Source organism: Deinococcus radiopugnans ATCC 19172 (genome assembly GCF_006335125.1).
In the GTDB taxonomy this organism is placed as follows: Bacteria; Deinococcota; Deinococci; order Deinococcales; family Deinococcaceae; genus Deinococcus; species Deinococcus radiopugnans.
This window is the reverse complement of the sequence record NZ_VDMO01000011.1, coordinates 56,084-112,623: the sequence shown is the minus strand read 5'-3', so window position 1 is coordinate 112,623 and position 56,540 is coordinate 56,084. Positions and strand designations below refer to the sequence as shown.

General features: G+C 67.5%; 51 protein-coding genes (2 of these 51 running past the window's edge). 23 read left to right on the top strand and 28 right to left on the bottom strand.

The features are described 5' to 3' along the window. Both FHR04_RS11715 and pckA read left to right on the top strand, forming a co-directional pair. A protein-coding gene (locus FHR04_RS11715; protein WP_139403513.1) for a coiled-coil domain-containing protein crosses the window boundary here: on the top strand, nucleotides 1–1,300 show its 3' portion. 80 nt of this gene lie to the left of the window's left edge; the window shows 1,300 of its 1,380 coding nt (coding positions 81–1,380); the start codon falls outside the window, past its left edge; its stop codon occupies nucleotides 1,298–1,300. 287 nt (nucleotides 1,301–1,587) lie between these two features. Then, nucleotides 1,588–3,180, top strand: coding sequence for a phosphoenolpyruvate carboxykinase (ATP) (gene pckA / locus FHR04_RS11710; protein ID WP_139403512.1), 1,593 nt, complete (start codon nucleotides 1,588–1,590; stop codon nucleotides 3,178–3,180). 82 nt (nucleotides 3,181–3,262) lie between these two features. On the opposite strand, the gene FHR04_RS11705 is transcribed toward pckA, so the two are convergent. The 3 genes from FHR04_RS11705 to FHR04_RS11695 form a co-directional block, all read right to left on the bottom strand. Then, nucleotides 3,263–4,654, bottom strand: a complete 1,392-nt coding sequence (locus FHR04_RS11705) for a sugar ABC transporter permease (protein ID WP_039683416.1) — start codon at nucleotides 4,652–4,654, stop codon at nucleotides 3,263–3,265. Beyond that, nucleotides 4,651–6,063, bottom strand: coding sequence for an ABC transporter permease subunit (locus tag FHR04_RS11700; RefSeq protein WP_139403510.1), 1,413 nt, complete (start codon nucleotides 6,061–6,063; stop codon nucleotides 4,651–4,653). Before FHR04_RS11700 ends, FHR04_RS11705 begins: the two co-directional genes overlap by 4 nt. A gap of 173 nt (nucleotides 6,064–6,236) precedes the next feature. Further along, entirely contained in the window at nucleotides 6,237–7,415 is a 1,179-nt protein-coding gene (locus tag FHR04_RS11695) for a sugar ABC transporter substrate-binding protein (protein WP_139403508.1), read from the bottom strand. A gap of 296 nt (nucleotides 7,416–7,711) precedes the next feature. Between FHR04_RS11695 and FHR04_RS11690 the strand changes: the two genes are divergently transcribed. Beyond that, nucleotides 7,712–8,983 carry an MFS transporter gene (locus FHR04_RS11690; protein ID WP_139403506.1) on the top strand — a complete coding sequence of 424 codons (1,272 nt, stop codon included), beginning with the start codon at nucleotides 7,712–7,714 and terminating at the stop codon, nucleotides 8,981–8,983. 189 nt (nucleotides 8,984–9,172) lie between these two features. On the opposite strand, the gene FHR04_RS11685 is transcribed toward FHR04_RS11690, so the two are convergent. The 7 genes from FHR04_RS11685 to gatC form a co-directional block, all read right to left on the bottom strand. Next, entirely contained in the window at nucleotides 9,173–9,610 is a 438-nt protein-coding gene (locus FHR04_RS11685) for a hypothetical protein (RefSeq protein ID WP_139403504.1), read from the bottom strand. Beyond that, entirely contained in the window at nucleotides 9,607–10,131 is a 525-nt protein-coding gene (locus tag FHR04_RS11680) for a DinB family protein (protein WP_139403501.1), read from the bottom strand. Before FHR04_RS11680 ends, FHR04_RS11685 begins: the two co-directional genes overlap by 4 nt. A gap of 41 nt (nucleotides 10,132–10,172) precedes the next feature. Further along, the gene (locus tag FHR04_RS11675; protein WP_139403499.1) at nucleotides 10,173–12,143 is read right to left on the bottom strand and encodes an endonuclease; all 1,971 of its coding nucleotides are present in this window, start codon (nucleotides 12,141–12,143) and stop codon (nucleotides 10,173–10,175) included. A gap of 45 nt (nucleotides 12,144–12,188) precedes the next feature. Continuing rightward, nucleotides 12,189–12,920, bottom strand: a complete 732-nt coding sequence (locus tag FHR04_RS11670) for a hypothetical protein (protein WP_139403497.1) — start codon at nucleotides 12,918–12,920, stop codon at nucleotides 12,189–12,191. 26 nt (nucleotides 12,921–12,946) lie between these two features. Next, nucleotides 12,947–13,441 (bottom strand): hypothetical protein, encoded by a 495-nt coding sequence (locus FHR04_RS11665; RefSeq protein WP_139403495.1) that lies wholly within the window; start codon nucleotides 13,439–13,441, stop codon nucleotides 12,947–12,949. A 192-nt stretch (nucleotides 13,442–13,633) separates the two neighbouring features. Then, nucleotides 13,634–14,911 (bottom strand): serine--tRNA ligase, encoded by a 1,278-nt coding sequence (gene serS / locus FHR04_RS11660; protein ID WP_139403493.1) that lies wholly within the window; start codon nucleotides 14,909–14,911, stop codon nucleotides 13,634–13,636. Next, nucleotides 14,912–15,202: an Asp-tRNA(Asn)/Glu-tRNA(Gln) amidotransferase subunit GatC gene (gene gatC / locus FHR04_RS11655; RefSeq protein ID WP_039683402.1), complete on the bottom strand. Its 291-nt coding sequence runs from the start codon at nucleotides 15,200–15,202 to the stop codon at nucleotides 14,912–14,914. Between the two features lie 375 nt (nucleotides 15,203–15,577). Between gatC and FHR04_RS11650 the strand changes: the two genes are divergently transcribed. The 3 genes from FHR04_RS11650 to FHR04_RS11640 all read left to right on the top strand — a co-directional run bounded on the left by FHR04_RS11650 (nucleotide 15,578) and on the right by FHR04_RS11640 (nucleotide 18,957). Next, nucleotides 15,578–16,837, top strand: a complete 1,260-nt coding sequence (locus FHR04_RS11650) for an ABC transporter substrate-binding protein (protein WP_039683400.1) — start codon at nucleotides 15,578–15,580, stop codon at nucleotides 16,835–16,837. A gap of 310 nt (nucleotides 16,838–17,147) precedes the next feature. After that, on the top strand, nucleotides 17,148–18,095 hold the full coding sequence (locus FHR04_RS11645) for a carbohydrate ABC transporter permease (protein WP_039683398.1): 948 nt from the start codon (nucleotides 17,148–17,150) through the stop codon (nucleotides 18,093–18,095). Nucleotides 18,096–18,105: 10 nt separating this feature from the next. Beyond that, nucleotides 18,106–18,957, top strand: coding sequence for a carbohydrate ABC transporter permease (locus FHR04_RS11640; protein ID WP_039683396.1), 852 nt, complete (start codon nucleotides 18,106–18,108; stop codon nucleotides 18,955–18,957). A gap of 67 nt (nucleotides 18,958–19,024) precedes the next feature. On the opposite strand, the gene FHR04_RS11635 is transcribed toward FHR04_RS11640, so the two are convergent. Next, nucleotides 19,025–19,444, bottom strand: coding sequence for a hypothetical protein (locus FHR04_RS11635; protein ID WP_039683393.1), 420 nt, complete (start codon nucleotides 19,442–19,444; stop codon nucleotides 19,025–19,027). A 98-nt stretch (nucleotides 19,445–19,542) separates the two neighbouring features. Between FHR04_RS11635 and FHR04_RS11630 the strand changes: the two genes are divergently transcribed. From FHR04_RS11630 to FHR04_RS11605, 6 genes are all read left to right on the top strand, one after another. Further along, entirely contained in the window at nucleotides 19,543–20,754 is a 1,212-nt protein-coding gene (locus FHR04_RS11630; RefSeq protein ID WP_311734705.1) for a lipid-A-disaccharide synthase-related protein, read from the top strand. 234 nt (nucleotides 20,755–20,988) lie between these two features. After that, nucleotides 20,989–22,668, top strand: a complete 1,680-nt coding sequence (rpoD, locus tag FHR04_RS11625) for an RNA polymerase sigma factor RpoD (protein WP_260170143.1) — start codon at nucleotides 20,989–20,991, stop codon at nucleotides 22,666–22,668. A 410-nt stretch (nucleotides 22,669–23,078) separates the two neighbouring features. After that, complete coding sequence (locus FHR04_RS11620; RefSeq protein WP_139403489.1) at nucleotides 23,079–24,566, top strand: DUF4129 domain-containing protein; 1,488 nt, start codon at nucleotides 23,079–23,081, stop codon at nucleotides 24,564–24,566. Continuing rightward, complete coding sequence (locus FHR04_RS11615; protein WP_139403487.1) at nucleotides 24,563–25,546, top strand: AAA family ATPase; 984 nt, start codon at nucleotides 24,563–24,565, stop codon at nucleotides 25,544–25,546. Before FHR04_RS11620 ends, FHR04_RS11615 begins: the two co-directional genes overlap by 4 nt. Beyond that, nucleotides 25,543–26,664 carry a DUF58 domain-containing protein gene (locus tag FHR04_RS11610; RefSeq protein WP_139403485.1) on the top strand — a complete coding sequence of 374 codons (1,122 nt, stop codon included), beginning with the start codon at nucleotides 25,543–25,545 and terminating at the stop codon, nucleotides 26,662–26,664. Before FHR04_RS11615 ends, FHR04_RS11610 begins: the two co-directional genes overlap by 4 nt. Before the next feature lie 83 nt (nucleotides 26,665–26,747). Next, nucleotides 26,748–27,023: an M-like protein gene (locus FHR04_RS11605; RefSeq protein ID WP_170213934.1), complete on the top strand. Its 276-nt coding sequence runs from the start codon at nucleotides 26,748–26,750 to the stop codon at nucleotides 27,021–27,023. Between the two features lie 20 nt (nucleotides 27,024–27,043). On the opposite strand, the gene FHR04_RS11600 is transcribed toward FHR04_RS11605, so the two are convergent. The 8 genes from FHR04_RS11600 to FHR04_RS11565 form a co-directional block, all read right to left on the bottom strand. Then, nucleotides 27,044–28,222: a class I SAM-dependent methyltransferase gene (locus FHR04_RS11600; RefSeq protein ID WP_170213933.1), complete on the bottom strand. Its 1,179-nt coding sequence runs from the start codon at nucleotides 28,220–28,222 to the stop codon at nucleotides 27,044–27,046. A gap of 173 nt (nucleotides 28,223–28,395) precedes the next feature. Beyond that, complete coding sequence (locus FHR04_RS11595; protein WP_139403483.1) at nucleotides 28,396–29,550, bottom strand: phenylacetate--CoA ligase family protein; 1,155 nt, start codon at nucleotides 29,548–29,550, stop codon at nucleotides 28,396–28,398. A gap of 122 nt (nucleotides 29,551–29,672) precedes the next feature. Continuing rightward, the gene (locus tag FHR04_RS11590) at nucleotides 29,673–30,521 is read right to left on the bottom strand and encodes an ABC transporter ATP-binding protein (RefSeq protein WP_249039092.1); all 849 of its coding nucleotides are present in this window, start codon (nucleotides 30,519–30,521) and stop codon (nucleotides 29,673–29,675) included. A gap of 101 nt (nucleotides 30,522–30,622) precedes the next feature. Further along, complete coding sequence (locus FHR04_RS11585; RefSeq protein ID WP_139403482.1) at nucleotides 30,623–31,810, bottom strand: ABC transporter substrate-binding protein; 1,188 nt, start codon at nucleotides 31,808–31,810, stop codon at nucleotides 30,623–30,625. 162 nt (nucleotides 31,811–31,972) lie between these two features. Next, nucleotides 31,973–33,046: a branched-chain amino acid ABC transporter permease gene (locus FHR04_RS11580; RefSeq protein ID WP_039683378.1), complete on the bottom strand. Its 1,074-nt coding sequence runs from the start codon at nucleotides 33,044–33,046 to the stop codon at nucleotides 31,973–31,975. A 99-nt stretch (nucleotides 33,047–33,145) separates the two neighbouring features. Then, nucleotides 33,146–34,042 (bottom strand): branched-chain amino acid ABC transporter permease, encoded by an 897-nt coding sequence (locus FHR04_RS11575; RefSeq protein ID WP_039683375.1) that lies wholly within the window; start codon nucleotides 34,040–34,042, stop codon nucleotides 33,146–33,148. Nucleotides 34,043–34,110: 68 nt separating this feature from the next. Then, nucleotides 34,111–36,075 carry an AMP-binding protein gene (locus FHR04_RS11570; RefSeq protein WP_139403479.1) on the bottom strand — a complete coding sequence of 655 codons (1,965 nt, stop codon included), beginning with the start codon at nucleotides 36,073–36,075 and terminating at the stop codon, nucleotides 34,111–34,113. Further along, entirely contained in the window at nucleotides 36,072–36,866 is a 795-nt protein-coding gene (locus FHR04_RS11565) for an ABC transporter ATP-binding protein (protein WP_139403477.1), read from the bottom strand. The genes FHR04_RS11570 and FHR04_RS11565 overlap by 4 nt, the downstream gene beginning before the upstream one ends. 252 nt (nucleotides 36,867–37,118) lie before the next feature. Between FHR04_RS11565 and FHR04_RS11560 the strand changes: the two genes are divergently transcribed. Continuing rightward, complete coding sequence (locus FHR04_RS11560; protein ID WP_139403475.1) at nucleotides 37,119–38,621, top strand: AMP-binding protein; 1,503 nt, start codon at nucleotides 37,119–37,121, stop codon at nucleotides 38,619–38,621. On the opposite strand, the gene FHR04_RS11555 is transcribed toward FHR04_RS11560, so the two are convergent. Next, entirely contained in the window at nucleotides 38,618–39,286 is a 669-nt protein-coding gene (locus tag FHR04_RS11555; RefSeq protein WP_139403473.1) for a lysophospholipid acyltransferase family protein, read from the bottom strand. The genes FHR04_RS11560 and FHR04_RS11555 overlap by 4 nt on opposite strands. A gap of 70 nt (nucleotides 39,287–39,356) precedes the next feature. Between FHR04_RS11555 and FHR04_RS11550 the strand changes: the two genes are divergently transcribed. Further along, nucleotides 39,357–39,998: an SDR family oxidoreductase gene (locus tag FHR04_RS11550; RefSeq protein WP_139403471.1), complete on the top strand. Its 642-nt coding sequence runs from the start codon at nucleotides 39,357–39,359 to the stop codon at nucleotides 39,996–39,998. Here FHR04_RS11550 and FHR04_RS11545 read toward each other — a convergent pair. Next, on the bottom strand, nucleotides 39,987–41,090 hold the full coding sequence (locus FHR04_RS11545; RefSeq protein WP_139403469.1) for an alpha/beta hydrolase: 1,104 nt from the start codon (nucleotides 41,088–41,090) through the stop codon (nucleotides 39,987–39,989). The genes FHR04_RS11550 and FHR04_RS11545 overlap by 12 nt on opposite strands. A gap of 334 nt (nucleotides 41,091–41,424) precedes the next feature. Between FHR04_RS11545 and lon the strand changes: the two genes are divergently transcribed. After that, nucleotides 41,425–43,875, top strand: coding sequence for an endopeptidase La (gene lon, locus FHR04_RS11540; RefSeq protein WP_039683361.1), 2,451 nt, complete (start codon nucleotides 41,425–41,427; stop codon nucleotides 43,873–43,875). A 114-nt stretch (nucleotides 43,876–43,989) separates the two neighbouring features. Next, nucleotides 43,990–44,517 (top strand): YqgE/AlgH family protein, encoded by a 528-nt coding sequence (locus FHR04_RS11535; RefSeq protein ID WP_139403467.1) that lies wholly within the window; start codon nucleotides 43,990–43,992, stop codon nucleotides 44,515–44,517. 114 nt (nucleotides 44,518–44,631) lie between these two features. Here FHR04_RS11535 and murA read toward each other — a convergent pair whose 3' ends face one another. Further along, nucleotides 44,632–45,909, bottom strand: coding sequence for a UDP-N-acetylglucosamine 1-carboxyvinyltransferase (gene murA, locus FHR04_RS11530; protein ID WP_039683356.1), 1,278 nt, complete (start codon nucleotides 45,907–45,909; stop codon nucleotides 44,632–44,634). A gap of 312 nt (nucleotides 45,910–46,221) precedes the next feature. On the opposite strand from murA, the gene FHR04_RS11525 reads away from it, so the two are divergent. Then, on the top strand, nucleotides 46,222–46,455 hold the full coding sequence (locus tag FHR04_RS11525) for a hypothetical protein (RefSeq protein ID WP_039683354.1): 234 nt from the start codon (nucleotides 46,222–46,224) through the stop codon (nucleotides 46,453–46,455). Nucleotides 46,456–46,530: 75 nt separating this feature from the next. Then, nucleotides 46,531–47,187, top strand: a complete 657-nt coding sequence (locus FHR04_RS11520) for a class I SAM-dependent methyltransferase (RefSeq protein ID WP_139403465.1) — start codon at nucleotides 46,531–46,533, stop codon at nucleotides 47,185–47,187. A 19-nt stretch (nucleotides 47,188–47,206) separates the two neighbouring features. Here FHR04_RS11520 and truA read toward each other — a convergent pair whose 3' ends face one another. After that, entirely contained in the window at nucleotides 47,207–47,998 is a 792-nt protein-coding gene (truA, locus tag FHR04_RS11515) for a tRNA pseudouridine(38-40) synthase TruA (protein ID WP_139403463.1), read from the bottom strand. 77 nt (nucleotides 47,999–48,075) lie between these two features. Between truA and FHR04_RS11510 the strand changes: the two genes are divergently transcribed. The 5 genes from FHR04_RS11510 (at nucleotide 48,076) to FHR04_RS11490 (ending at nucleotide 52,194) form a co-directional block, all read left to right on the top strand. Then, the gene (locus tag FHR04_RS11510) at nucleotides 48,076–48,912 is read left to right on the top strand and encodes a M23 family metallopeptidase (RefSeq protein WP_245616436.1); all 837 of its coding nucleotides are present in this window, start codon (nucleotides 48,076–48,078) and stop codon (nucleotides 48,910–48,912) included. Next, entirely contained in the window at nucleotides 48,913–49,158 is a 246-nt protein-coding gene (locus FHR04_RS11505; protein WP_039683346.1) for an antibiotic biosynthesis monooxygenase family protein, read from the top strand. Nucleotides 49,159–49,261: 103 nt separating this feature from the next. Continuing rightward, nucleotides 49,262–49,606, top strand: coding sequence for a PadR family transcriptional regulator (locus FHR04_RS11500; protein ID WP_245616435.1), 345 nt, complete (start codon nucleotides 49,262–49,264; stop codon nucleotides 49,604–49,606). Further along, complete coding sequence (locus FHR04_RS11495; protein WP_139403461.1) at nucleotides 49,603–50,922, top strand: hypothetical protein; 1,320 nt, start codon at nucleotides 49,603–49,605, stop codon at nucleotides 50,920–50,922. Before FHR04_RS11500 ends, FHR04_RS11495 begins: the two co-directional genes overlap by 4 nt. A 12-nt stretch (nucleotides 50,923–50,934) precedes the next feature. After that, a complete protein-coding gene (locus tag FHR04_RS11490; protein ID WP_139403459.1) occupies nucleotides 50,935–52,194 on the top strand; it encodes a permease prefix domain 1-containing protein in 1,260 nt (419 codons plus the stop codon). A 109-nt stretch (nucleotides 52,195–52,303) separates the two neighbouring features. Here FHR04_RS11490 and surE read toward each other — a convergent pair whose 3' ends face one another. The 5 genes from surE to FHR04_RS11465 form a co-directional block, all read right to left on the bottom strand. Further along, on the bottom strand, nucleotides 52,304–53,086 hold the full coding sequence (gene surE / locus FHR04_RS11485) for a 5'/3'-nucleotidase SurE (protein ID WP_139403457.1): 783 nt from the start codon (nucleotides 53,084–53,086) through the stop codon (nucleotides 52,304–52,306). 99 nt (nucleotides 53,087–53,185) lie between these two features. Continuing rightward, on the bottom strand, nucleotides 53,186–54,388 hold the full coding sequence (locus tag FHR04_RS11480) for a tetratricopeptide repeat protein (protein WP_139403455.1): 1,203 nt from the start codon (nucleotides 54,386–54,388) through the stop codon (nucleotides 53,186–53,188). 143 nt (nucleotides 54,389–54,531) lie between these two features. Then, nucleotides 54,532–55,134 (bottom strand): response regulator transcription factor, encoded by a 603-nt coding sequence (locus FHR04_RS11475; protein WP_139403453.1) that lies wholly within the window; start codon nucleotides 55,132–55,134, stop codon nucleotides 54,532–54,534. Beyond that, a complete protein-coding gene (locus FHR04_RS11470) occupies nucleotides 55,131–56,261 on the bottom strand; it encodes a sensor histidine kinase (RefSeq protein WP_139403451.1) in 1,131 nt (376 codons plus the stop codon). Before FHR04_RS11470 ends, FHR04_RS11475 begins: the two co-directional genes overlap by 4 nt. Next, nucleotides 56,258–56,540, bottom strand: partial view of a DUF1349 domain-containing protein gene (locus FHR04_RS11465; RefSeq protein WP_249039091.1) — the final stretch only. It continues 308 nt past the right edge of the window; the window shows 283 of its 591 coding nt (coding positions 309–591); its start codon lies beyond the right edge, outside the window; its stop codon occupies nucleotides 56,258–56,260. Before FHR04_RS11465 ends, FHR04_RS11470 begins: the two co-directional genes overlap by 4 nt.

Here is a 56,540-nt window from a genome sequence, read left to right as displayed (position 1 = left end):
GAACAAGGATGTCCGCCGCTCGCTGGTCGGCGGCACCCGTCACGCCTGGAGTGATGCCCAGGATACGCTGGAAAGCACGGTCAAGCCCGCGCTGGCCGACGCCGCCGCGACGGCCCAGCACACCGCCCTGGCCCTGACCCACGAGGCGCAGAAGTCGGTCCAGCAGCTGGCCCATGAGGCGTCCCGACGCGGGGCCAGCGCCCTGGAAACGTGGCAGGAAGAGGGCGCGCCGCAGGTTCAGGCCTGGCTGGAGACCGCCCGCGAGACGGCGGCGGACCTGGCCTCCACCGCTCAGGAGAGGGCGGCGGAGCTGGCCGAAACGGCCCAGAGGCGGGGCGGCGCACTGGCCGAGGTGGCCCAGGAACGCGGCAGCGAACTGGCCGAAACGGTGCAGAAGCGCGGCAGTCAGCTGGCCGCCGCCGCCCAGGACCGTGCGGCGGAGCTCTCTGCCGAAGCCCAGAAGCGGGCCGCCGAGGCCCAGCAGGAGGCGAAAAAGCGGGCCGCCCGCGTGGAAAAGGAAGCCCAGAAGATGGCCGAGCAGCGCGGCAAGCAGGCCCAGCAGGCGGTCCAGACGGTCCGCAAGTCTGCCGCCAGCACCCTGGACGACGTGCAGGACAGTGGTCTGGGGCTGCTCAGCAACCTGCAGGGCTGGATGCAGGACACCCTGAGTGACACCGGCGACACGCTGGAAAACCGCCGCCGCACCGCCGAGAAGGCCATCAGCCGCGCCCGCCGTCAGGCCGAGAAGGAACTGAGCGCAGGCAAGAAAAACTGGAACGCCAAGAAGCTGGACAAGGCCGTCAGCAAGAAGATCGCGCCGCTGCAAAAAGAGCTGGGCAAGGAACTGAAGACCCTGGAAAAGCAGGCCCGGCTGGCCCGCAAGAGTGACAGCGGCGGTGGTGGCCTGGGCGCAGGGGTCACGGCACTGCTGCTGGTGGGCGGCGGCGCCGTGGTGCTGGCCCGCGTGCCCGCCGCGCGCAAGGCCATTCTGGACGCCGTGGCCTCGGTCAGTCCCGACGCGGCCCAGAGCCTGCACCGGTTCAGCCGCAACGCCCGCAATCTGATCGGCTCGGCGTGGCTGGAACAGATCGAGGAACCGGCCTCGACGCCCGCCCCCGGTGCGGCGGCGTCCACCAAGGCCGGTACCGCCGGCGCTGCCTGGGGCGCGTCTCCCGCTCCCGGCGCTCCGGCCACTGCCCGCACGCAGGCCGAGGAGCAGGCTGGCAAGCCGGCCGAGACCAGCGCCACCGACGCACCCAGGACGGACGCTGCTCAGGACACCCAGCCCAAAACGAACTGAACCTTAAAGTCGGATAGAGGCCGTGGGGGATTGGGAGAACGCTCTCCCAATCCCCCACGGCTTCTTTCTGCCTAGCCCCGGACGTCGCAGCCTGGAAGTGCTTTTTGAAGAGGCGTCTGTTCAGGCTGGACACCCCGCCTTATTGTTTCCTCCATCGTGACACCCGAAAGGTTGGGTTGGAACCGCTTCATAGGCCACAATTAGTGTGTTCGTCCATACACCAATTCAGCCGCGTCTGTACCTGCAAAGCCGCTGCGCGGCCTCTTTTTCTTTAAGGAGCTGATCTCATGAGCCTGACCGCCAACAGTCCACTGACCGATCTGGGCATTGAACATGCCACCGTCCACCTCAATCCTGGCGTGGACGAGCTGTACGCGCACGCCATCCGGCTGGGCGAGGGGGTCAAGGCGGCCACCGGACCGCTGACCGTCCACACCGACAAGACCGGCCGCAGCCCGAAAGACCGCTTCATCGTCGAGGACGACGAGACACGCGACACGGTGTGGTGGGAGGGCTTTAACCGCCCCATCGGCGGCGAGGTCTTCGAAGGCCTGCTGGCGAAGATGACGAAGTACGCCGAGGACAAGGAACTGTTCGTGCAGCAGGTTTTCGCGGGCACCGATCCGGAGCAGCGCATTGCCGTGCGCATGGTCACCGAGATGGCCTACCACTCGCTGTTCGTCCACAACATGTTCGTGCGGCCCACGCCCGAGGAACTGGCCAATTTTGAGGCCGACTGGACTGTGCTGAACATTCCCAGCTTCAAGGCCGATCCGGCGGTGGACGGGGTGCGCAGCGAGACCTTCATTCTGGTCAATTTCGGCAGGCGGATGATCATCGCGGGCGGCACCCAATACGCGGGCGAGAACAAGAAGGGCATCTTCGGTGTCATGAATTTCCTGCTGCCGGGGCGCGGCGTGATGCCGATGCACTGCTCGGCCAACGTGGGCGAGGCCGGCGACGTGGCACTGTTCTTCGGCCTCAGTGGGACGGGCAAGACCACCCTCAGCGCCGATCCCAGCCGCAAGCTGATCGGCGACGACGAGCACGGCTGGACCGACACGGGCGTCTTCAACTTCGAGGGCGGCTGCTACGCCAAGGTGATCCGCCTGAATCCGGAGGCCGAGCCCGACATCTACCGCACCACCCAGACCTACGGGACGGTGCTGGAGAATGTGGTGCTGGACGCCGACGGCGTGCCGGATCTGGACGACGACAGCCTGACCGAGAACACCCGCAGCGCCTACCCCATCACGCAGATCGACAACATTCAGCCGGGCAGCATCGCGGGCCATCCGAAGAACGTGGTGTTCCTGACCGCCGACGCGTTCGGCGTGCTGCCGCCGCTGAGCCGCCTGTCGCCGGATCAGACCATGTACCAGTTCATCAGCGGCTTCACGGCCAAAATTCCCGGCACCGAGGAAGGTGTCACCGAGCCCAGCCCCACCTTCAGCACCTGCTTCGGCGCGCCCTTCATGCCCCGTCACCCCGGCGAATACGCCCGCCTGCTGGCCAAGAAGGTCGCGGACAGCGGCGCCACGGTGTGGCTGGTCAATACGGGCTGGAGCGGCGGCATGTACGGCCAGGGCAAGCGCATGAGCATCGCGCATACCCGCGCCCTGATCAACGCGGCCCTGAGCGGCGACCTGGACGGCGTGAAGTTCGAGCGCGAGCCGTTCTTCAACCTGGAGATTCCCAGCGAGGTGCCGGGCGTGCCCAGCGAGGTGCTGAATCCCCGCGACGCCTGGACCGACAAGGCCGCCTACGACGAGACGGCCAAAAAGCTGGCCCGCATGTTCCGCGAGAACTTCAAGCGCTTCGAGGCGGGCGTCGATCAATCGGTGACGGACAGCATGCCGGACCCGGACGCGCAGAGTTAAATCTTTTCAACAACAAAGAAGAGTCCCCGCGTCAGGTGCGGGGACTTTTCTTCTTGGGCGGGAGAGGAGACAAACGCTCTGGCTACTCCTTGACCCCGCCCGACACCGTGCCGCCCACGAAATAGCCCTGAAAGCCGTAGAACAACGCCACGATGGGCAAGGCGCCCAGTGTGGCGGCGGCGGCGAACACGCCCCACTTGGTGCTGAACTGGCCCTGCGTGAACGACAGCAGCATGATGCCCACCGTCCACTTTTCCACCCCGGTCAGCAGGATGTTCGCCAGGATGAACTCGGCGTAGGTGCCGATGAACTGGTTCAGGAAGATGAACACCAGAATGCCCCCGGACAGCGGCAGCACCACCTTGATAAAGGTCTGCCAGCGCGTCGCGCCGTCCACCATCGCGGCTTCCTCCAGCGATTCGGGCAGCGACTCGACGTAGCCCTTGAAGATCCAGGTGTTGAAGGCGATGGCCCCGCCACTGTAGGCCAGGATCAATCCGGTGAAGGTGTTGCTCAGGCCCAGCAGCACCATCAGGGCGTAGACGGCCACCAGCGCCAGAAACACCGGGAACATCTGGATAAAGATGAAGAACAGCAGCGTCTGGAAGCGACCGGGAAAGCGCAGGCGGGCAATGGCGTAACCCGCCGTGGTGGACAGCAGGATCGCCAGGATGCCGGTGATGCCCGACACCAGCAGCGTGTTGCGCACCGACAGCAGGAACTTGGACTCGTTGGTGCTGCCGCCGAACTGCGCCGGCCCCATGAACACCACCAGCACCGCCAGCGCCACACTCAGAATGCGCAGAATCCAGGTCCGGGTCTGGTTCAGGCCCTCGCTCTCGCGGCCCGTTCTGGCGATGATCGCCATGATGCCCAGAGCGGTCAGCGCCGCGCCGGAAATCCCGGCCAGCGCCAGTTGCCACAGCGGAATGGCGACGTCCTCAAACAGCTTCTGGAAGTTCTCGTAGCTCAGCACTTCCAGCCGGGGCAGCAGCCCGGTCTTGTACAGGATGTTGGGATTGGAAAAATCCGGGAAGGCAAACAGGCTGTTGCGTGGATCGAAGGCGGCGATGAGGACGTAGAACAGCGGGTAGATCGCCACCAGAACCACCAGGATTAAAAACAGGTGGGTGAGCTGCACGCCCAGCACGGCGGCGTAACTGATTTTGCGACCGGTGCGGGCCATGCCGACGCGCTGGCCGATCAGGCTGGTCAGGGCCAGCACGCCGCTGGCGGCCAGCAGGAACAGCAGGAAGCGCACCCAGCCGCGCTCGACGAAGTAGATGGTAAAGCTCTTCTGGCGGCCCACCATGCTCTTGTTCAGGTAGAACGCCAGCACGCCGACGGCGAGGACCAGCGCGGCCAGCACCAGCCACGGCAGGGCTTTTCTCAGCAGGCTGGGTTCGCGGTGCACGTAGACTTCACGGTCGCCCGCATCCTGGCCAGGCGCGTTCTGATTCGGTACGGCGGTCACTTGCGGGCCTCCTCGAAGACGCCAGCCGCCTTGAAGTTCACCAGCGAAATGGCGAGCGTCAGGAAGAAGATGATCAGCGCGATGGCGCTGGCCAGCGAGTAGTTGGACTGGCCGCTGGAGGCAAAGGCCGTGTTGTACCCCCACGACAGCAGAATGTCGGTGCTGCGCGCGGTGGCCTCGCGGCCCTGCTGGTCCGGCCCGCCCTGCGTGAGCAGGTAGATGATGCCGAAGTTGTTGAAGTTGAAGGCGAAGCCCGACAGCAGAATCGGCGTGAAGCTGTTGCGCAGCAGCGGCAGCGTGATGTTCGAGATCTGCTGCAGGCGGCTGGCCCCGTCAATGCTGGCGGCCTCGTACAGATCCTCGTTGATGGTCGAGAGGGCGCTGATGGTGGCCGTCATCATGTAGGGAAAGCCCAGCCACAGGTTGACCACCAGCACGCTGACCTTGGCCCACAACGGATCGTTCAGCCACGGCACGGCGGCGAAGCCCAGCAGGCCCAGCCCCTTGTTCACGATGCCGAACTGCTGGTTCAGCAGCGCCACCCACATCTGCACGCTGATCACGGCGGGAATGGCCCACGGCAAAAACAGCAGGGTGCGGTACACATTGCGGCCCTTGAGGTTCTTGTTGTACAGCAAGATGCCCAGCACCAGCCCGGCGATGGCGTTGATGGTCACGGTGGAAAACGCGAACACCACCGTCCAGATGAACACCGGAATCAGGGCGCGGCTGGCCTTGGCGAAAATCTCGCGGAAGTTCGCCAGCCCGATGTAGCTGATGTTGTTCAGGCGGGTGGCCCGCGCCACCTCAATGTTGGCGGTGAAGGGCGAGGCCAACGTGACCTGCAGGCCGTCCACGCTGGCAATCTTGGCCTTGAACGGCACCGAGGCCTGATCGTCAAACAGCACCAGTGTTTTGCCCGCGCAGTCGGGCGTATCGCAACGCAGGTACTCCTGCACACTGTCTGATTGCGGCGTTTCGCCCAACGTCACCACCCGTTTATCGGGGCTGATCGTCGCCGTGGTCCGCAGCGCCGAGTCCGGGTTGCCGCTGTTGACCGCGTTGTAGTTGGTAAAGGCGTAATTGACGGTCAGCACGATGGGCAAAATGGTGAAGGCGGCCAGAAACACCAGCGCCGGGAACAGGTAATACCAGTTGACCATCCACGGAAACAGCCGCAGCACCACCGGCAGCATCAGCAGCAGCGCGGCCACGCCGTAGATCAGGATCATGTAGGGCGGCGCTTCAGGGTAGATGCGGGCGGTCAGCCCGCTCAGCAGCCAGCCGATCAGCACCGCCCCGCCCAGCATCACGGCCAGGATCAGAACGGCAATCAGCACGCCCTTCGTCCCTTCCGGCGGAACGTTGGAGCGGACACCAAAACGGGGGGGATGGGGAATCGCGGTCATGGGATGCGCCGTCTCCTTTGAAAGAGGCTTTGAAGGGGTCAGGGGGAAATCATAGGGCGATTCATGGTGGAGACCGTTACATTGTGATTCGGTGAACAGACGGCAACTATAGACGCGCCCACAGAAAGGTGGACGGGCCGCCCTCGCCCGTCCACCTCAACACTGCAGCGTGTTTACTTGATGTTGCCCTGAATTTCCTGCACGGCCTTGTCCAGAATCTGCTTGTAGTCCGGGTTGGGCTTCTGCACGCTCTGGGCGATGGCGGCGCTCCAGGGCGCCCACACCGCGCCCATCGCCGGCACGTTGGGCATGGGGGTGCCCGCGCTGATGGCCTTGCCGAAGCCCGACACCACCGGGTCACTCTTGAGCCGGGTGCGCGCGCTCAGGCTGACCGGAATGCGTCCGCCGGCCTTGTTGAAGGCGTACTGCGCGTCGCTGCTACTGATCTGCTTGGCAAAGCCCGCCGCCGCCACCTTGTTCTTGCTGTAGGCGTTGATCATGGTGCCCTGCACGCCCACGAAGGGGCTCCACTTGCCGGTGGCGCCGGGAGGGGTGGGGAAGGTGACGATGCCGTAATCGATGCCCGCCTTCTTGATGTCGCCCATGTCCCAGGGACCGGTCAGGTACATCGCCAGCCGTCCGTCAGTAAAGGCACCCTTGGCCACATCGCCGGACACGCCTTCAGGCACCAGGTTGTACTTGTAGCGCAGGTCGTTCAGGAACGCGCTGGCCTTGTCGGCCCCGGCGTTGGCCAGCCCGATGTCCTTGGTGTTCAGCGTGCCGCCCGTGTTCTTGAACACGTAGCCGCCGTAGGCGCTGATCACTCCGTAGTTCTGGTAGGCGTTGGACAGGTCCGTCAGGAAGCCGAACTTGCCGTTGCCGGTGTTGGCCTGCGCGGTCTTGAGGAACTCGGCCCAGGTGGTGGGCGCCTTGGACACCAGCTTCTTGTTGTACACCAGCGCCACGGCCTCGGCGAACATGGGGATGCCGAACAGCTTGCCCTGGTAGGTCATGGCCTGCAGCCCGGTCTTGTCGAAGTCGGTCTTGCTGGTGATGTACTTGTCCATCGGCTCGATCACGCCCGCCGCCGCGAGCTGGCCCAGACGGTCCTGCGGCAGGGTCACGATCACGTCGGGCCCCTGACCCTTGGGGGCGCTCTGGATCAGCTTGTCGGGAATCTGATCAAACGGCACGCTGACGATGGTGGTCTTGTTGCCCTTCTTGTCGAAGGTGGCGGCCTGCTGCTTGAGCCAGTCCAACTCGGGGCCGCCGAAGTGCGTCCAGACGGTGATGTTGGCGGCGCTGGCTTGACCCAGCAGGGCGAGGGACAGGATGGTCAGTGCTTTTTTCATGCTTTCTCCTTGAGCGGAGCGACGGTTGAATCGCTTCCAGTAGGGATCAGAGATGGGAAGGGCAGCGGACAGCCACGGACCACTGCAATCTGCAGATAAACCATGCGCCGCGAGGCGGCACCGTGCCGTGAATGAGCTGAAGATGGGATTGACCCGTCAAAAAGTATACCGCTGCAGGCCACTGGCCGAACAGGGACCGAAGTCTCCAGCGTCCGTTCATCTCATGGTCAGCTTAAAGATGATGCACAGCTTTTATTGAACTTACCGACCGGTCAGTCGGGGTATACACTGTGGACATGACCGAGCGCGACTCTCCCCCACCGACTGGCAGCGGCAGACCCGCCGCCAGCACCAAGATCATCCTCTTCTTCACCATTTTTATCGCCATGCTGGGCCTGAGCGTGCTGTTTCCCATCCTGGCCCCGCTGGGCCGCGAACTGGGCCTCTCGGAGACGCAGGTGGGGTGGTTTTCCACGGTGTACAGCCTGATGCAGTTTGTCTTCTCACCGATCTGGGGGTCACGCAGCGAGCGGGTGGGCCGCAAGCCGGTGCTAATCATGGGCCTGATTGGCTTCTCGATCAGTTTCGGGCTGTTCGGGTACGTCGCGCATCTGGGGCTGCAGGGAGTGCTGGCGGGCGGCGTGCTGTTCGGACTGCTGCTGGCCTCGCGCGTGATCGGCGGCATTCTGAGCAGCGCCACCCTGCCCACCGCGCAGGCGATGATGGCCGACCTGAGCAGTGAGAAGGACCGCGCCGCCAGCCTGGGTCTGATCGGCGCGGCCTTCGGGCTGGGCGTGGTCTTTGGCCCCGCGCTGGGCGGCCTGCTCAGCACCTTCAGCCTGACCACCCCGATCTACTTTTCCGCCGTGCTGGGGCTGGTCACCGCCGCTGTGGCGTACCGGGTGCTGCCCGAAACGCGCCGCGCCGACTCGGTGCCGATGGGCAAGGGCGACCGCCGCGCCCTGCTGACGCGCGGGGCCATTCCGCTGTTTCTGGCGGTCAGCGCGCTGTCCACCCTGGCGAGTGTGGGCATGGAACAGACCATCGCCTTTTATGTGCAAGACACCCTGAAGCTGAGCCCCGGCAGCACCGCCCGCACGGTGGGCGGCATGCTGGCGGTGTTTGGCATCGTGGCCGCCGCCGTGCAGGGCGGCGCGATCCGCCCGCTGAGCAAGCGCATCCAGCCCACCGTCCTGATCTGGATCGGGCTGGCCGTCATGGCGGCGGGCATGTTCCTGCTGCCGCAGATGCGGACCTACTGGCCGATCACTGCCGCCCTGGCGGTCATCGGCATCGGCAGCGCGATCCTGTCGCCCACCCTAAGCGCCGCCCTGAGCCTGAGCGTGCCCGCCAACCAGCAGGGCGCAGTGGCGGGCCTGAACAGCAGCGCGCTGGCGCTGGGCCGCATGACCGGCCCGCTGCTCGGCACCGGCCTGTATCAGAGCGTCAGCCACGGCGCACCGTACCTGCTGAGCGGCGCGGTGCTGGTGGCGGCGCTGGTCTGGATGCTGCTGGCCCGGCCCAGGGTCGCAATGAAGGGTGAGGGCGGGGTGGTGGGGAGCGGCTAGTCAGACCCGGCAGCCGATGACGGGAGAGAGGGCCATATGATCCGGCTCCCTCTCCTTCCCTTTTTTATGTTCCCCTCAACGCAGCGGAACAGAGGCGGCTTCAAGCATTTCCCCCGTTCGCGCGGGCGCTCGCCACATCCAGGCCGCAAAAATAACCGCCAGCGCGACCAGCCAGCTACTCTGCGGCCACTACTCCAGCACGTAGCGCACGGCTTCCTCGAATCCCACTTTCCCCGCCTCGGCCCGCTTCAGCACCTTGTTCAGCTTCCAGGGCATCCAGTCGGTCTGCCCCGTCGTGCTGCGCAGGAAGCCGCGCACGCCGACCTCCACGTAGCGGGCGTCCTTGCCCAGCAGGGCGCTCAGGCCCGCGCGCACCGCCTCCGGGTCACGCAGGGGGCCGGTCAGGCGGGCGGAGGGAATGTCGGGCGTCACTTCCGGCTGCGGCACGGATTCGCTGGGGGGCCGGGTGGGCGCCGGGTGCGGGCGATACAGCTCCACGCGGAAGCCATCCAGCACCAGCAGGGCGGCCAGCGCCTGCGCTTCGGGCAGCGGGTGCGTGAAGGTGACGTGGATGTCCAGCTCGTGGCCGCGCGTGCCCTTGTCGGTCTTGACGTTCGGATCGCTCATGCGGCGGCGCTCTCCTCCAGCAGCTTGCGGTGGTTGCGCAGGTGCATGGCGACCATCCGCAGCCAGTCCAGCGCGTCGATCTCACCGAAAAACTGGTGCCAGAAGGTGCGCCCCGGCGTCTCGGTCACGTGGGCGGCCATCTCCTCAAGCTTCTGACGGTGTTCGGCCCAGGTGGTGTCCAGCGCCGCGAAGGGCAGGCCCTCGTCGCTGGGTAGCAGGGCTTCAGGCGACTGCCGCTTGCCGTCCACGATCTCGCCCGGCACCTGGGGCATGGGCCGCAGTTCCTTGTCGGACATCAGCAGGCGCATCAGCGGCACGATGCTGTTGTCGATTTTCAGGACGTGCTCGGCCTCCTGCGCCGGGGACCACTCGCGGCCCGGCTGGGTGGTGGTCCAGTCGGCCTCGCGGCCCCGCAGCTGCGCCTCGAAACGGTCCAGCTCCACGCCCAGGCGCGTGCGGACTTCCTCGGGGGTCTGGCCCATCGCTTTCAGGACGGCCGGATCGAACATGGATTGGGTCATGCCGGCAGTCTACAGAGTCGGCGCAGGCAGGTGACCGGCGACTAGCGGCCCAGCCCTTCCGAGAAGTCCACCCCCGCGCCCCACTCGGGATGATCGATCAGCGGGTTGCGGTTGCCCTGGCGCGCGAAGATCAGGGCGTTGCGGTGCCGTTCCCAGTCGCCGGGCGGGGTGGCCGCGTGCCACGCCAGCAGGGTGTCCAGGTGCCGGGCGCTGTACTGCCGCACCACGCCGGGATACCGCAGCAGGAAGTAGAGGGTGGCCCGCGCCGCCGCGCCCTTGCCGTGCGCGGGTTCGAACTCGCCGGGATCGCGGCGGCCACAGTCGCTGCGCAGCGCCTCGCCGTAGTCGGGAAAGTCGAAGTACGGCGTGTTGCCCCGGAAGGAATTGCAATCGGGTTCGCAGGCGAACAGATGGTGCAGATCGCCGCGCATCGGCTCGCGCTTGGCAAACCAGCTTTGCGGCACCACATGCTCGCAGTTGTACGGAAAGGCGTCTTCCAGCGTGTCCAGCGCGATGCCCTCGCGGGCGGCCAGTTCAGTGCGGCGGGCCTGGGCGGCCAGGTCGGCGGCGATGAATTCCCCCGGCGCGTGCTCTCGGGCGCTGTACAGGCTGCGCAGCAGGCCGTCGGGCCACACGTCGACCGCCGGGTACAGCTCGGTGGCAGGCGAGTAGCGCGGCTGACGCGCGTGCGTGCGCGTGACCAGTTGCGACAACGCCAGAAACCGCGCCTGGGGGGATCCGTCCAGCGCCACACCCGCGTAGTAGGCCGCCGCGTCCGCCTCGTCCTGCGGGTCGAGGTAGCCGCTCTGTTGCCCTGGTCCCGGCGTGGGTCCTGATGCGGGCTCGGCAGGGTGCGCCTCTCCCTCACTCACGCGCAGCCTCAACGTGACGGGCCAGCTGGCCACACCGTCCGGGCCAGGGGCGATCAGGCCCAGATCGAGGGTGCTGACTGCTTCCAGCACGCCCGCGCCGGGGGGCACGGGGTTGGGAACCAGGGTGGGTGGACGGTCCCCGCTCAGCACCTCGGTCACCAGGGCATTGTCCGCCGCGTCGGCGCGGGTCCGCAGATCGTTCAGGATGCGGCTGACGCGCACGCCCTCGTTGGCGATCCAGTCGATGGCGCTGTCGGGATCGCCGGGTTGCAGCGGCTGACCGTCGCGCCGCAGGGTGCGGCCCTGGCTGTCCGTGCGCGGCACGCCGCTGTGGTGCAGCGCCACCACCTCCCAGGCGTCGTTGAACACAGGGCTGCCGCTGCTGCCGGGGGCGGTGTCGGTCTCGTAGTGCAGAAAGTCGGGCAGCAGATCGATCAATCGGTTCTCGCGCAGGGCCACCTGCTTGGTCTCGCCGCCGGGGTGCTGCACGATGCTCAGGGCCTCGCCCAGCACGGTCTTGTCGGTGCTGGCAATCAGCGGCAGCCAGCCGTAGGCCGCCGTGTCGCCGCGCACCGCCACCAGCGAGTAATCCAGCGCCTCCGAGGTCACGAACAGCGTGTCGGGGTCCAGGGCCAGGGTGACCGGCGTGGCCAGTTCGCCGCCGGGCAGCAGTTCGTAATTGAACTCGATCACTGCCAGCCGGGCGGTGGCCGCGTTCTCCAGCACGTGGTGGTTGGTCAGGATGGCGCGCGGACTGCACAGCCAGCCGGTGCCGAAGCCCACCGTGCGGCCCCGCGCGTCTTTCAGGACCACCCGGCCCACCGCCCGCGACGCGCTGCGGGCCAGATCCAGATACGCCACGCCCACCAGATCGTTCGCGCCCAGCACCCGTTCGGTCTGAATACGGGGCTTGCCGGGCAGCCGCTCGGTGACGGCCGCCATGGTCTCGCGGCCCTCGGCCAGCGCACAGGCGTCGGTGTGGGGCACCCCCAGGCGGGTCAGGCGGGCTTCCAGGCGCTCGGCCGTATTGGCCGCCATCGGGCCGCCCACGATCAGGCGCTCGTGCGTGCGCGCCCGTTCGCTGTCGCGGCTGACAAAGCGGGCGTGGGTCTGTTCCAGCACCTCGGGCGGAATGTCCATGCCGGTAGCGTAGCGGACGGGCATGAGCTGAGCGGCGGCAGGCGGTTAGCGGTCCAGCGGCACCCCGTTGTACGTCCAGACCGTGCCCACCACCGGGTCACCCCCCTGGACGGTCAGGCGATCAGCATCGGTCCGATCTTGCCCGCTCACGACCTCGCTGGTGACGGTGATCAGGTTCCAGCCCGCCCGGAGTTGCACGTTGATGCTGGTGGCCCGTTGCCATCTGGTTCCGGTGACGACAGACTGGCCCGAGCAGACCTGCGTGCCCACCACGCGCAGATCGCGGTCCACGTACAGCGCCCGTACCTCACTGTTCCCGGCCTGTCGCCGCAGTTCTGGAACGCGAACCGGCGGGCTGAGCTGCGGGCGCAGGGACGCAGATGCAGGCCCCTGCCGGATCAGGCGGAGGGTCGGCAGTTCAAAGGCGCGCACGGCAGCGTCGGAGAGTTGAAGGTCCTGCCCCGCACAGCCATTCTCCGGTCCCACCGGGCCAAGGAGTGCGGAGACCGCCGTCCTCTGCAGCGGCAGCGGTGCGGTTGTGGACACGCGGAAGGCACCAGCATCAGACACCGAACCGATCACAGTCTGCGGCGCGGCATACCGCTCCAGCACGATCTCTGCCGTCAGGCCCGCAGGCCAGTCCTCCACCTGACCGCTGAGGTTGAGGGTCTGCCCCAGCGCACTCTCGCGCAGCTGGGGCAGTGGCCCCGGCGTGACGACGGTCTGCTGGCAGCCCACCAGCAGCAGGCCCAGCAGGCCCATGAAGATTCGATTCATACGGCGAAGATAGCTGGGCAGACGGGTCAATGTGACCCCACCTGCGGCGCTGCATTCGCCCTGACGCGCTCCTCCTGCAGCCACCCGGCCCAGACGCCCAGTTGTCCCACGCCCGCCACCCCGCAGCGGGCCTTGAACGGCAGACCTGAAGCAGTCGTCCACTGGCTCAGAGGATGCGTGGGACCATACACGTCCGGGTCACGGTTTTGGGCTGCCAGTCCAGCATCGAGACACGCACCCACAGCCTGCCTTGAAAAGCGCCGGCCCGTCACGGCGCTCAGGAATCGGGCGGCCTGATTCAGCTCTTGACTGCTGAGTCTGGTTCCCGTGCGGGCCGAAAGCTTGAGCAGCCGCGTGTTGCTGATCCAGCCTTCCGGGCGCACGTCCACTTCCAGCGTCCAGCCCTGGCCCACGCGGTAGCGGTGCCACTGACCGTCGGGCCAGCCCACCGTGTTGAAGTCGTTCGGGCGAACAGCCAGCAGACGGCATCCGCTGGAACGGCAAAAATCGGTGTTCGGCACGTCCACCGCGCGGCCCAGTCAGGCGGCCTCCGTCTGACTGCCGCCTGCAAAACCGGCGCCTGAGCAGGCCAGCAGGAATGCCAGCATTCGTCTCCAGATCAGGCGGAGATTTTCCACGATCAAGGCGTGAAGAGAGGGCCGGATCAAATGACCCGGCCCCCACCGTCTATTTCCGAACCCAGCGATCTGAACTTAGCGAACCGCTTTGCCCAGCACTTCCTTCCCGCCCAGGTACGCCCGCAGCGCCGGCGGCACGCGAATGGTGCCGTCCGCCTGCTGGTGGTTTTCCAGCAACGGCACCAGAATGCGCGGCGTGGCGATGCCGGTGTTGTTGAGGGTGTAGGCGTAGGTCAGCTTGCCGTCCTCGTCGCGGTAGCGCAGTCCGGTGCGCCTTGCCTGCCAGTCGCCCAGATAGCTGCAACTGTGCGTCTCGCGGTAGAGGTTCTCGCTGGGCACCCAGCTTTCCAGGTCATACATCAGCACCTTGCCCGCACCCATGTCGCCGGTACAGTTCTGCACCACGCGGTACGGCAGTTCCAGCGCGGTTAGCAGCTCCTCGGCGTTCTTCAGAATCTTGTCGAACCACTCCAGCGCCTCGGCCTCGTCAGCGCGGCACAGCACGTACTGCTCGACCTTGCGGAACTCGTGGACGCGGATCAATCCGCGCACGTCCCGCCCCGCCGAACCCGCCTCGCTTCGGAAGGCCGCGCTGATGGCGGCGTAGGTGATCGGCAGGGCCGCGAGCGGCAGCTGCTCCCCGGCGTACAGGCTGTTCACCGGCACCTCTGCCGTGCCGGCCAGCATCAGCTCGTCGCCCTCAATCTTGTAGACCTGATCCTCGCCGCCGGGGAAGTGGCCGCTGCCCACGAAAGCCTCGGGCCGGACCAGGGCGCTGGTGCTCAGCGGCGTGAAGCCGCGCGCCGTCAGGAAATCCAGCGCGAACATCTGCACCGCCATCTCCAGCAGCACCGCCTCGCCCTTGAGCAGGTAGCTGCGGCTGCCCGACACCTGTGCCACCCGCTCGGGATCGCTCCAGCCCTGGCGTTCCAGCAGCTCGACGTGATCCAGCGGCGTGAAGGCAAAATCGGGCAGCGTGCCCTCGCGCCGCAGCTCCACGTTCTCGGAGTCGTCTGCGCCCACCGGCACGCTGTCCAGCGGAATGTTCGGCACGCGCAGCAGCAGTTGCCGCAGCTGTTCCTCGTGAGCACGCAGCGCCGGTTCCAGCGCCTTGATTTCCTCGCCCAGTTCCTTACCCTTCACGATTAAAGCGGGGCGTTCGGCAGGCGTGGCTTTCGGGACAGCCTTGGCGTTGGCGTTGCGCTCGGCCTGCATGGCCTCGACACGCTGCTTGACGCCCAGCAGTTCGTGGTCCAGCGCCAGCAGTTCGTCCAGATCAAGGTTGATGCCCTTCACTTTAATGGCGTGCTTGACGGCCCCGGCGTTCTCACGGATAAATTTCAGATCTAACATCTACTCGGCCTCGACGGTGCGGGGCACGCGAATAAAGCCGTCCTGGGTCTCGGGGGCCAGCGCCTCGATCACCGAGGCCGGAAACGCCCCACCGGGCACGTCGTCGCGCAGCACGTTCACCAGCGTCACCGGGCGCTGCATTTCCTCCACGCCGTCCGTATCCACGTCCCGCAGTTGCTCGAAGTAGCCCAGCACGCGCACGAGGTCCTGGGTCATGGCTTCGCGCTCGTCGGGGGTCAGTTCCAGCCGCGCGAGGCTGGCGAGATGGTCCATCTGGGCCGCGTCAATCATGGGGGGCAGTATAGATTCCCGGCGCGGCGAGTGACTGCTTTGTGCCGGACGCGCCCCATGCAGACAGAGCAGCACCACAGAGGCGACGGACAGCCGGTCGACGTCAGCTCGCCTCCAGGGTTGCCATCGCGGCACCTGGCCTCGCACCGCGGAGGGCCGCCGTCAGAAGAGGTTCAGCGATGGTCCCAGCCGACATGGACCAGAGGCCAGGGCCAAGCAAGGGGCAAAACCATAATCTGGAATTGAGAAAGTTCACATTGACACCCTGCATCAGGCGGTGTAGCCTGCCGCAATCACAATTACGTACGCGTGGAACCGCTTCCGAGGGGAAGTGCCAGAGCTGGGTCCGCCCAGCACATTCACGCAGGAGGATTCATGAAGAAAGCTATTGCACTTGTCAGCTTGACCGCCGCCATCGCCGCTTCCAGCCAGGCCGGAGCCGTGCAGGTGACCCTGGCCTGCGGCACCGTGGGCCAGGAACTCCAGCTTTGCAAGGACGGCGCGGCGCGCTGGGCCAAGAAGACCGGCAACACCGTCAAGGTCTTCGAGAGCCCCAACCTGACCAACGACCGCCTGGGCCTGTATCAGCAGCAGCTGGCCGCCAAGAGCGACGCCATCGACGTCTACCAGCTCGACATCATCTGGCCCGGCCTGCTGTCCCAGCACTTCGTGGACCTGAAGGGCAAGATTCCGGCCGCCGAAGTCAACGCGCACTTCAAGAGCATCATTGCCGCCGACACCGTGGACGGCAAGCTGGTGGCCATGCCGTGGTTCACCGACGCCGGTCTGCTGTATTACCGCACCGACCTGATGAAAAAGTACGGCTACAACGCCGCGCCCAAGACCTGGACCGAACTGTCCACCATGGCCAAGAAGATCGAGGACGGCGAGAAGAAGGCCAACTCCACCTTCACCGGTTTCGTGTTCCAGGGCAAGAACTACGAGGGCCTGACCTGTGACGCGCTGGAGTGGCTGGTGTCCTTCGGCGGCGGCACCATCGTCGATGACAGCGGCAAGATCACCGTCAACAACGCCAACGCCGCCAAGGCGCTGGACACTGCCGCCAGCTGGGTCAAGACCATCAGCCCCGCAGGCGTGACCACCTACGGTGAGGAAGAGGCACGCGGCATCTTCCAGTCGGGCAACGCGGCGTTCATGCGCAACTGGCCCTACGCCTGGGCCCTCGGCCAGAGCGACGACAGCAAGGTTAAGGGCAAGATCGGCGTGGCGCCCCTGCCCAGCGGCGGCAACGGCAACGCGGCCACCCTGGGCGGCTGGAACCTGGGCGTCAGCATGTACAGCAAGAACCAGGCCGCCGCCATCGATCTGGTGCGTTTCCTGACCAGCGCGGACGAGCAGAAGATCCGCGCCATCGAGGGAGCGTACAACCCCACCCGCCCCGCGCTGTACAAGGACCAGGCCGTGCTGAAGGCCAACCCCTTCTTCGGCAGCCTGCTGGACGTGTTCACCAGCGCGGTGGCCCGTCCCTCCGGCCCCACCAAGCTGAAGTACAACCAGGTCTCGCAGGCCTTCGCGGGCGCCGTCAGCGACGTGCTGGCAGGCAAGACCAAGGGCGCGGCCGCCGTCAAGAAGCTGGAAACGGACCTGGCCCGCATCAAGGGCCGCGGCTGGTAAGCGCGGCCTCCTCTCCCCTCACCGCAAGGTGACCTGGGGACGCCCGCTTGTATACGGGGCGTCCCCTTCTCTGTGAAGGTGGCCCTGAAAGTACGGTCCGGGCACCCCGCAACAAAGAAGACCCACAACAACTGATTCTCCCGCCTTTTTTGCACGAATCACTTCAAACTCAGACCGGAATAGAGCGTTAAGCTACAGATTCCAGATCAGACCCGCCGCCCACCGACGCCGCCCATTTCTTCCGAGCAGTGCCGGGGGTCCCGTTTCTTTTGGGGAACCCCACCTTTCAGGGACAAGGAGGCCGTAAACCATGACCATCAACGCCCCCGCCAAGCCTCCAGGCGCGCCGCCGGCCCGTGCCCGCCGGACCCCCGGCATCGAGGCCTCCCGCGCCCGCACCGCCATCATCCTGCTGCTGCCCACCCTGATCGCCATCGCGCTGGTGGCGGGTTTTCCGCTGTACCGCACGATCTTCTTCTCGGCGCAGGAAGCCAACCTGACCACGCCGGACCAGTCCGTCTTCGTGGGCCTGCAGAATTTCTGGTTCACCACCGCTGAGGGCATCGGGCTGGGCTTCATGCAGGACCCGCAGTGGTGGACGGCGGTGCGCAACACCCTGATCTTCACGGTGTTCTCGGTGTTTCTGGAAACCGTGTTCGGCATGATCATCGCGCTGGTGGTCAACAGCGCCTTTGCTGGACGGTCCTTCCTGCGCACCGCCATGCTGATTCCCTGGGCGATTCCCACGGTGGTCTCGGCGCAGATGTGGGCCTACATGTACAACGACTCCTTCGGGCTGATCGGCCAGGGACTGCTGGGCGGTCAGGCGCTGCTGGCCGACTCCTCGACGGCGATCTGGGCCATGATCGCGGTGGACGTGTGGAAAACCACGTCGTTCATGGCGCTGCTGATCCTGGCGGGGCTGCAAAGCCTGCCCGGCGACATGTACGAGGCCGCCGACATGGACGGCGCGAGCAAGTGGACCCAGTTCTGGCGCATGACCCTGCCGCTGCTGCGGCCCGCGCTGCTGGTGGCGCTGGTGTTCCGCAGCCTGGACGCGCTGCGGGTCTTCGACATCATGTACGTGATGCTGGGGGCCAACGTGGCGGCCAGCACCAGCATGACCGGCTACGCCCGTCAGCAGCTGATCGACAACCAGCTGCTCGGCACCGGCAGCGCCGTGTCGGTGGCGATTTTTATCATCATCATGGCGATTGTGGTCATCTACGTGACCGCCTTCCGCGTGAAGTTCGACTGAGGAGGCAGACATGAACCTGAAGCGCACCAACCCCGGCCTGTTCTACCTCCAGCGGACGCTGTTCTACCTGCTGGTGATCGTGATCGCCGTGTACCTGCTGTTTCCCTTCGCCTGGGCCGTGCTGACCAGTTTCCGCCGGGCCGCCGATCTGTTCCTGCCGCCGCTGCAGTTCATCGCCGCGCCCACCACCATCGACAACTACACGCAGGTGCTGAACAACCCCAGCTTCCGGCGCGGGCTGCTGTTCAGCACCATCGTGGCGGTGGGGGCCGTTGCGGTCAGCCTGCTGTTCGGCTCTTTTGCCGCCTACGCGCTGGGGCGTTTCCGCTTCCGGGGCAAGCAGTTCATCATGTACATCATCCTGGCGGTCAGCGTGTTTCCGCAGATCGCCGTGCTGGGCGGCCTGTTCACGCTGATTACGCGCTTTGGGCTGTTCGACAACCCGATCGGCCTGATGGTCTCGTACCTGATCTTCACCATTCCGTTCACGGTCTGGGTGCTGACCTCCTTCGTGCGCGACATTCCCGGCGAACTGGAGGAGGCGGCGCTGGTGGACGGCGCCAGCCCGCTGCAAACGCTGTTCCGGGTGCTGTTCCCGGTGATGATGCCGGCGCTGGTGACCACCGGGCTGCTGGCCTTCATCAACGCCTGGAACGAGTACCTGTTCGCCCTGACCTTTATGAGCACCAACCGCACCGTACCCGTGGTGATCGCCAACTACTCCGGCGCCTCGCAGTTCGATCAGCCGTGGGGGCCGATCATGGCCGCGAGCATCGTGGTCACCATTCCGCTGATCGCCCTGGTGCTGATCTTCCAGCGCAACATCGTCTCCGGCCTGACGGCAGGTGCGGTCAAGGGCTGAGTCTCGCCACATTTTCAAGAGCCGCCTCGCCGGGTGCATGGCGAGGCGGCTTTCGTCTGACCGGTGCTCAGTTCAGGGGCCTGATTCGTTCCGGTTCCGCGCCCGCATACGTGTCGGCCACGTCACGCAGCATCCGGCGGGCCAGGGTGATCAGGGCGTCCTCGCCGGTCTGTTCCAGGCGGAAGCAGCCGCTCTCGCCGTACTCGCCCTGAAAGGCCCCGTCCACCCGGCGCACGCGCACCAGCACCTCGCACAGGCCCAGCCGCAGCCACGCGGCGTGGAAGCCCCCGCTGGGCACCGGGCGCAGGCGATTGGCCGGATCGGTGGTGAAGTCCAGCGTCACGTTGTTCAGCGGCAGGCCCGGCCCGCTGGCCGTCCGCAGGGCGTGGTACAGCGCGTTGAGAAAAGCCTCGCAGGCCTGCGCCTCGGCCTGACGCGCGTGGGCATGCCGGCGGATCGCGGCCTGAAGCTCGTCGAATTCACTCACTGGCAGACGCTCGTGGCGGGCATGTCGGCCCTGTTCATACCACGCCGCTGCGGGAGAAACCAGCGCGGGGCGGCCGCATTGACGTTATGCTGCCGGCCGTGACCCCGGCTCCCGTGCTTTTCATCTCCAACGGCACCGCCGAAGACCTGATCGGGGCGCGGCTGGCCGCCCTGCTGGGGCGACGGACCCTGTACGCCCCGCTGGTGGGCGAGGGACGGGCCTACGCCGGCCTCCCGGAAGCGCGGCGGGTGGGACGCGTGCTGCGGCTGCCCAGTGGGGGCTTTCCGTTTGGCAGCCTGCCCAACCTGCGCTCAGACCTGCGCGCCGGGCTGATCGGCGAGTCGCTGGGGCAGTGGAGAGACGCCGCACGCGGGGCCAGCGGTGCGGGGGCCGTCGTCGTGGTGGGCGACGCCTACGCGCTGATGGTGGGCACGCTGGCGGCCAGGATCAACCGGCGGCCCCTGCTTCACGTCCAGCCGCTGCTGAGCGCGCAGTACCTGGAGGGCCTGGACCTGCGGGGAACGCTGCGGGAACTGAATGCCCTGGGGGCCAATCGGCCCTTGCCCTACGAACTGCGGCTGGCCCGCAGGGCACAGGCCGTCTTCGTGCGCGACGCCGCCACCCAGGCGTACTACCGGCGGCGCGGCGTGCCGGCCCGCTTCGCCGGCAGTTTCGCGATGGACGTGCTGCCCGCCCCGGAACGTGAGCTGCACGTTCCGGCGGGCCGCCCGGTGCTGGCCCTGCTGCCCGGTTCGCGGGACGACCACCGCGAGAGCCTGTCCACCATGCTGCGGGCCGCCGCCCTGTTGCCCCAGGTCACGCCCGTGGTGGCGTGGCCGCATCCCTGGGCCACCGTGGCGCTGCCCAGTGGCTGGACCCTGGAAGTGGCTAGCGACACCGAGGCCACGGCGCGGGGCGAGGGAGCTGGCGTGAGCCTGCAGCGCGGGGCCTTCGGCGCGGTGGCGCGGGCGGCGGACGTGGCCATCGGGACCGCGGGCACGGCGAACGAGCAGCTGGCCGGGCTGGGGGTGCCGGTGATCGCCTTTGCCACGCGTGGTCCGCAGTACACCGCAGGGTTTGCGCGGCGACAGGGCCGGCTGCTGGGCGCGGCACTTCAGGTGGTGGACGCGCATCCGGCCGCGCTGGCGGCGGCGGTCAACGGCTTGCTGGAAGACCCGTCGCGGCGGGCGCAGGCGGCTGTGGCCGGACTGGGCCGCATCGGTCCCGCCGGTGCGCTCCCCGTGATCGCGGCGGAGATTGAGGTCCTGGCCGAGGGGGTTTGGCCTCGCCACCCGGGGCCGGCAGTCTGAACACCCAACCTGCCGCGCCTTCCAGCGGTTCGGGGAACCTTTTGCGCGCCCGGCACGTACTCTCAGTGTTGGCGGATTCAGGCGGCGCGTGGTAAAATCGAAGACTGCCTTGAGGCGGGCGCTGACCCGCAAATGCGTTTGCTAGACTGGCGCGTTCCGGCATCCGGTCTGATTCTTGACGACCTGAGTTCCGCCTTCCCCCGATTGACCCATTCTCTTGCCGCAGGAGGCCGCATGGCAGAGTCCAACAAAGCAGTACCCGAGCCCTCAACTGACATCCCGCAGGCCGCTCCCAAGCCCGCCGACAAGAAGGCGCGGACCCGTGTAGGCGGCGCCAAACCAGCGGCGGCCAGGGCGGCCCCAGCCAAGGAAATTCCTGCCAAGGAAGCCCCGGCCAAGCCCGTGGCCGCGAAGAAGCCGGCGGCCAAGAAGGCAGCAGCCGAAGGCGACGCCCCGGTTAAGGCCGCCGCCAAGAAGCCTGCGGCCAAAAAAGCCTCAGACGCCACGGCGGAACCGAAAGCCAAGGCCCCGGCCAAGAAGGCCGCCAGCGCGGGCAAAGCCGCCGAAGCCGCGGCTCCGGCCAAGGCCGACAAAAAGGCTGCCGCTGCGCCCAAAGCCCCGGCGGGCAAGGCGGCAGGCAAGGCGAACACCGCGCCCAAGGTCAGCGTGGCCGACAAGCCGTATTACGCCCACCCCGGCATTCAGGAGTTGCTCAAGACCGGCAAGGCCGCGGGCGTGCTGGCCTCCGAGGACATTGCCACCGCGCTGGCCACCGCGCTGGAAGCCAACGGTCTCGACCCGGAGAACCCGGAAAACGCCGACGCCTTCGAGGACCTGCAGCTGTACCTGGCCGCCCAGAACATTGAGGTTCAGGACGCCGACGAGGACGACGAGGAAGAGGCTGAGGACGAGGAAGCCGAGGACGGCCCCGCTGCCGCCCGCGCCACCAACCAGCCCGACGACGAGGAAAAGTACTTCGACGACATGCCGCGCGCCGTCAGCAATGACCCGGTGCGCCAGTACCTGCATGAAATCGGACGGGTGCCGCTGCTGACGCTGGAAGAGGAAATCGCGCTGGCCCGCCGCATCGAGGAAGGCGAGGAAGCCCGCAAGATTCTGGAAGAAGAACTGGAGATGGAAGACCGCGCCCGCCGCCGCCAGATGCGTCAGGTGGAAGACGGTGCGGCGGCCCGCCAGGGGCTGATCGAGGCCAACCTGCGTCTGGTGGTGTCCATTGCCAAGAAGTACACCGGACGTGGCCTGGGCTTCCTCGACCTGATTCAGGAGGGCAACCAGGGTTTGATCCGCGCGGTAGAGAAGTTCGAGTACCGCCGCCGCTACAAGTTCTCCACCTACGCCACGTGGTGGATCCGGCAGGCCATCAACCGCGCCATCGCCGATCAGGCGCGCACCATCCGCATTCCGGTGCACATGGTGGAAACCATCAACAAGCTGACCCGCACCGCCCGGCAGCTGCAGCAGGAACTCTCGCGCGAGGCGACGCACGAGGAGATCGCCGAGGCGATGGGGCCGGGTTGGGACGCCAACAAGGTGGAAGAGGTCCAGAAGGTCAGCCAGGAGCCGGTGTCGCTGGAAACGCCCATCGGCGACGAGAAGGACAGCTTCTACGGCGACTTCATTCCCGACGACAACCTGGATTCCCCGGTGGACAACGCCGCCAAGACCCTGCTCTCCGAGGAGCTGGAAAAGGCCCTGTCCAAGCTGACCGAGCGCGAGGCGATGGTCCTGAAGTTCCGCAAGGGTCTGGTGGACGGGCGCGAGCACACGCTGGAGGAAGTGGGCCAGCGCTTCAACGTCACCCGCGAACGCATTCGCCAGATTGAAAACAAGGCGCTGCGCAAGCTGAAGTACCACGAGAGCCGCACCCGCAAGCTGCGCGACTTCCTGGACTGAGCGACACCTCCTGCCACGCTGCCCCCGACTCCGGTCTGGGGCGGTTTTTTGTGGTGTCGGGCTGTGAGGAGACCTTTCATACGGATTCCGTTTGTTTCGTGTAGAAATCGGGACAGCTCCGATTTCTACACTCCACGTCCGGAACCCGTTTTTCTCCTGCTCGCTTCGCTCGGATTTCTAGGTGTTTTCAACACCTTTCAATCGGAGTCCGTATCACTCCTGTCCCCCCTGGACCTCCCAACACCGCAGGCGGGTCTGCTTGAGAGCAACCCAGTCAAGCAGTTTCGGCTCCGCTGCGGGGCGGCAGACGGATCAGGCGACACCCTTCCGATCACAGCGGCCCCAATGACGGCAACTTTTTCCCAGCCGGGCGCGTATTCTCCAGTTGAGATGACCTGTGGGGAACCCTGTTGACCGCCGCGCCGCGTGAGGAACCGTGGCTCGACGCGCCCGCGCGGGTCTCGTGGCGGGCCTACGGGCTGGCGCTGCTGCCCCTGTCGGCCGCAGGCTGGCTGCCATGGTGGGGCACGGCGCTGCTGTGCGTGCTGTTCGCCCTGGCAGTGCGCTGGCCTCGCTGGGAAGAGGCCCGCCTGCTGCTGAGTCTGCTGGTGGTGGGCGGCGCGGCGGTGGCCCTGGCCCCGGCAGCCCTGGCCGCCGGCCGGACGGCGCTGGTGGGCCTCGCCCTGCACTACCTGGCGCTGTTTTTTGTGGCACTGGCCCTGAACTGGGCCGCGAGCCGCGTCAGTGATGGTCTGCGGCGCAGCCGGACGGCCCTGCTCGCGCCGCTGGTGATCGGGCTTCTGGCCCCGCAGCCGGGGCTGCTTCTGGCGCTGGCCGGGGGACTGCTGGCCGTGCCGGGCCGTGACGAGCGCATGGGCCGCCGCCCGGAAAAACCGACGTCGCGTGTGTGGTGGGTGGTCGGCGCAGCCCTGGCTGCCCTGCTTCTGGTCAGCATGCTGCTGCCGCGTCCAGCGGTGAACTGGGCGGCGCTGGGCGAACCGACCCCACCGCCAGTCACCATTCAGGCTCCGCCACCGGCCAACCAGCCGCCTCCTACAGACCTGAGCCAGACCCCCGCCGCCCCGGACACGCCCGGCCTGCAGTTGCCGTTCCAGCTCAGCATAGACAACGTCTATCTGCCCATCGACGCGATCCTGCTGGGAGGCCTGTTGCTGCTGCTGGCGGGCGGCGCGCTGATGTTCAGGTTCCGCCGCGAACCGGGCCACCGGCCCCGGCTGACTGAAGTGCTGATGGTGGCCGGGCTGCTGCTGACCGGGGCGCTGTGGCTGGCGGCGGGCGTGCTGCTGTCCGGCGGGGACGGCGGCGGTGCGGCAGTGGCACAGGCACCTGCCCCAGGCGGGGGCAACGCCCTGGCCGAACTCCTGAGCAACATCACCGGGCGGCGGCAGATCGACATCAGCGGTTTTGTGCAGGCCCTGCTGTGGTTGAGCCTGCTGGTGCTGTTTGGCCTGGCCGCAGCGCTGGCGTGGCTGAACTGGGCGCAGCCCAGAGAGCGGGGGGAAGACGGAGAACCTGCCGTCAACCCAGTCACCGCTTCCGCCATGGCCAGCCAGCCGGCGCTGCACCGTGTTCGCCTCGCCTACCGGCAGGCCGAGGAGGCGCTGCGGCAGCATGGGCGCGGCCGTCGGGCCGCCGAGACTCCAGCTGGTTACGCGGCCCGGCTCGCCGGCACCGAGGCGGCGCTGGCCGGGCCGCTGGCGGTGCTGACCCGCGCCTACGGACCGGTGCGCTACGGCGGACGCGTGACCGACGAGGACGCCGCCCTGGCTGAAGCCGCGGCCCACGAACTGTCCACGGTCCTGCCGGACCTGCCGCCGCCACATGACCCGCTGGCCGACGACGCCCCCCATTCCCCTGAACACAAGGACCAGCCATGACCGATTCTCCCATCTCCCAACCGTTCGCCCGCACCGTTCTGGACAACATCGCCCACGTGCTGGTGGGCAAGGCCGAGGTCGCCGGGCTGGCGCTGGCCGGCGTGCTGGCCGGCGGCCACGTGCTGCTGGAAGACGCTCCCGGCACCGGCAAGACCATGCTGGCCCGCGCCCTGGCCGTCAGCCTGGGCCTGGGCTTTACCCGCGTGCAGTTCACCCCCGATCTGCTGCCCGGCGACGTGACCGGCGTCAGCGTGTATCGCCCGGCCACCGGCACCTTCGAGTTCGTGCCGGGGCCGATCTTCACGGGCGTGCTGCTGGCCGACGAGATCAACCGCGCCACCCCCAAGACCCAGTCCGCGCTGCTGGAGGCGATGGGCGAGGGTCAGGTCACCGAGTCCGGCGTCACGCACACCCTGACGCAGCCGTTCGTGGTGATCGCCACCCAGAACCCCATCGAGAACGAGGGCACCTACCGCCTGCCGGAAGCGCAGCTGGACCGCTTTCTGTTGCGCCTGTCGGTGGGCTATCCCACGCTGGAGGAAGAGATGAAGATGCTCTCGCGCCTGCAGGGGCAGCACCCGATCCACACGCTGGACGCGGTGGCCGCCCCCGCCGATCTGCTGGCGGCCCGGCGTGAGGTTCAGGCCGTGTACGTCTCCGAGGACCTGCGGCGCTACATCTCCGCGCTGTCGGCCCGCACGCGCTCGCATTCCGCCGTGGCGCTGGGCGGCGGCCCGCGGGCCAGTCTGGCGCTGCAGGGGGTGGCGCAGGCGCTGGCGTGGATGGAGGGGCGCGGCTACGTAGGTCCCGACGACGTGCAGCGGGCCGCGCCGGGTGTGCTGGCCCACCGCCTGAGCCTCAGGATCGAGGCGCGGCTGCAGGGCCTGCCCGCCGAGGAAGTGGTGCGCGAGGTCCTGCGCTCCGAGCCGGTGCCGGTGGAAGCCGCGCCGCCGCAGGCCGAGACTGCCGCCGCCCGGTGAGTCTGCTGTCTGCCGCCCTGCTGTGGCTGGCTGTTCTGGGTGGGCTGGCCGCGCTGCTGTGGTGGGCCTACCGCCGACCGCCGCAGGTGACCCTGACCCGCGAGGTGCCGCCCAACGGCTTCCAGGGCACCCGCCTGCCGCTGACCGTGCGGCTGGGGCTGCGCAGCCGCCTCCCGGTGCGCTACCTGATCGAGGATCCGACGCCGCGCACGGTGGTCGCCGACTCGGCGGTGCGGCGATCCGGCGAACTGCTGGGTGAGGCCGAACTGGACCTCCGCGCCACCCTGACCCTCAACAGCCGGGGCGTCTACGACTGGCCCGGCGCCACGCTGCACTGGGCCGATCCGCTGGGCCTGTTCTGGCGCAGCGTGCCCATTGCCGCCGCCCAGCGACTGGCGGTTTTTCCCAGCCCCCACGGTCTGCGCCTGCCGGACCTGCTGCGCCCGCTGCTGTCCGAGGGCGGCCTGAGCCGTCAGCTGGGGCTGGACGATCCCATCAGCCTGCGCAGCGTGCGGGAGTACGCCTCCGGCGATCCGCCGGGCCGTATCCACTGGCGCTCCAGCGCCCGCACCGGTACCCTGTCGGTGCGTGAACCCGAGCGCACGGCGGCCAGCAGCGTGACCGTGTACCTGGACGTGAGCAGCGGCGGTGACGTGTTCACCGAAAGTGCCGTGCGTCTGGCGGCCAGTCTGGTGCATGAAGCGCTGGCGCTGGAACTGCCCGTCTCGGTGGCGACCAACGGGGGAGCGACGCCCACCGGCCGCCACGCCGAAGCCCTGCACGCGGCCCTGCTGCGGCTGGCCCAGCTGCAGCCCGATCCGGCCCCGCCGACCATTCCGCCCACCCGCACCGGGGGCAACCTGATCATCCTGAGTGCCAGCCCCGCGCCCGCGCTGATTGCCGGGGCCATGCGGGCGCGGGCCACCGCCAGCCGGGTGGCCATCGTCGCCATGCCCGAGGGCTTTTACCTGGAACCCGGCGAGACGCCGCGCCGTCAGTGGGTGGCTGCCCCCGACTCGGTCCGGAATCTGGAACGTCAGGCCGGGGTGCTGGCGGGGGCCGGCATCCTGGTGTTCGTGCTGCGCGGCAACCAGAGTGTCCTGCGGCTCGGCGGCTGAACTTCGCGGCCTGCCGCGCAACTTTCGCCAAGATGAAGGAAGCTCTCAGGCCCGTTCTCAGGCCCGCTTGGTAGCGTAGGACCATGACCCAGAATGATGACCGCCACGGCGGGACGCCCGCGCCCACCACCCCGGAAACCGGCGACAAGCACGAACCCACCAACGTGGAACTGCAGTTCATGGGGCACACCGACGTCCGCGAGGAGCTGGACGCCGAGGTGCAGGCCGAGAGCCACGAGTCCGACGAGTACCGGGAACGCGGCATGGACAAGCAGGACGTGGCCGTCGCGCAGACCATGGACGCCAGCGATCCGCCCAGCACCAATATGGGTGACGCCGACGAAGAAATGACCCCCTGAATCGGGCCACCGCCGCGACGTCAGTCCCGCGTGGCCGCCAGTACCTTGAATCCGCCCGCACGCGCCAGTTCGCGTGACGGACCGATATCGCGCAGTGGAGTTTCGTAGGGCAGCGGCTCGTTCGCCACCAGATACAGCGTGCCGCCCGGTTTCAGGCGGCGTGAGGCAGCGGCCAGGAATTCCAGCGCCACGTCCAGCACCACGCCGCGCCCGACGTGGAAGGGCGGGTTGGTCAGGATGAGATCGAAGGTCTGCTCCCCCAGCGCCGAGTCCACGTCCGAGTGGAGCACCTCGCCCTCCAGCCTATTCGCCTCCAGCGTCAGGCGCGAACTGCGGACGCTTTGCAAGTCACCGTCCACCAGAGTGACGTTTGCGCCGCGCCCCGCCGCCCAGGCACCGATCAGCCCCGCGCCGCAGCCCAGATCGAGCACCCGCTGCCCGGAGAGTTCCAGGCCATCCAGCGTTTCGAGCAGCAGGGCCGTGGCCTTGTCTGCCTTCCCCGCGCTGAACACGCCGGGCAGACCCACCACCTGAACGCCGAAGGCCCCGTACTGTTCGGCCTCTGGCAGCGGCGGCGTGGGGCCGGGGCGGCGCACCAGCCGGGCCACCCGCATGCCCCCGTCGCGGGCCACCGTCTCCCCTGTCCCGAAGGCCGCGCCCGCCGCCCGCACGTAGCGGTCAAAGCCCTTGTCGCGGTCACCGGCCAGGTACAGCGTGCCCCCCGGCGGCGTCTGCGCGTGCGCCCAGGCGATCTGCGCCGAGATGTAGGCGTTGCCCCGGTCTCCGGCCAGCGTCAAGGCCACGGTGCGCGCCCGCTCGGGCCAGCGTTCGGCCAGCGCGTCGCCTGGAACAGCGGCCAGCGGCGCGTAGCCGGCGGCCTCCAGGGCGGTTAGGGCCGCCGCCGAACCCTCCACCGCCCGCAGGGTCACGCCAGGCAGACTGCCCAGCAGGCCGCCCGCCGCCGTCAGATCCAGCACCTCGCCGGAGACGCGGTCTTTGCGCATGGTCTGCGCCAGCAATTCCTGGGCGGCCTCCACGCCAGGAAACCCACGCACACCGGGCTTGGTGAGGGCACTCAGCCCTTCGAGTCGCTGACCGAGCTTCGCGGGCCGAACCTCGAAGTAGTTTCCGCCGTCCGCGCTGTCCTCACGGGCCGGCGGACGGGCAATTCTGATTTTCTGCTTCTTGCGGCCAGTCACACCCCTCCATGTATCACATGACGCTGCGCTTCAGGGTCACTCAAGGGCAACCCAAGGCCGTTCACATGCGCCGCACAGGCCCGGCGTCCATGCTGAAGAGGCCAAACAATCCAACCTGACCGGGTGAAGTCAGGCACGGCTGCCCCACAGCAGAGTGGGGCTTTTTTCTGCCCTCAGGCTCGCTCGTCCGTGACGCCCATGCCCTCGTGATCGACGGCCACGGAGAACTCGTCCAGACGCATCGCAAACCGACGCTGGAAGTCCGACTTCAGCTCGGCTAGATCGTCCACCCCCTCACCACGAACCGTCAGGCCCAGGCGATCGGCGCCCGCCTGTGACCACAGCCGCAGCGTGTGCTGGGTGTGATCCAGGCCGTGCCCCGCCAGCCAGAACGCCACCTCACGCGGGAACAGCTTGACGCCCTTGACCTTGAGCATGCCGCCCACGTTGCCGAAGACGCCACCGGGCAGATAAACGCCATCTGTCCGCCGTTCCAACCGGGTCAAGTCGCCGGTGCGGAAGCGCAGCAGCGGCATGGCGTGCTTGTTTAGGTGCGTGACCACCAGTTCACCGCGTTCGCCGTCGGACAGGGTTTCCCCCGTTTCCGGGTCAACCACCTCCAGATACACCCAGTCCTCCAGCACGCGCAGGCCGTTCTTTTCGGGCGTTTCCAGGGCCATCATCCCGGCCTCGCTGCTGGCGTAGGCGTCCAGGGCCACGCCCCCCAGCGCCGCCTCCACCCGTCCGCGGCGGCCCGCGATGCTGGTCAGCGGCTCGCCGGAGGAAATCAGCAGTTCCACCCGCGCGCCTGCCTCGCCCAGCTTCTGGGCAAAACTGGGGGCCGAGACCAGCACGCGCACGCCCAGCTTCTGGATGGCCTCCAGCTGCGCCTCGGTCTCGCCGGGGCCGAAGGGCAGGGTTTTGGCCCCCAGCGCTTCGAAGCCGTCCTGCATGATCCAGCCCCCCGCAAAGCGGTGAAAGCCGAAGGCGATCTGAACGTGATCGCCAGGGCGCACCCCGGCCCGCGCCAGCGCCGCCGCCGCCGCCTGCCCGTGCGCCTCGATATCGGCCCGCGTGGCGTATTCCGGCAGCCACCCCCCGCCCGGATGCGGCGTGAGGTGAACGCGCACGGCATCAGGGTGGGCCAGTTCGCCCGCTTCAAAGGCTTCGGTGAGTCGTTCGCGGGTCAGGAAGGGAACGCTGGCCCAGTCGGCGTGCTCGGGAATGCCCTGAAGGGCGGTGCGGTAAAGAGGATGGTGTTGGAGTCGGCCCAGCAGCTCGGCCTGTTGTGGGGGCGAGATGGAAGCCGATTGAATCGTATTGGTCATTGGCTGTCCCCAGAAAGATCAGACATAGAGTGTCGCCTCCAGAAGCGAGAGGAGGCGAGGCAGGTGGTTCTCGGGTACTGAGCGCGGCCCTGATACCAAATTGCGGTGAGTCGAAGACGGTATTACATCCAGCGTTTGCGCCGCTTGTAGCTCTTGACGTCCTTGAAGCTCTTGCGGGCGCCGCCCTCGGTCACGCCCAGGTAAAACTCCTTGACGTCCGGGTTGCTGGCAAGCTGGGCGCTGAGGCCCTCCATCACAATGCGCCCGTTTTCCATGACGTAGCCGTAATCGCTGTTCCTGAGGGCAATGTTGGCGTTCTGCTCCACCACCAGCACGCTCAGGCCCTCCTCGCGGTTGATGCGGCGCACGTTGTCGAAGATCTCGGCCACCAGCAGCGGCGCGAGGCCCAGGCTGGGTTCGTCCAGCAGCAGCACTTTGGGGTGCGCCATCAGCGCCCGGCCAATGGCGATCATCTGCTGCTCGCCGCCGGAGGTGTACCCCGCCTGCTTGTGCCGCAGCGTGGGCAGCTTGGGAAAATAGGTGTAGATACGCTCCAGATCGGCGTGCCAGTTGCCCCGGCCCAGGATGGCCCCGGCCCGCAGGTTCTCCTCCACCGACAGGTGCTTGAACACGCGGCGGCCCTCGGGCACCTGCACCACGCCGGATTTGACGACATCCGTGCCGTTCAGGGCGCTGAGGGTCTTGCCGTCAAAGGAGATGGTGCCTTCCCGAATCTTGCCGTTCTCGGGCTTGAGCAGACCCGAGATGGCCCGCAGCGTGGTGGTCTTGCCCGCCCCGTTGGTGCCGAGCAGCGAAGTCACCTGCCCGGCCCGCACGGTCAGGCTGACGCCGCGCAACACCTGAATGATGTCGTGGTAGACGACTTCCACGTTGTTGACGGTCAGGTCACCGTGGCTGGCCGAGGTCTGAGGCGGCGGGGCGTTGGCAGGCTGGGGGGTGGAGAGGGTCATGGGGGTGGGCCTCCGGGGTGAGATCGTTGTGGGCGGTGCGCGGGAGGCAGGACGCGGGGAAGAGCTTTTCACCGCCTCCCGCGCACCGCGTCCCGCCACCCTTACTTCATCGGGTGGACGAGCTGGAACAGCGCGCTGCGCTGCGCTCCGGTGATCGGTTTGAAGTTGCCGGTGGCGTCGGCTTGCAGCAGGCGCAGACTTTCCGCGCCGATGTGATCCTTGGCGCTGAAGGTCACCGGGCCGACGGCAAAGCCGGGGTTGAAGGATTTGCTGCCGTTCATGCTGATCAATCCCTTGTAGACCCCGGCGGCATCAGGGTTGTTGCCAGCGCGCTTCATGGCCTCGATGGCGATGGCGGCGGCCAGCATCCCGCTGGTGTAGTGCACGCTGCGGATGGTGTCGCCCCCACGCTTGTACTGCGCGCCGATCTTCTTGACCAGCTGGATGCCCGGCTGGTTGCCCTCGTCGTACAGGTAGTAGCTGGTGGCCCAGATGAAGTCCTTGGCGGCGTCCCCGGCCAGCTTGGTCAGATCCTCGCCCCCGGTGTAGTGCGCGCCCATGAACTGCATCTTGCCCAGCAGGCCCAGCCGTTTGGCATCTTTCAGGATGTTGGCGACGGGGCCGGCGGTGTTCTGGTTGATGATGTATTTGGCACCCTGCGACTCCAGCCGCTTGAGGAGGGCGGTGTTGTCCAGGTTGTTGCCGCCGACTTCCTGCACGTCGGTGATTTTCAGGCCCAGCCGGTCGGCGGCCTTGCGGGCGTCCACCACCGGGTCACGCCCGAAGGGACTGGGGTTGACGATCAGCGCCACCTTCGCGCCGCGCTCTTTCTTGGCGATGTATTCCAGCAGCGCCACGATATTCTCGGAATAGCTGCTGACCGGCAGGAAGGTGTAGGTGTTGTCCGGCGCGTCGATGATGCCGATGTGGTAGCTGGCCGTCAGGGTGGGAATCTTGGTTTCCTGAATCACGCTCTTGAGCTGCAGCGCTCCGCCCGTCGCGTAGCCCAGGAACACCGGAGCGTTCAGGTTGCCCACGAAGTCCTCGAAGTTGCGCTGGGTGTTGGCGTTGTTGTACTGGTCATCGCGCGTCACGCAGTTGAGGGTGACGCCCGGCAGCATCTTCTGCGCATTGGCGTACTTGCAGTAATCCTCCACACCCGCCGCGTAGCTGGCCCCGGCGTCGCTCGTCGGGCCGGTGATGGCCCCAGACCACGGCAGCGTCACGGTTTTCTGGGCGGCGGCGAAGGACAGGGAAACGAGGGCGGACAGGATCAGGGTCTTCTTCATGGGTGGAACCTCCGAAAGGTGAGAGGGCGGGGAGTCGGTGGATTGGCATTTGAGGTGAGGGGGTGCGCGTTCATTTCGTGCCGCGTCGGTCAGGAGGGCGCTGCGCGCCGCTGCACTGCATGAACGCTTGATCCTCGGCAATTCGCTCCGCTCACGGGGCCGCTAGAACTTGTACGGCCACTTCTTGAAATACAGCCTGGACAATCGCCACCAGTTCGCCAGCCCGCGCGGCTCGAACATCAGGAACAGGACGATGGCGAGGCCGAAGGACAGCGGGCGCAGCGCGGTGGCGACATCCACCCCGGCCGGGAACAGGTTCTGCGCTCCCAACCACTGGCTGCCGTTGCCCACCAGCCGATCTAGCGTCACGATGAACAGCGGCCCCAGGAAGGAACCGGGGAGACTGCCCAGCCCGCCCACAATCGCCATCGCCAGCAGTTGGATGGAGATGTGCAGGCCGTAATCCTCGATCACCACAGCTTTCTGGAAGTACGCGAACAGGCCGCCCGCGATGCCGGCGTAGAACGAGCCGATCATGAACGCCATGATCTTGGCGGTGCCGGGGTTGATGCCCATCGCGGCGGCGGCCCGGTCATTGTCCCGCACGGCGATCAGCGAGCGCCCATGCTTGGTGCGCAGCACGTTGCGCCACAGCAGGCCCATGACCACCAGCACCGGCAGAATCAGGTAGTACCACACGAAGTTGTGGTTGAAGAAGGTGGCCTTGACTCCGAACACCTGCACCGGCGGCAGGCTGATCGCGCCCCCCTGCGCCAGCAGCGGCGTGTGCCCCACGCCCCACTCGAAGATGATCTGGAAAGCGAGGGTGGCGACGGCCAGATACAGGTACTTCAGGCGCAGACTGGGCAGGCCGACAAACGTGCCGACGAGCGCGCCCGCGATCCCCCCGATGGGAATGGCGAGGAAGAACGGCAGGTTGAGCCGCGTGGCCGCCAGCGCTGTGGCATACGCGCCCACGCCCATGAATGCCGCCTGCCCAATGTTGATCAGGCCGGTGTACCCGGTGGTGATATTCAGCCCGATCACCGCCACCGCGTAGATCATGATCATGTTCACGTCGCGCAACATGGTCTTGGGCAAGATCAGGGGCAGCAGGAGCAGCAGGCCGATCAGGACGATCAGGCTCAGTTGCTCGGCGTAGGTGGCAAAGATGGTCTGATCCTGCGCGTACCGCGTGCGGTAGTTGCCGGTCTGGGTGAAGCGGGAGGCGGGCATCAGGTGGCCCCTTCGGGGCCGTTGATGGTTGACTGTCGATGGTTGATGGTCAGGAGACCGCGCCGTTTTCCATCAACCATCACCCATCCACCATCAACCCTACACACGCTCAATCTCCTTCGTTCCAAACAGCCCATACGGACGGATCAGCAGCACGATGATCAGGATGATGAAGGGGAACACCTCGCGGGTGCCGCCCCCCGGCACGATGCCGTCCAGGTAGCCCGCCGAGAGGTTTTCCAGAATGCCGATCAGCATGCCGCCCACGATGGCCCCGATCACGCTGTCCAGCCCGCCCAGAATCACCACCGGGAAGACCTTGAGGCCGATGCCCGCCAGACCGCCCAATGTCAGGCCGCTCATCAGGCCCAGGATCACGCCAGCCGCCGCTGCCGTGAGGCCCGCCGCCGCCCAGGCCAGGGCGAACACACGCTCCACGCTGGTGCCGACGCTCATGGCGGCCATCTGGTCATCGGCCACGGCGCGCATGGTGATGCCCAGGGTGCTCTTGTTGAAGAAGTAGGTGAAGCCGCCCAGCAACCCCAGGGCCATCAGCACGCCCGCGATCTGCGTTTTGGAGAGGGGCAGGCCGAACAGCTCAATGCCCTGGCCGGTCAGCAGTGCGGGGCGCTCGAAGCTGAAGGTGCCCGCGCCATAAGGGGTCAGGTGAATCAGACCGTCGATGACGCTGCTCAGGCCAATCGTGACCATGATGACCGCGATGATCGGCTCGCCCACCATCCGGCGCAGGAACACCCGCTCGATCAACATGCCCAGCAGGAACGTCGCCAGCATGGCGATCAGCCCGGCCAGCCAGAAGTTGACGCCCTTCTGCGTCAGCGCAAAGGCAATGAACGCCCCAGTGGCGATGATCTGCCCGTGCGCGAAGTTGATCACGCGGCTGGACTTGTAGATCAGCACGAAGCCCAGCGCGGCCAGGGCATAGACGCTGCCGATCACGACACCCGCGATCAGCAGTTGCGGTAATAAGTCCACTCAGACCTCCTTCTGGGACGGAATTGGCGGGGTGAATAGGTGGCTGCCACGAGAATCGCCTGAACGTTTCACGCCCCCACCCGCTCGGCCACCACGCCAGCACGCGGCAGCCGCGTTTCCATTCCCGGCACCCGGTGAACGGCCACGTCCGTCTCCACCCGCTGCGTCTGCCCGTCCTGATACTTGAACGTCGCTTCCACCCGCACCGATTCCGAGCCGTCGTACAGGGCGGCCACGATGGGCGCGTACTTCTCGCGGATCAGCTTGCGCCGAACCTTGCCGGTGCGGGTCAATTCGTCGTCGTCGGCGTCCAGCAGCTTGTACAGCAGCACGAAGCGGGCGACGCGCTCGTGGGGTTCCAGGCGGGTGTTGGCTTCCTGAACTTCTTTCAGGATCAGCTCGGCCAGCTCCGGTTTGCTGCTGAGGTCCATGTAGGTGCTGTAGGCGATCTGGCGTTTCTCGGCCCACTGCCCGGCGGTCAGGGGATCGACGTTCAGGAAGGCGGTGACCTCATGCTGGCCGTCGCCAAACGCCACCGCCTCCTTGATGTACGGGCTGAATTTCAGGCGGTTCTCGATGAACTGCGGGCTGAAGGTCTCGCCGTTCGCCGTCTTCATCACGTCGCTCAGGCGGTCAATCACCTGCAAGTGACCATCGGGGGTCAGGCGTCCGGCGTCGCCGCTGTGCAGCCAGCCATCCCGGATGGTCTCGGCGCTGGCGTCGTCGCGCTTGTAATAGCCCACCACGACGGCGGGGCTGCGGCTGATGATCTCGCCCTCATCGGTGATCCTGACCTCTCCGCCGGGGAGAATCTTGCCCACGGTGTCGAAGCGCACGTCGCCGTCGCGGTGGACGTAGGCGATGCCGATGTTCTCGGTCTGGCCGTAGATCTGCTTCAGGTTCACGCCCAGGCCGTGGTAGAAGCGGAACACGTCCGGCCCCAGCGCCGCGCCCCCGGTATACGCGCGCTTCAGGCGCAGGAAGCCCAGCCCGTCGAGCAGCGGACGGGTCAGGCCCCAGTACGCCAGCCAGCGCTTGAAGGCCGCCGCGCCACTCGCCTTCTGGCCGCTCAGGCTGGCGTCGGCAGCGTCGGTGCTCCAGGCCAGCAACTTGCGGTACAGCGCCCGGTTGGGGCCGTAGCTCTCCTGCATGCGAATGAACATGGTGCTCTGGATGCCCTCCCACACGCGCGGCGGGGCGAACATGAAGTGCGGGCCGATTTCCACCAGATCATGCATGGCCGTTTCCTGACTCTCGGGGAAATTGACGGTCACGGCGTTCGCCAGCGCCACCGCCACCGTCATCATCTGCTCGCCGATCCAGGCCATCGGCAGGAAGCTCAGGTAGTCGTCGCCGGGCTTCAGCGGATCAACCTCACCCAGCGCCTGCCCCATGTACAGCAGGTTGCGGTGAGACAGCATGGCCGCCTTGGGATTGCCGGTGGTGCCGGAGGTCAGGCTGAAGTGGCACACGTCGTCGGGTTTGCCCAGCGTGGCCTCGCGGTCAAAGACGGTGGCCGCGTCGGGCCTGCCGAGTTCCAGCAGTTCCTCGAAGGACAGGAACCAGTCGTCGCCCGCGTGCTTGCTCATGCCGCGCGCGTCCTCGTAAATCACCCGGCGGATGTTCGGGAGGCTGACACGGTGTTCGAGCAGCTTGTCCACCTGTTCCTCGTCCTCGGCCAGCACCACCACGGCGTCGGTGTAATCCAGCACGTAGCGCACTTCCTCGGCCACGCTGCTCTGGTACACGCCCACGCTGACCGCCCCCAGCGCCTGCGAGCCGACTTCCATGAAGACCCACGCGGGAATGTTGTCGGCCAGCACGGCGACTTTCTCGCCACGCACCACGCCCAGCGCGTGCAGCCCGGCGGCCACCTCCCGCGCCCGCGCCAGGTACCCGGCGTACGTCGTCTCGTTCCAGATGCCGTATTTCTTGTGGCGCAGGGCCACGGCGTTCGGCGTCTGGGCGGCGCGTTTGGCGAGCAGTTGGGGAATGGTCAGGGTGGTGACGTCGCCCACGTCGTAGGCGCTCATACGCCCACCGCCTGTTTCTCTTCGGCCACGCCCGTGTACGCCTCGATCACGCGCGGATCGGCGCTGACCACCTCGGGCCGCCCGCCCGCGATGAGCTGGCCGAAATCCAGCACGTACACGCGGTCACTGATGTCCATGACCACGCCCATGTCGTGTTCGATCAGCACCACCGTGATGCCCTGCTCGCGCTGGATGTCGAGGATGAAGCGCACCATGTCCTCCTTTTCCTCCACGTTCATGCCGGCCATCGGCTCGTCGAGCAGCAGCAACTTGGGCGCGAGGGTCAGGGCGCGGGCCACCTCCACCCGTTTCTGGATGCCGTAGGCCAGCGTGCCGACGGGGTGCGAGCGGTGTTGTTCGAGTTCCATGAAGTCGATGACGCGCTCGACGTAGGCGCGGTTCTCGGCCTCCTGGCGGCTGGCGCGGCCGTAAAAGGCCAGGCTGCTCAGCAGGCCGTAACGCAGGTGGGTATGGCGGGCCAGCAGCATGTTTTCCACCACGCTCAGGCCCCGGAACAGCTCCAGGTTCTGGAAGGCGCGGGCGATGCCGTAGCCGGTGACCACGTTGGGGGCGGCACGGCTCAGGTCATGGTGGCCGAAGGTGATGCGCCCGCGCGTGGGGTGATAGAAACCGCTGATGCAGTTCAGCAGGCTGGTCTTGCCTGCTCCGTTGGGGCCGATGATGCTGACGATCTCGCCCGGCGGCACAGTCAGGCTCACGTCGGTCAGGGCGTTGATGCCGCCGAACGTGAGGGTCACCCCCTGAACTTCGAGTTGGGAAGACTGAGACATGACACCTCACGGATCAAGGCTGAGAAAGCGGCGTCTGAACAAAACGGCACAAAGGTTGTCGGTGAAAAGAGTATGCGGGAGAAGATGGTCTTGAGCCGCCGGATCTGACTAGACAAATCCGGCCAAAATGAGAGGCTCAAGGCGTCTTGTCTAGCCGACTTGATCGTCCCCAGTCCGGGTTCTCCTCAGACTGAGTCACCGATCCTGCCAAGGAGCCCGCTTCTGAAAACGCCCCTGACGCCCCTTGAACCCATGTTGCGCGCCTTCACCGTGTACCCGGCGCGGACGGCCACCGTGCATGGCGAGGACGTGCAGAGTTACGCGGAACTGGCAGACGCGACGGCCCGGCTGGTCACGCTCCTGAAGGAGAGCGGCCTGACGCCCGGCACCCACGCCGTGCTGGTCTCGCCCAACACTCCAGACGCGCTGCTGGCCTTTCACGCCGTGCCGCTGGCCGGGGGCGTGATCGTGCCGCTGAATCCGGCCTTCAGCGACGAGGCGCTGAACTTCCTGGCCGGTCACGCCGATCCGGTGGTGGCCCTGGTGGACAGCACCTGCCTGGGGCGGGTGGGCGGGCGGCTGAGGAAACTCGCCGTCCCGATCATCGAAATTGGCAAAGCCTCCGATCTGGACGCGAGGCTGAGTGTCGTTTCTCCCTCTGCGCTGGAACTCCCCGCCGCGCTGGACGAAGACTCCCCCATCAGCGTCAATTACACCTCCGGCACCACCAGCGATCCCAAGGGTGTGATGGTCACGCACCGCAACGCGTACATCAACCTCTCAAATCTGCTGTATCACCTGAACCTGCGGCCCGGCAGCGTGTACCTGCACGCGCTGCCGCTGGCGCACGGCAACGGCTGGGGCAGCGCGTGGGCAGTGACGGCGGCGGGCGGCGCGCATGTGATGCCCGGGGGCGACGAACCGCGCGAGCTTCGGCAGGCACTGCTCACACGCGGAATCACGCACCTGTTCGCCTCGCCCACGATCCTGACGCCGCTGGCCGACGCTGCTGCGCCTCTGACCCTGCCGCGCCCGGTCAAGTTGCTGGTGGCCGGAACGCGCCCGCCCCCCAGGCTGCTGGGACAGTTGCAGGCGCAGGGCTTCGAGGTGCTGCACGGCTACGGCCTGACCGAGACGAACGCGGTGATGACCGTCAATGAAACGGCGGGTGCCGACGCTCTCCCCTCGCCGCAGGGCCACCCGATGATGTTCGGCGGTCAGGTGCGGGTGGTGTCCGAGGACGGCCAGCCGGTGCCGCCCGACGGGTTCACCCCCGGCGAGATCGTGATCCGGGGCAATCAGGTCATGAAGGGCTACTACAAGAACCGCGCGGCCACCCGGCGGGCGCTGGAGGGCGGCTGGCTGCATACGGGTGATCTGGCCGTGGTTCATCCGGGCGGCCAGGTGGACATTCTCGACCGGGCAGGCGATCTGCTGAATATCGGCGGCCAGAGCGTGTCCAGCGCCCAGATCGAGGCCGTGCTGTACCGCCACCCCAGCGTGCGCGAGGCGGTGGTGGTGGCCGGCCATGACCGGGCCGATGGGGTCTGCGCCGTCGCCTTCGTCACCCTGCACGCTGGGGCGGGCGTGCGCGGCGACGAACTGCTGAGCTTCTGCGCCCCCCATCTGCCCGACTACGCCCTGCCCCGCCGGGTTCAGCTGGTGTCCGCGCTGCCCAAGACCGCCAGCGGCAAGGTGCTCAAGCATGTGCTGCGGACGCAGGCCCGCCAGGAGTCGGGGGCGGCGGCCCGCTAGAGCCGCTCGCCCACCGGCTGCGCCAGCTCCCGCAACCGCTCGCCCAGCTCTGCCGTTACGCCCTTGATGCCGCCCTGCGCCTCAATGGGCGGGCCGAAGCGCACGATCCAGCGCCGGCCCTCGCTGCTGATGCCGGCGGGCAGGATCGGGGCGCGGGCCTTGGCCGCAATCAGGGCCACGCCGCCCTGCAGGGCCGGGCCGCCGCGCGTGCCCTGCGGAAAGATGCCCACCGTGCCGCCCTTCTTCAGAATCCGGACCGCCATGCGGACGGCCCCCAGATCGTTGCCGGAACGGTCCACCGGAAAGCTGCCGCCCGTGCTGATGATCCAGCCAATCACCGGCAAGAACAGCTCCTTTTTCGCCATGAACTGCACGAAGCGTCCGGGCGGCAGCGCGCGGGCCACCATGAACGGATCGAGACCGGAGCGGTGGTTGGCCGCGATCACCAGTGGGGTGCCGGGCGGCGGCACATGCTCGCGCCCGTGAACCTCCAGGTGGGCGCCGCTGAGCAGCACCGGCAGGTAGGTCACGGCCAGAACGGCGCGGTAGACCCGCGAATCCACCTGGGGCGGCGCCGGCTCTGGTGGGGCGGGCCGGGCGGCGGGCGGCGTGTGGTCACGGAGCGGGACGGAGCCGGAGGGCTCGGGGCGGGCGGCTTCGCTCATGAGGGCAGGATACGCCCAGGCTAAGCGGGGGGACCCTTTACTTTTGCCGCCCTCGCTTTAGCCTTGGGTCATGAAGATTGCAGTGATCGGTGCGGCGGGCGGTGTGGGCCGCCGGGTGGTGGCGCAGGCCGCCAGGGCGGAACATCAGGTGGCGGCCCTGGTGCGCCGTGATGAACAGGCCGACATGATGTCCCTGTACGGCGCAAAACCCGTCATGGGCGACCTGGCAGGCGACTGGCAGAGCGTGCTGGACGGCGCCGACGCCGTGGTCTGGGCCGCGGGGGCCGGGGCCAGCGGCGATTATGCGGCCATCGACGGCGAGGCTCTCAAACGCGTGGCCGACACGCTGGTGGAGCGCGGCCCGAAACGCCTGATCGTGGTCAGCAGCATGGGGGTGGACCGCCCGGAGCAGATGCCGCCCTTCTTGCAGCAGGTCCTGAAGGTCAAGGCCGACTCCGACAGCTACGTCCAGGGCCGCGCGCTGGACTGGACCATCGTGCGTCCCGGCGGCCTGACCGACGAACCGGGGAGCGGCAAGGTCACGCTGGGCACCCACGCCCCCGGCGGCAGCATCTCGCGCGACGACGTGGCAGCCCTGGTGCTGGCCTGCCTGAATGACCCGTCCACCGTGGGCCAGACCTTCGAGGCAGTGGCGGGCGATCAGGGGCTGACGGACGCCCTGGGGGGCCTGCCGGACCCGTCAACCCGGTGACAGGGCGGTGAAGGGAGGCAGGCCATTCAGCCACCAGCGCAGGAAGGCCGGGAACCGCGCCGCCCAGGCCACCTCGTCATGCCAGTGGTGGGCGCCGATGGTGACGTGGACCTCGCGCACATTCGGGCGTAGTCGCCCGGCCAGCTCGTGGGTCAGCCGCACCATTTCCGCCGCGCCCTGAAGAGAACCGGCCTCGTGATCGCCCATGTCCAGCCAGACGCGAGTCTCCAGGGCCGCACGGGTCTCCATCCAGCGCAGCAGCTCGAAATCGGCGGGAAAGAGGGCCGGGCTGAACACCCCCAGCGTGCCGAACTCTGCGGGCGCGCGCAGGCCGCCGTACAGGCTCACGAGGCCGCCGAACGACGAGCCGGCCAGGGCGGTGTGCGCCGCATCTACAGGGCCGAAACGCCCGGCCAGCGCGGGCTTCAGCGTGCCCACGATCCAGTCGAGGTACTCGTCCGCCCCTGGATTGAAGTCGTTCAGTTCGAATGGGAACGGCACGTACCGTCGGCTGCGCTCGTCGTTCACGCTCAGGGCGGCGATCACGCAGGGCCGGCCCGCGTCGGCCAGGGCCTGGGCTGCCCCGGCGGCGTCCCAGCTTTGCCCGGCGAAGGTGGACGCCTCGTCGAAGACGTTCTGACCGTCGTGCAGGATCAGCAGCGGCAGGGGCGGCTTGAAGGACTGGGGCCACCACAGCCGCACCGTTTGTTCTCCCCAGGGGGCCGTCAGCGTCATCTCGTCGCGCGGCGCCGCCGACGCCGAGGGCCGCCCGCGCCCCTGCCGGGCATCCTGCCAGCCGGCCAGGGGCAGCGACACCTCCATGTCGCCGCTCACCACCACCTTGTGGGCCGGGGCGCGGCCTCCCCAGGCGTCGCCCTCCTCGGTCGTCTGTCCATCCTGCCGCAGCCGGACCTTGACCCCCATCAGCGTGCCTGTGGGCACCTCGGCCTCCAGCGCGGCGCCGCCCCCTGAACGCTCGAAAGTCCAGCCGGCCGGATCATCGTCCCAGTTCCGGTGGTCTCCGGTCAGGAACAGCCGGCCTGGCGGCGTCGTGGGCGGCAGTTCGGGAATCACGAAGCGGACGCGGGCCATGCCCCAGCTTAATGGCTGAACGGAGAGCGATGCGACGGACGCGGTTAGGCAGGCCCGGCTAAAATGGACGGCAGCCCCACCCTCTTGCCGACGCCCACCCCCGCCCGCGTTAAGCCGCCATCAGCTGGCGTGAGGGCGCCGTCAGTGTTCCGGGAGTACGCTCCGGGGAGGGGAAACCTTCAGGACCGTATCTCCTCCTCAGCTTCGAAAAGCACTTGCCTTGACTTCTTAAACTTGATATACTTGCACTCAAGTTTCCTGGCAGCAGTATCACCACCAACGCCACCGGAAACCTCCTCTTTCCACTGACCTGCAAGGGCCAAAGGAGCTCCGCATGCCCACTGAAAATCTGAACCTTCCCAAAATTGTCCCCGTCTGCCCGGTTCGCGGCAGCGTGATCTACCCGACGATGGTGCAGCACATCGACGCCAGCCGTTCCATCTCCATCAATGCCATCGAGGCCGCCATGAACGCCGAGAAGGTCATCCTGATCGTGTCCCAGAAGGACAAGGACGTGGACGACCCCAAGGGTGCGGACCTGTACGATGTGGGCACGGCCTGCAACGTGCTGCGCGTGCGCAAGAATCCCGACGGCACCGTGCAGATGCTGGTCAGCGCCGTGGCGCGCGTCAAGGTGGGCAAGTACACCGAGGGCGACCACCTGCGCGCCAGCATCACCGAACTGCCCGTGCCGGCCGACGATCAGGTGGAGTTGCAGGCGCTGAGCCGTGAACTGCGCGAGCGCTTCGAGGTCATTGCCGGAGGCGGCAAGATCAGCAGCGAGAGCGTGCAGACCATCAACGGCAAGGACGACGTGGGCGAGATGGCCGACCACATCGCCTTCAACCTGGATTTCCGGCTGGAAGACAAGCAGCGCCTGCTGGAAGCCGTGCGCCTCACCGACCGCATCCGCACCCTGCTGACGCTGCTGGACACCGAACAGGAAGTCCAGGCGGTGCAGGCCAAGATTCGCGCCCAGGTCAAGGACGAGATCGACAAGAACCAGCGCGAGTACTACCTGCGCGAGCAGATGAAGGTCATCCAGAAGGAACTGCAGGGCGGTGAGGACGGCGAGGAAGGCGACGAGGCCGAGGTGTTCCGCGCCAAGATCGACGCGCTGGAGCTGAAGCCCGACGTCAAGAAGGAAATCGACCGCGAGGTCAACCGTCTGGCCCGCATGCACCCCGACGCCGCCGAGGCCAGCGTGATCCGCACCTACCTGACCTGGGTCACCGAGCTGCCATGGAACACCCGCAGCGAGGACCGCCTGGACGTCGAGGAAGCCGCGCAGGTGCTGGACGAGGATCACTACGGTCTGGAAAAGGTCAAGGACCGCGTGCTGGAATTCCTGGCCGTGCGCCGGTTGCGCAAGGAACGCGCCGAACGCGGCGAGTTGAGCGCCGAGGACGTCAATAAGGGGCCGATTCTGGTGTTCACCGGCCCTCCCGGCGTGGGCAAGACCAGCATCGCGCAGAGCATCGCCAAGGCGCTGGGCCGCCAGTACGTGCGCATCGCCCTGGGCGGCGCCCGTGACGAGTCCGACATTCGCGGCCACCGCCGCACCTACATCGGCGCGATGCCGGGCCGCCTGATTCAGGGCATCCGCACCGCCGGGACCAAGAACCCGGTGATCCTGCTGGACGAGGTGGACAAGCTGGGCAGCAGCTACCAGGGCGACCCCAGTTCGGCGCTGCTGGAAGTGCTGGACCCCGCGCAGAACCAGAACTTCACCGACCACTACCTGGGCGTGGCCTTCGACCTGTCGGAAGTGATGTTCATCGCCACGGCCAACTACCCCGAGCAGATTCCCGCCGCGCTGATGGACCGCATGGAAGTGATCGACTTCTCCAGCTACATCGAGCAGGAGAAGCTGGAGATCGCCAAGCGTTACCTGATGCCGCGTCAGCTGACCCAGAACGGCCTGAAGCCCAACCAGATCTCGTTCACCGACGCCGCGCTGGAAAAGCTGATCAGCCACTACACCCGTGAAGCCGGGGTCCGCAACCTGGAGCGCGAGATTGGCACGGTGGCCCGCAAGGTGGCCCGCCGCATCGCCACCGGCGAGGTCAAGCGCGTCAAGGTGACCGACAAGGAGCTGGAGCGCTACCTGGGCCAGCCGCGCCACACCCCCGAAACCGAGAACCGCGAGGACATGGTGGGTGTCTCCACCGGGATGTTCTACACCCCCGTGGGCGGCGACATCCTGTTCGTGGAAACCTCGATCATGCCCGGCAAGGGCCTGGTGCTGACCGGGCAGCTCGGCGACGTGATGAAGGAGTCGGCCCGCGCCGCCCTGACCTACATCAAGAGCAACGCCGAACGCTTCCACATCGACCGCGCCCGCATCGAGGACAGTGAAATCCACGTCCACGTGCCGGCCGGGGCGATTCCCAAGGAAGGCCCCAGCGCGGGCGGCGCGATGGTCACCAGCCTGATCAGCGCCCTGACCGGCATCCCCGCCCGCCACGACGTCGCCATGACCGGCGAGATGACCCTGACCGGGCGCTACCTGCCCATCGGCGGCCTGAAGGAAAAGGTGTTGGGCGCGCGCCGCGCGGGTATCAAGCACATCATCATGCCCAAGGCCAACGAGCCGGACCTGCGCGACATTCCGGTCCATCTGCGCTCCTCGATGCGCTTCCACCCCGCCGAAACGGTGGATCAGGTGCTGGATGTGGCCCTGGTGGGCGGCCTGAAGGCCCTGGAAACCCCGCGTGAGGGCGTGACGCCTCCCCCGGCCAGCAAACGCCGCGCGGCGCGGCGCGGTGCGGGCGCCAGCGCCTGACCCCCCTCTCCGTCCATATCGACCCCTGCCCCGGCGGGGGTCTTTTCATGGCACGGCGCCGGGTGTCACGCAGGGCGGTATGCCGGGATCGCCCGCCCGCTATCCTGTCCAGCAATGAGTGGGCCACTGACTTTCCTGGTCGCCAGTCCTCACCTGCACGGCGAGGTCTTCGGCGGCACCGTCATTCTGCTGTTGGAACACGACGCGGGGGGCGCGATGGGCCTGATCGTGAACGCACCGACCCCCCAGCCGGTCTCGGAGCTGATGGCCGAGGCCGAGGGGCAGGACGCGCCCGCGTGGCTGGGCGGCCCGGTGGACCCCACGCTGGGCTGGTGCCTGTATCCGGACGCGCTGGAACTGGACGATGAGATCCGGCTGGTCCCCGGTCTGAACGTGTCCAGCAGCCTGGAAGTCTTGCACGCCGTGATGGAAAGCGGGCAGCCGTACATGCTGGTGCTGGGCTACGCCGGCTGGAGTGCCGGACAACTGACCGAGGAGTCGCGGGTGGGCGCGTGGATCTGGGTGGAACAGGACACGCCGGAGTTGCTGTGGGAGGTTCCGGCGGCAGAGCGCTGGAGCGAGGCCCTGCGCCGTCTGGGCGTCATTCCCAGCACCATCATGCCGGGTGGAGCGCAGGCCTGAAGCGCAGTGGGCGTGACGCTCCGCGTGCTGGCGGCACGCCCTGACCGAACAGCCGTGGCCATGACAAGCGCGCCCGCCTTCGACGGAGAGGCGGGCGCGCTTTTGGGTGGAAGTTCAGTCCATCGCCAGAGCCAGATCGTGCTGCAACACGTTGGCCCCGATGCCGCGCAGGCGCTCGGCCAGACGCTCGTAACCGCGGTTCAGGTACTGCACGCCGTCGATCACCGTTTCGCCCTCAGTGGTCAGGCCCGCGATGAACAGGGCGGCCCCGGCGCGCAGGTCGGCGGCCTTGACCGGCGCCGCGTGCAGCTTCGCCCCCTGGATCACCTGGGTATACCCGCTGACCGTGATATTCGCGCCCATGCGGTGCAGTTCCGCCACGTGGGTCAGACGGTCCGGATACACCGGGTCCTGCACGACGCTGGTGCCGGGCACGGTGGCCAGCAGGGCGCTCATCTGCGGCTGGAGGTCCGTGGGGAACCCCGGGTAGCTTTGGGTGGTCACGTTGACCGGCTTCAGGTCCGCCACGGTGGCGTCCACGATCAGGGTATTGCCGTCTTCGGTGATCTGCACGCCCATCTCCTGCAACTTGGCCGTCACGGCGCGCAGATGGTCGGGACGCACGTTCCTGACCCGCAGCCGGCAGCGGTTGGCGGCGGCCAGCATCATGAATGTTCCGGCCTCGATGCGGTCCGGAATCACCGTGTACGACCCGCCGCGCAGCTCAGGCACGCCGCGCACGGTGATGCTGTTGGTCCCGGCGCCGCTGATGTCCGCCCCCAGCGAGTTCAGGAACTCCACCATGTCCACCACGTCGGTGTCGATGCTGGCGTTGTCCAGCACCACCACGCCGTCGCCCAGCACGGCGGCCAGGATCGCGTTGTGGGTGCCGCCCACGGTCAGCAGCTCGAAGACGAAGTGCCCGTTCAGGCTGCCCTCGCGCCGGGCGTCGAAGTTGCCGCCGTCCTCGGTCAGGGTCACGCCCAGGGCACGGAAGGCCTTGACGTGCTGATCCACCGGACGCGGCCCCCAGGCACAGCCGCCCGGCATGCTGACGGTGGCCTGTCCGGCGCGGGCCAGGATCGCGCCCATCACGATGAAGCTGGCGCGCATCTTGCTGACCAGCGCGTAGGGCGCGTCGGTGTTCAGGATTTCGGGCGTGTGCAGTTCCAGGCTGTTGTCGCCCACCCACTTGTGCTGCGTCCCCAGGTGCGCCATCAGGTCCAGAATGGTGTACACGTCGCTCAGGCGCGGAATGCCGTGCAAGGTCACCGGCTCACGGCTCAGCAGCGTGGCGACGATCACCGGCAGAGCCGCATTCTTGCTGTGTTGAACGGTAATCTCGCCGCCGAGCGCGCGGCCACCCTTGATGTGCAGTGGGGTTAATTGCATGGGAGTCAATCCTCTTGAAAGCGGGTGGGAACAGACAGGGAGCAGCAGAGCAACAGGGAAATAAACCAACACAGTCTAGACGCAGGACCAAAAATTCACCAAACTGGCGTCCGCAGGTGCATGTTACACATCTTGCTCACTGTACGTCTACTCTCCAATGATCGGCTGCAGTTGAATGTCGTCCTGCTGTTCATCCGGTGAGCAACATGTTGAGGGGAGTGTCGGTGCATGCTACGCTCGTCCCACGGTCCGCCGCAGTTCTGTTTGAAACACGGCCACGGTCATCCCCGCGCGGCCCGCACCAGGAGAGGCATGCCCAAGAAGGAACGCAAACGCTTGCAGGTGGTCATCAGCGACGAGCAGGACGCCCTGCTGACGCGCACCGCCTACGAGCTGTCCAGTCCCGAACGCCTGATCAGCAAAAGTGAAGTCGTGCGGCTGGCCATCGAGAAGATCGCCCGCGAACTCGGCGAGGGACCACAGGTCGGCCAGCTTGAACAGTACCGCGCCATCCTTGAAACGGACGGGAACACCGACGAGGAGTAGCCGGGCTGCGATTCGAAGCACCAGCGTGGAGGGGGTCCTCTGCGCTTTTTTTGTGCCGTTCGAGAAGGAGACCGCGTGACCCATCCGCCGCATTCGCGCGAGTGGTATGCCCGGCTGGCCCGAGAGCTGGGCGGCTACTGCCACCCCTGGACCCGCGTGCTGGACGGCCCGGACCCCGAGCTGACCTTCGACGCGCTGCTGCTGGAGCACCTGCGCCCGGACACCCGCGTGCTGGAGGCCGGCTGCGGCCACGGTCCCGACGCGGCGCGTTTCGGCCCCGCGTGTGGGCGCTGGGTGGCCTACGACTGGGTGCCGGAACTGCTGGCCCAAGCGCGCGTCAACGCACCGCAAGCCGAATTCCACCTGTGGGACGGCAGGGGCCAGGTGCCGCCAGAACTGCGCGGTCCCTTCGATCTGATCGTGTCGCGCCGGGGACCGACTTCGGTGATTCGTCACCTGCCGGCCATCGCCGCGCCGGACGCCCGGTTCCTGTACGTGGGGCCACGGCTGGACGTGCCGCAGGTGCCGGAGCGGCTGTCGGCGGTGGGCTGGGCCATTCTGGGCGAGTGGCGTGCGTCGGTGCGGGCCTGGGCGCCAACGTGGGCCGACTGGCAGACCCGCGGCGACTTCATGGGCGAACCCGCCACCCGCGAGGACTGGACGGCGCACGCTGGCCCTCGGGGCAGGCCGTACCGCGAGGAGCGCTACGTGGTGCTGGCCGGGCGCGGCTGAGTCTGGGGCGTCGCTGGCCTCAGCCTCTCTCCTCCTTGCCGTAACTCGCGCCGCTGAAATATAGGCCGTGGGCCGGGACGTTCGCGCCCGCCTGCGCCCGCTGACGGGAGGCCAGGATGTCGGTCACCGCGCCGGGTTCCAGCTTGCCCGCGCCGACCAGCAGCAGCGTGCCCACCAGGCCACGCACCATGTGGCGCAGAAAGCTCTCGCCCGCGACGTGGATCTCCCACACCGGCTGACCGGGCACGACGCTCAGGCCACGCAACTCCCGCACGGTCTGGCGGTCCTCCTGCGTGGCGAAGGCGGCGAAGTCGTGGGTGCCGGTCAACTGGGCGGCGGCGGCGTTCATCGCGGCGGCGTCCAGTTCACCCGGCACGTGCAGGGCGCGGCCCGCCCACAATGGGTGGCGCTGCGGCGTCCGCAGCAGGCGATAGACGTAGCGCCGCTCGCTGCACGAAAAGCGGGCGTGAAAACCGGGGGGAGCGGTCCCCACGTCCAGCACGGCCAGCGTCGGCGGCAGGTGGGCATTCAGGGCCCGCGCCAGCCGGGGCAGGGGCAACCCGAAGCGAGCCGGGACGTCCACATGCACCGGCATGGCCTCGGCGTGCACCCCGGCGTCGGTGCGCCCGGCGGCGACGGGCCGGAACACGTCCGGGGTCAGGCGCAAGAAGGCCCCCTGCAAGGTGTCCTGAACGCTGGGCGCACTGGGCTGGGACTGCCAGCCGGCATAGGCCGCCCCGTCCCAGGCCACGGTCAGCCGCAACCGGGCAAAGCCTTCCGGAGGCGCGTAGCGGGGGCGCGGCTGGGTCATGCCACGCAGGGTAACGCCGGGGAACCCCCGCTGGGGAGTCTCACGGAACTCCCGCCCCAGCAGGTATGCTCGGGGGCGTGAAGAACGTCCTCTGCGCTGCCCTTTGCGGCCTGATGCTCACCGGCTGGGCGGGGGCCGCCACCTCCTACCGGGTTAAACCCGGCGACACCCTGAGCCAGATCGCGGTTCGCGCGGGCCTGAGCGTGAAGCAGGTGCAGGCGGCCAACCCCCGGCTGGGCGGCAAGACCACGGTGCAGGCGGGGTGGGTGCTGACCCTTCCCGCCAGCCCCGGCGCGGCCACCCAGTACCGGGTGCGCTCCGGCGACAACCTGAGCGTGATCGCCAAACGCTACGGCATCTCGCTGGCGCAACTGCTCAGGGCCAATCCCGGGTACGTGGGCGGCAAACCCATTCAGGTGGGCGCAGTGGTCAGGATTCCGGCGCGGGTCGTGTCGGCCAGTTCCGCGCGGCCCACTTCTCGCACCCCCGCCGCCACCGTGCGCCGGGCCAGCACCTCGGGCCGCGCCGGCGGGTGGCTGTGGCCGCTGGGCGGGTACCAGACCATCAGCAGCGGGTACGGCGGGCGCACGCTGGAAGGCTCGGGGGAGATGCACTACGGCGTGGACATCGTGGCCCCGCTGGGCACGCTGGTGCGGGCGGCCCGCAGCGGACGGGTGCTGGAATCGCGGCCCGACTTCCAGCGCGGCTGGGGCTGGACCGTGGTCCTTGAGCACCCGGACGGCTGGATCACCCGCTACGCCCACCTGAGCGCCAACCTGATCAAGAAGGGCGAGCTGGTCAGTCAGGGGCAGGCCATCGGGCGGGTGGGCAGCACGGGGCGCAGCACCGGCCCCCATCTGCATTTCGGCACGTACCTGCGCTGGAATCCGCGCGATCCGCTGAGCCTGTACTGAATGACCGACGAAGCAGCCCGGACCGTCCATTACGCCGAGGCACGTGGGGACGGGGCCGAAGCCCTGCTGCGCGGTTTTCTGAGTGGCCTGCCGGCCCGGCCCGGCTTCCTGGGCGCGGAACTGCTGGGCAGCCCAGGGCAGCCGGGCCTGTATCTGGTGGCGAGCCGCTGGGCCGCAGACGTGCCGGACCTGAACGTGCCGGACGGCGTGAAGGCGTGGAGTTTCGAGGTTCTGGCCGAAGCCTAACCTCGCTAGCCGATGCCCCTTGCTTTGCGATGTTCAGAGCGGTAAGCTGCATCCACATCGGAAAGCTATGCCGTCTTCCCTACCCGGTGTGCCAGGAGGTTCCATGTCCACCCCACAGATGGATGCCCAGCAACTCAAAGGCCACCTTGATCTGCTGCTGCTCGCGACGCTGGAGGACAGCCCACGCTACGGCGGCCAGATCATCGCCGACGTGCAGGCCGCCACCGACGGCTACTTTGCCCTGCGCGAGGGCACGCTGTACCCGGCGCTGCACCGGCTGGAAAAGGCTGGATGGATCGCGGGCGAGTTCCAGCACCTCCCCCGCGGCGGCAGCCCGGTCAAGGTCTATACCCTGACCCCCAGTGGAAAGACCGAACTGCGCGAGCAGCGTGAGAGGTACGAACGCTTTGCGGGTGCCGTGCGCGGCGTGATCGGGGGCGGCGCATGAGCGAGATCGACCGCTACCTGAGGCGGGCCACCCGTGGGGTGTGGGGCCAGAAGAAGCGCGACGCCCAGACCGAGTTGCGCGGCGCAATAGACGACAAGATCTACCGCGCCCGGCTGCTCGGACTGGATGAGGCGCAGGCCGAGGCCTCGGCGTTGCGCGACCTGGGCAGTCCAGCGGCCATTGCGCGGGGGCTGGGGGAAGTCCATACGGCGCCGCAGACCTTGCAGGTGCTGGCCTTTGTCGGTGTGGCCGGATTACTGGGATTTCAGGCGGCGGCGCAGGTGGCAACGGTGCGGGCTATTCCTGATCCCCAGCAGGCTCCGCTGTGCACGTTTGAAGCATTTTACCTGGCCTTCCACCCCAGCGCCACACCTGCAAGTGTGCAGAAACAACTGACCCAGCCGGGAGGACGCCAGGCACTGGAAGACGCCGTCCTGAGCCGGTTCCCCCTGAGCGAGGCCAGGGAAATTCGCCAGCGGCTCACCCAGCCCGGCGGACGTGAGGCCCTGACGGCAGATTGCCTCAAAGATTCGGGGACACCCGGCAGCCAACTGTTGCGCCTCTCCGATGTTTTCGCTGCGCTCAGGGCGGGCGGGGTTAAAGTCACGCCCGTGGCAGGGGCAGACGGCCTGACCCAGCTATCGTTTCCAGGCGAGCCGCCCCATCAGCTTCTCAGCCTGGAAGGCATCGTCAGGAAGGTTGACGGCGAGGACTATGTCGACAGCGGGTTCCTGCTCGACCGTCTGCGCAGCTCGGTGACTGTTCCCCTGCGGCTGAGTGGGCTGCGAAACCCAGTTCTGTCTATCGGCCCGGCGAAGTTGCAACTGGGAAGTTCAGAGGTGCCGCTTCTGGCCACCAATCTCTACCTCACGGTCCTGTTGGAGCAACTGGAGATGGAGGCGGCGCTGCCCCGGCGGAAGAGCCAGCCATCTATCGCGGTAGGCCTGGCCATGGAAGTCCTCCGGCGGTCAGACGAATCCAGCCGCTTGCGCCTCAACACGCCGGACGGCACCCTGTACGGCCTGCTGAGCAACGCCAACTACACGCGGCCCGCATGTAACTGTCCCGACGATGAACGCGAACGCCTGTACAGCCTGAGCGTCCGCGCCGTGCAGGGTGGCTTGTTGCCCGCGCCACTGACCTCTGGACAGGATGAGGCGCCTCCCGAAGTGGTCAGTTCCCTGTCCCAATTGCTCCAGGCGACAGAAAAAGGGCAACGCGCCCTGCTGGTCTACCGACTTGACGCGGCGGATTTGCACCATCTGACCTACACCCCGGTTCCTGCCGCCCAGATCCACATCGGCACCGCGCCCTGAAAGGAGGGAAGCGTGAATCCAACCGAGAAGTTCGTGCGTCAGGCCACCCGTGGTTTGTGGGGCCGGAGGAAACGCGACGCGCAGGCCGAACTGCGCGGGGCCATCGAGGACAAGATTCACCGCCACCGCCTCCACGGCCTGAACGATGCGGAGGCCACCGCCGCCGCCCTACGCGATCTGGGGCGTCCCACCGCCATCGCGCATGGGTTCCGCGAGGTGCATACCCTGCCGCCAGTGTTGGGAACCCTGCTGTTCGTGGGCCTCGGAGCCACACTCGGTTTTCAGGCGCTGGCACAGGTGCCGACCGTGCAGTCGGCTTACCTGCCCAGCGATCTTCAGACGGTGTGCCACCTGCCGGGCGCGCAGGACCTGGCCACCATATCCGTCTCCCAGCGCGAAAAGGCCGAGCGGGCGATCAAGGCACAGGACGGCCCCGACAGGGCTCTGGAACGTTGCCGGAAGGCTCCTCTCACTGGACGTGTCCTGCTGAACGTGGCCGATCTGCTGACCGCCCTGTGGAACGGTGGCGTGACCCTCCCTGGGCACGAGGAGGGACTGGTGATGGCCCTGCGCGACGGTGACCTCCAGATCATCGGTCAGGATTTCGCCAGCACCACCACGCCACTTTTCAGCTTCACCGGCAACCGAATCGTGCTGCCCGGCCTGGCGTTTCTCACCGACGAGATTCAGGGCCAGCGGTACCTGAGCGCGTCGGCGGTGATTCCCTTCCTGAAGCAGGTGATCTCCTCGCCTCTGCATCTCAATGGCCTGACCAATCCGGTGCTAAGCGTGGGGCCGGTCAACCTGCAACTGGGCACCCCGGCCGCGCCCGTGAAGACCGTCGATCTGCTGGCCTTCGCCCTGCTCGACGAACGCCGCACCAACAGCGACCTGCCGCTGCCGGTGACCCTCTCGGTGCTGACCCGGGCCAGCGCACGCGATTCCCACTCGTGCCAACTGGCGATTGCGGGCCAGGACGGCGAACTCTACGCGGTGGTGCAGAACACCCTGCGCCTGAACGGCATCGAGTCCGACGCCCTGAGCGTCCACAGTCTGGGCCGGGGCAGATTGGATCTCATGTTGAGCAATCCAGCTGCGCCCCGGCTTGTCCATTCTGTAGAAGACATGGACGCCGCCACCGCGCAGGGCCAGGAAGCCGTCCTCGTCTACAGGCTCGACGCCTCGGACCTGCGCGACATGAAGCTGACCCTCGTTCCCGCCGTCCAGCTCAAGGTCCAGTCACCTTATACGGATTCCGTTTGTTTCGTGTAGAAATCGGGACAGCTCCAATTTCTACACTCCACGTCCGGAACCCGTTTTTCTCTTGCCCGCTCTGCTCGGATTTCTAGGTGTTTTCAACATCTTTCAATCGCAGTCCGTATTAAACCTCCGGCAGATAACCGCCCACCTGCTCCAGCAGGTCGCGCGCCGTCAGATCGAGGCGCACCGGGGTGACGCTGATCATGCCGCGCTGCACCGCGCCGTAATCGGTGGTCTCGTCCTGGGCATCCTCGGCGCGGCTGACCCCGGCCACCCAGTGATAGTCGCGGCCCTCGGGGTCCTGGCGGGTCACCACGCTGTCCTCCCAGCGGTGGTGGCCTACGGCGGTCACGCGCACCCCGCTGGCCGGGCGGCTGGGAAAGTTGACATTCAGCAGCGTGCGCGGGGGCAGCCCGTGTTGCAGCACCTGACGCGCCAGCCGCGCCGCGTAGGCCGCCCCGGCTGCAAAATCGTACTCGCCGTCCGGCCCGCTCTGCTGGCTGAACGCAATGGCGGGTAGCCCCAGCGACAGCCCCTCAATGGCCGCCGCCACCGTGCCCGAATGCGTCAGGTCATCGCCCAGATTGGGGCCGAGGTTGATGCCGCTGACCACCAGATCGGGGCGGCCCAGCAGATGCACGCCCAGCACCACGCAGTCGGCGGGCGTGCCGTCCACCCGGTAGGCGGGCGTGTCGCCGAAGCCCGCCGCCGCCGTGTGCTTGAAGCGCAGCGGGCGGCGAATCGTGATGCCGTGGCCCACGGCGGACTGCTCGACATCTGGCGCCACCACGGTCACGTCGGCGAATTCGCTCATGGCGAGGCCCAGCGCCTTGATGCCCGGCGAGAAGATACCGTCGTCGTTCGAGACCAGAATGCGTGGGCGGGCGGTTGAAGGTTGACTCATGCCCCGCAGGCTAGCGCGGCGGCATCAGCATGGAGGCTGAGAAAGGACACGAAAACGCCCCCCTCCTACTGGAAGTGGGGGCGCGGAAGAAGGCCGGACCTACTTGCCCTGCTGGGCCAGTTTCAGGAAATACGCGCTGGATTTGTCGTTGGGGTCCAGCGCCACGGCGCGGCCATAGGCTTCCGCCGCCCCGGCGTAGTTTTTGGCCTCGTAGCGGGTGCGGCCCAGCCAGGCCCAGGCCTTGGCGTAGTCGGGATTCTGCGCGGTGGCCTGCTGGAACCCGCTCTGGGCCGCCGCCTTGTCGCCCGCCGTGTACTGACCGTAGGCGGCACGGAAGGTCCGCACCGCGTCCAAGCCGTACTGCGCCCCCTCCTGCGCCAGCGCGAGGTTGAATTTGTCGGTGGCGTCGGCCCCAGGCAGGGCCATGACCCCCTGGTACGCCTCCAGCGCGGCCTGGGCGTTGCCCATGTCCAGCGCCAGCCGGCCCGCCTGCCGCCACGCCTCGGTGAAATTGGGGGCGCTCCGGGCGGCGGCCTGGAACCCGGCCAGCGCCTGCGTCTTGCGCCCGGCGTCCAGATCGGCATAGGCGCGGCTGAACGCTCCGGTGGCGGCCGGGCCGTAATCGGCGGCCTTCTGCGCCAGACCCTGGAAGTACTTCAGGGACTTGTCGCCCGGCGTCAGGGCGATGGCCTGGGCGTACAGCGCCTGGGCGCGGGCGTAGTCGCCGCCTTCCAGCGCGGTGCGGGCGGCCCAGCCCGCGCACTGGGCACTCTGGGGATCGAACTTCAGGCATTCGGCAAAATAGCGGGCGGCCAGATCCGGCTGGTTGCGGACGTACGCCGAATACCCCAGGTTGTACTGCGCCAGACCGGCCTGCTGGGCGTCGCGGCTGCCGGGCACGGCAGGAACCACCTTGAAATAGGCCGCCCAGGTCACTTCCGCCTGCCGCCAGAAGCCCACCTCGGTGTAGATCTGTGCGCGCAGTTTCAGGTAATCGGCATTGCCCGGCTCGGCCAGCACGGCGGCCTCAGCGGCGGCGGCGGCCTGCGTCCACAGCGCCTGATCGATGTTCGCGCTGCCCTTGGGGTAGGTCTTGCGGGCCTCGTCGGCGAATTTCTGAGCCGCAGCGGCAGCATCCGCAGCGCTGGTATAGGTCACGGGCTGCGGGGCGAAGGCCGGTTGCCCCGTCGGCTGGGGGGCAGGCGGCGCCGTGTCCTGGGCCAGGGCGGGCGCAGCGCTCAGGCCCAGCACCAGCAGGGCGCGGACGGCCAGGGACGCGGACGGACGTTTGGGGGTGGACATGGTGAGACCTCCGGAAGTTGAGTGTGGAATGGACGGCAATGGGGCTTCCTTTCTGACCCTAGGCGTGGGCTGTGGGCGATTCGTGAGAACACCCGGCCCCCTGTCCATGCTCGGTTGACTCTTTGGGGGCGTTTCGCCTGCGCCTACAGCCAGCCCCGTTCCCGCGCGGCGCGGGCGGCCTCCACCCGGTTGGCCGCGCCGAGCTTGCCAATCGCCTCGGACAGGTAGTTGCGGACGGTGCCCTCGGACAGGTGCAGGTGGGTGGCAATCGCGGCGGTACTCGCGCCACCCTCGGCCTGCAACAGCACCTGACGTTCTCGCTCGGTCAACGGGGAGGCGTCGGCCCAGGCTTCCCCGGCCAGTTCGGGGTCAATGGCGCGGCCCCCGGCGTGGACCCGGCGGATGGCGTCGGCCAGCTGACTGGCCGGGGCGTCCTTGAGCAGGTAGCCACGCGCCCCGACGTCCAGCGCCCGGCGCAGGTAGCCGCCCCGCGCGAAGGTGGTCACGATGATGACGCGCACGCCCGGCAGCTCGCCGCGCAGCCGCTCGGCCAGATCCAGGCCGCTCAGCCGGGGCATCTCGATGTCAGTAACCAGCACGTCCGGCTTCAGCTCGCGCACCGCGTCTAATGCCGCCTCGCCGTCTGCCGCCTGTCCCACCACCTCCAGATCGTCCTCCAGCGACAGCAGCGCGGACAGGGCGCCCAGCACCAGCCCCTGGTCCTCAGCCAGCAGCACGCGGATCATGCCCGCACCAGTTCGCCCGCGCCCGGCCCCTGCGCCGCCGGAAACTGCGCCGTGAGCGTCGTTCCCCCCTCGCCCCGGCGCTCCAGGGTGCCGCCGATGGCGCGCAGGCGTTCACGCATGCCGGTCAGGCCGCTGCCCTCGGGGGCCAGGCCGCCCACACCGTCGTCGCGCACCGTCAGACGGTGGCCGCCTCCCACCGGAGCAATAGAAATCCAGACCTCGCGGGCGCGGGCGTGGCGCACGATGTTGGTCACGGCTTCGCGCAGCAGCATGGCGGCGCTGGCCTCGGTCTGGGCAGGGAGTTCGGTCAGGGGGGTGGTCACGTTGAGTTTGACCCCCGCCGCATCCAGCGCCACCTTCGCGCGGGCCAGTTCCGCGCTCAGGCCGCTGCCCTGGTAGCCGCGCACCGCCGAGCGCACCTCCTGCAGGGCTTCACGCGAAATGCGTTCCACCTCGCGGATTTCTGCGGCGGCCCGTTTCGGGTCACGCTCGGTCAGACGGCTGGCGAGTTCGCTTTTCAGCACGATCACGCTCAGGGTGTGGCCCAGGATGTCGTGCAGGTCACGGGCAATGCGCTCGCGCTCGGCGTCGGCAGCCAGTTTTTCCTTTTCCAGCTGAACCTGGGCCAGCCGCTGATCGGCCACCGTGCGGCGGTACGAGGCGTGGTTGGCGTAGGCCGCCACCAGCGTGAAGACCATGTTCGGCCCCAGCCATGCCAGGTCTTCCAGCGCATAGCTTCCGTTGTAGAACGGCAGGGCCATGACCATCACGTTAAAGACCGCCAGCCACAGTGCGAGCGACACCCGCGCCTGATAGCCGATGATGCTGCCGCCGTAGATCAGGAAGGCGGTGACGCCCCCACCCACGGCCGGAAACAGCACGGCGTAGGCCAGCAGCGAGTAGGCCCAGCCCGCCAGCGCCCAGCGCGTTCCGGCCCGGCGGAAGAAAAATACCTGGGCGTACACCGCCAGAAAGCCTGCCAGCACGCCCCAGAACAGCAGCCACTCGCCGGGCGGGCGCGCGTGATCGAAAAAGCCAAGAATGGGATAGGCCAGGAACATCAGCCAGAACAGCGGGAACAGCTGCCAGAAATTGAACGTTCGGCGGGCGGGTGGGCAGGCGGTCATGGTTCGCCCAGCTCGTGCAGGGGGCGGCGGTCTGGGCCGGCCAGTTGAAAGTCATGAAAGTGGGCACGGAAGCCGGCCCGCCCCGGACTGCCGGCGAGAATGCCCACGCGGGCGCCCAGGCCAGGCGGAAACGGGGCCACACGCAACAGCGTCCAGCGCTCCCGGTCAGTCGCTCGGGCGTGCAGGATCAGCGCGTCGTCTCTGCGGATCATGCGGAAGGTCACCTCGGCGTGGGCCTCGGCGGGCTGCACGCTCCAGTCGGACTTGTCGTGCGTGACC

What these genes read in the sequence shown, in the direction of transcription:
- pckA (WP_139403512.1), top strand. Translation starts at nt 1,588, where the DNA reads ATGAGCCTGACCGCCAACAGTCCACTGACCGATCTGGGCATTGAACAT.
- FHR04_RS11700 (WP_139403510.1), bottom strand. Translation starts at nt 6,063, where the DNA reads ATGACCGCGATTCCCCATCCCCCCCGTTTTGGTGTCCGCTCCAACGTT.
- FHR04_RS11695 (WP_139403508.1), bottom strand. Translation starts at nt 7,415, where the DNA reads ATGAAAAAAGCACTGACCATCCTGTCCCTCGCCCTGCTGGGTCAAGCC.
- FHR04_RS11690 (WP_139403506.1), top strand. Translation starts at nt 7,712, where the DNA reads ATGACCGAGCGCGACTCTCCCCCACCGACTGGCAGCGGCAGACCCGCC.
- FHR04_RS11685 (WP_139403504.1), bottom strand. Translation starts at nt 9,610, where the DNA reads ATGAGCGATCCGAACGTCAAGACCGACAAGGGCACGCGCGGCCACGAG.
- FHR04_RS11680 (WP_139403501.1), bottom strand. Translation starts at nt 10,131, where the DNA reads ATGACCCAATCCATGTTCGATCCGGCCGTCCTGAAAGCGATGGGCCAG.
- FHR04_RS11675 (WP_139403499.1), bottom strand. Translation starts at nt 12,143, where the DNA reads ATGGACATTCCGCCCGAGGTGCTGGAACAGACCCACGCCCGCTTTGTC.
- FHR04_RS11670 (WP_139403497.1), bottom strand. Translation starts at nt 12,920, where the DNA reads ATGAATCGAATCTTCATGGGCCTGCTGGGCCTGCTGCTGGTGGGCTGC.
- serS (WP_139403493.1), bottom strand. Translation starts at nt 14,911, where the DNA reads ATGTTAGATCTGAAATTTATCCGTGAGAACGCCGGGGCCGTCAAGCAC.
- gatC (WP_039683402.1), bottom strand. Translation starts at nt 15,202, where the DNA reads ATGATTGACGCGGCCCAGATGGACCATCTCGCCAGCCTCGCGCGGCTG.
- FHR04_RS11650 (WP_039683400.1), top strand. Translation starts at nt 15,578, where the DNA reads ATGAAGAAAGCTATTGCACTTGTCAGCTTGACCGCCGCCATCGCCGCT.
- FHR04_RS11645 (WP_039683398.1), top strand. Translation starts at nt 17,148, where the DNA reads ATGACCATCAACGCCCCCGCCAAGCCTCCAGGCGCGCCGCCGGCCCGT.
- FHR04_RS11640 (WP_039683396.1), top strand. Translation starts at nt 18,106, where the DNA reads ATGAACCTGAAGCGCACCAACCCCGGCCTGTTCTACCTCCAGCGGACG.
- rpoD (WP_260170143.1), top strand. Translation starts at nt 20,989, where the DNA reads ATGGCAGAGTCCAACAAAGCAGTACCCGAGCCCTCAACTGACATCCCG.
- FHR04_RS11615 (WP_139403487.1), top strand. Translation starts at nt 24,563, where the DNA reads ATGACCGATTCTCCCATCTCCCAACCGTTCGCCCGCACCGTTCTGGAC.
- FHR04_RS11605 (WP_170213934.1), top strand. Translation starts at nt 26,748, where the DNA reads ATGACCCAGAATGATGACCGCCACGGCGGGACGCCCGCGCCCACCACC.
- FHR04_RS11595 (WP_139403483.1), bottom strand. Translation starts at nt 29,550, where the DNA reads ATGACCAATACGATTCAATCGGCTTCCATCTCGCCCCCACAACAGGCC.
- FHR04_RS11590 (WP_249039092.1), bottom strand. Translation starts at nt 30,521, where the DNA reads ATGACCCTCTCCACCCCCCAGCCTGCCAACGCCCCGCCGCCTCAGACC.
- FHR04_RS11585 (WP_139403482.1), bottom strand. Translation starts at nt 31,810, where the DNA reads ATGAAGAAGACCCTGATCCTGTCCGCCCTCGTTTCCCTGTCCTTCGCC.
- FHR04_RS11580 (WP_039683378.1), bottom strand. Translation starts at nt 33,046, where the DNA reads ATGCCCGCCTCCCGCTTCACCCAGACCGGCAACTACCGCACGCGGTAC.
- FHR04_RS11570 (WP_139403479.1), bottom strand. Translation starts at nt 36,075, where the DNA reads ATGAGCGCCTACGACGTGGGCGACGTCACCACCCTGACCATTCCCCAA.
- FHR04_RS11565 (WP_139403477.1), bottom strand. Translation starts at nt 36,866, where the DNA reads ATGTCTCAGTCTTCCCAACTCGAAGTTCAGGGGGTGACCCTCACGTTC.
- FHR04_RS11560 (WP_139403475.1), top strand. Translation starts at nt 37,119, where the DNA reads ATGTTGCGCGCCTTCACCGTGTACCCGGCGCGGACGGCCACCGTGCAT.
- FHR04_RS11555 (WP_139403473.1), bottom strand. Translation starts at nt 39,286, where the DNA reads ATGAGCGAAGCCGCCCGCCCCGAGCCCTCCGGCTCCGTCCCGCTCCGT.
- FHR04_RS11550 (WP_139403471.1), top strand. Translation starts at nt 39,357, where the DNA reads ATGAAGATTGCAGTGATCGGTGCGGCGGGCGGTGTGGGCCGCCGGGTG.
- FHR04_RS11545 (WP_139403469.1), bottom strand. Translation starts at nt 41,090, where the DNA reads ATGGCCCGCGTCCGCTTCGTGATTCCCGAACTGCCGCCCACGACGCCG.
- lon (WP_039683361.1), top strand. Translation starts at nt 41,425, where the DNA reads ATGCCCACTGAAAATCTGAACCTTCCCAAAATTGTCCCCGTCTGCCCG.
- FHR04_RS11535 (WP_139403467.1), top strand. Translation starts at nt 43,990, where the DNA reads ATGAGTGGGCCACTGACTTTCCTGGTCGCCAGTCCTCACCTGCACGGC.
- murA (WP_039683356.1), bottom strand. Translation starts at nt 45,909, where the DNA reads ATGCAATTAACCCCACTGCACATCAAGGGTGGCCGCGCGCTCGGCGGC.
- FHR04_RS11525 (WP_039683354.1), top strand. Translation starts at nt 46,222, where the DNA reads ATGCCCAAGAAGGAACGCAAACGCTTGCAGGTGGTCATCAGCGACGAG.
- truA (WP_139403463.1), bottom strand. Translation starts at nt 47,998, where the DNA reads ATGACCCAGCCGCGCCCCCGCTACGCGCCTCCGGAAGGCTTTGCCCGG.
- FHR04_RS11505 (WP_039683346.1), top strand. Translation starts at nt 48,913, where the DNA reads ATGACCGACGAAGCAGCCCGGACCGTCCATTACGCCGAGGCACGTGGG.
- FHR04_RS11500 (WP_245616435.1), top strand. Translation starts at nt 49,262, where the DNA reads ATGTCCACCCCACAGATGGATGCCCAGCAACTCAAAGGCCACCTTGAT.
- FHR04_RS11495 (WP_139403461.1), top strand. Translation starts at nt 49,603, where the DNA reads ATGAGCGAGATCGACCGCTACCTGAGGCGGGCCACCCGTGGGGTGTGG.
- surE (WP_139403457.1), bottom strand. Translation starts at nt 53,086, where the DNA reads ATGAGTCAACCTTCAACCGCCCGCCCACGCATTCTGGTCTCGAACGAC.
- FHR04_RS11480 (WP_139403455.1), bottom strand. Translation starts at nt 54,388, where the DNA reads ATGTCCACCCCCAAACGTCCGTCCGCGTCCCTGGCCGTCCGCGCCCTG.
- FHR04_RS11475 (WP_139403453.1), bottom strand. Translation starts at nt 55,134, where the DNA reads ATGATCCGCGTGCTGCTGGCTGAGGACCAGGGGCTGGTGCTGGGCGCC.
- FHR04_RS11470 (WP_139403451.1), bottom strand. Translation starts at nt 56,261, where the DNA reads ATGACCGCCTGCCCACCCGCCCGCCGAACGTTCAATTTCTGGCAGCTG.